Source organism: Streptomyces sp. G45 (genome assembly GCF_049542095.1).
GTDB lineage: Bacteria > Actinomycetota > Actinomycetes > Streptomycetales > Streptomycetaceae > Streptomyces.
The window spans coordinates 971106-1027595 of record NZ_JBMUZU010000001.1 but is presented as its reverse complement, the minus strand read 5'-3'; the positions used below and the strand labels follow the sequence as shown (position 1 = coordinate 1027595).

The following is a 56490-nucleotide window of genomic DNA, read 5'->3' as shown; positions in this document are numbered from 1 at the left end:
TCCGCGACCGGACGCACGTGCCCGGTGAGGGCCGTGATGCGCTTGCGCAGCTCGTAGCCGTGCAACGAGCGGTCGTACAGGAATCCGAGGATGGCGAGCTCCAGCATGCCCGCATTCTGCCGCACACCCGGTGTACATCGTTAACGCAATACTACGTGGACGAGGTATTGTCGCTGGCGCACGGCAGGCCGTAGCAGGCCGCAGCAGGCACGTGACCAGGCACTCAGGAGTGGAGCGAAGAATGGCGATGCGGGACGCGGGGTTCGACGTGCGCGGCAGTCGGATCCGGTGGACGGAGAGCGAGGGCGTCGGCCCCGCGCGGGTGTACGTCCACGGTCTCGGTGCCGCGTCGGCGGCGTACTACGCACACATCGCCGCGCGCCCCGAGCTGGCCGGACGCAGATCCCTCTTCGTCGACCTGCCGGGCCACGGACTGAGCGACCGACCGGCGGGCTTCGGCTACACCTTGGAGGACCATGCGGACGCCCTCGCGGCCGCGCTGGACGAGGCGGACGTACGCGGGGCGGAGATCGTCGCACACAGCATGGGCGGATCCGTGGCCATCGTCCTGGCCCACCGGAGGCCCGACCTGGCGGCGCGTCTCGTCCTCACCGAGGCCAACCTCGATCCGCACCCTCCGCGGACGGCGGGCAGCAGCGGAATCGCCTCCTACGAAGAGGAGGACTTCGTGGCCGCCGGGTACGCCCGCGTCCTGGAGGGCGTGGGCGCTCACTGGGCGTCGACCATGCGCCTGGCCGATCCTCGCGCACTGCACCGCAGCGCCACCGGGCTCGTGCGCGGGACGGTCCCTACGATGCGCGCGATGCTGATGGGCCTCTCCGTAGAGCGCGTCTATGTGCAGGGGAAGCTGAGTGGGGAACTTCCCGGTGCGGAGGAGTTGAGGGCGGCCGGGGTGCGGGTCGTGACCGTGCCGGGCGCCGGGCACAACGTCATGTTCGACCAGCCTGCCGCCTTCGCCGCGGTGGTCGCGGGGCGGTACTGAGGAGCCGGGACACGGTGAGAAGCCACGCGTGGGGCGAGGTCTGCGCTGAAGATTCCTTCCGGCTGATCTGCCGCACCCCGTGTGCGGGTTCAGCCCTCGCGCACGGCCAGTGCCAGGAAGCGGGTGTCCTCGTCGACGTACGACGTCAGGCGCCAGCCCGATCCGGCTAGCAGGGGGTGGAGGTTGGGCTCGGCCCGCAGGTCGTCGGGGGTGAGCTGGCGGCCCTGGCGTGCCGCCAGGGCCGCGCGGCCGATGGGGTGGTACAGGGCCAGCAGGCCACCGGGGCGCACGACCCGGGCCAACTCCCGCAGATTCTCCAAGGGGTCGGGCAGGTGCGAGATGAGGCCCGCGCCGAACACCGCGTCCAGTGACTGCGTCCGCAGCGGAAGCCGCGCCACGTCGGTGAGCAGCAGCCGCCCGTAGGTCTGCCTGCCCGCCCGCACCGCGGCGTGGAGCATGGCCGGGGTGAGATCCGCCCCGATGACGTGCCCGGTCGGGCCCACGGCGTCCCTGAGCGCGGACAGCGCGCGGCCCGTGCCGCACCCGGCGTCCAGGACCCGGCCGCCCGGCCGCAGGCCCAGCTCCGACACGGCGGCGCGGTAGGCGGGGCCGTCGTCCGGGAAGCGGCTGTCCCAGTCGGCGGCCCGTGCCGTGAAGAACTCCTGGACGCGCGTGTGGTCATCGCTCATGCGCCCATGCTCCCGCACGCCGCACGCCGCACGCCGCACGCCGCACGCCGCACGCCGCACGCCGCACGCCGCACGCCGCACGCCGCACGCCGCCTCGCAGTGCACGCCGTCCCTGTGGTACGGGCCGCCCCCCTGTAGTGCGTGCCGCCCCCCGTGGCGCGTGCGTGAGCGCGGCGCACGTGGTGCACGGCACGGAAGGGAGGGGCCGCGAGAATGGCCTGAACCAATCGGTCGAACAGATGGGCGGGAATTTTTGCCCATCTGCTCGTGGTAGGCGGATCGATGCCCGCGGAGGGCGGTTCGACGCTCAGGCCGTGAAGGCCATCAGGTGGTCAGGCGGACACCTCCGCGAACGCGAGCACCTTGTCGATCCGGACGCGGACGAGGAGTTCGCCGGGCACGCCGTTGCGCGCGCCGAACTCCTCGGCCCGGTCCTCGCCCATGTAGCGTCCGCCGATGCGGGCCGCCCAGTGCCGCAACTGCTCCGGATCCTCCGAGATCCGGGCGCTGCCCTGGAGGACGACGAAGGCGTACGGAGGCTGATCGTCATCCACGCACAACGCCACACGCCCGTCCCGCGCGAGATTGCGCCCCTTGACGGTGTCCTTGCCGGTGTTGAACACGATCTCGTCCCCGTCGAGGAGGAACCAGATCGGCGCGACGTGCGGGCTGCCGTCCGCCCGGACGGTCGACAGCTTTCCGGTGCGGGTGCCGTGCGAGACGAAGGCCCGCCACTGCTCATCGGTCATCTTCTGTGCCATGTCCCCATCATGCTTGCCGGGACGCCGGAGGTGGGGAAGGCTGGCAGGTCAGATCCTCCAGCCAGGGGGAGCGACGCACGGGGAGAAGGGGCCATGGCGCAGAAAACGGGGCTCGGTTGGCTGCTCGACGACCTGACCAAGAGAGTGGAGCACGTCCGGCACGCGCTGGTGTTGTCCAACGACGGGCTGGTGACGGGCGCGAGCTCGGACCTGCAGCGCGAGGACGCGGAGCACCTGGCGGCCGTCTCGTCCGGTCTGCACAGCCTGGCCAAGGGCTCGGGCCGCCACTTCCACGCCGGAAACGTACGCCAGACGATGATCGAGTACGACGACGCGGTGCTGTTCGTGACCGCGGCGGGCGAGGGGAGCTGTCTGTGTGTCCTCAGTTCGGCGCAGGCTGACATCGGCCAGGTCGCGTACGAGATGACACTGCTGGTGAACCGCGTCGGTGAGCACCTCGGGGTGGACGCGCGCCAACCGGAGCGGACACCTGTCGTAGATCTCTGACCTGCGAAGACAGTAGCGCGTCCAGAGTTATCCACAGGACGAGCGGGAGACGGGCCGCGCGGGCTACGGTTTTTCCACGAGCAATGACCAAGCACGGGGGAGAACCGCCATGACCGGCGACACGCATACCATCCCGCCCATTCCGCAGCCTCGATCGGCTCCATCAGCCGCGCCGCCCGCGCCACCCACGCCTGTCCCGCCGCTCGCGTCCGTTCCGCCGAGGCATCCGACAGCTGCGGCGCCGTCGGCCACGCCCATCGGCATCGTCACGGCACCGACCGCCCGTGACGGGCAGCAGACGCCGCTCGCACGCACCACCGCGGCCCGCGAACTGGGTCTGAAGCGCGGCGAGTTCGAGCTGGCCGTTCTGCTCGGCCACATCCGTACCGTCCCCGACCCGGCAGGCGGACGCCGCCGTGTCAGCCGCGACGAGATCGACCGAGTGCGCGCCGCGCGAGGATTCCCGGAGGACTTGCGCGCCCAGATCGGAACGGTCGGCACCGCTGACGGTGCGGCGCTGATGGAGATCACGCGCGAGCGGTTCGCGCGGCTGGCCCGCGCGGGCGTGCTGACGCCCATCAAGTTCTACGTGAACCGGTACCGCGCTGTCGTCTGGCTCTATCTCGCCGAAGAGCTACGGCAGTTCGCGGCCGCCGAGGTCAACGCACCACTGCTCGACGGCCGCACGCCCGACACGATGCGCGCCCGGTTGGCGACCGGCGTGGACCTGCGGGCCCGCACCTGGCGGCGACGCCATGTGGGCCTCCTGCTGCGGCAGTTGGAGAACCCCTGGGAGCGCGCCGCTGTGATCGCCTCGTTCCTCGACCCGAGGCGGCGCTCGGGGGCGGTGCGCGATCCCTACGAACGCGCCTATCTGACCCGCCTCAAGCCCGAGCCGCTCACGCGGGCCGCGCCTGAGTCACCCACGGCCCATATCGTCGAGCGCATCACGACGGCGGACGACCCCGAGGAGATCAACTGGCTGCGGGCCAGCCTCACCCTGAGCCTGATGGAAGCCCGGCGGCACCGCCCGGCGCCGAGGCCGGACCTCCCTCCGATCGGCTCCGCACCCCCCGCACGCGAGCATGCCCGCGCCGAGCCCCCGCCTCATCCGCAGCCAACACCACACGCGCAGCTCCCCTCCCGCGCGTACCCGCACCCCGCGCTCCCTCCAGCCTCCCCGGCCTCCGGACCAGTCAGCGCGGCCCAGGGGGCCGGACCGGAAGCGGCCGACCCGCGGCTCAGCCAACCCGCGGGACCCGGGCGGAGCCAGGAGCCGCGGGGACTGCTCAAGTGGCTGCGCCGCAGGCGCGTTTAGGGACGCCCGCGATCGGCGGAAGGGGCCCCGCACGGCAGGCGCGCGTTGCTAGACCGTGGCGTCGAGATCCTCGGCGTAGAACTCGATGGCGGGGCGGTATGCGGTGATCGCCGGGTCTCGGCTCGTGGTGGCGAGGAGCTTCAGCAGGATCGACACCGCCTCGTGGCTGTCGCCGGTGTTGTAGAGCGCCATGGCGAGGAAGGCCTTGAGCGCGCCGTCGTCGGGGAACTCCGCAGCCGCGTCCCGCAGGGTGGCCACGGCTTCCGGATACTTGCCGAGGGTGCGGTAGGTGCTGCCGAGGCCGAGCAGCGCGCCACGACGGTCGTCGTCCGAGAGGCCGGGGCGCTGGACCGCGCGAAGGTAGTACGGCAGCGCTTCGGCTTCCAGGCCGAGCGTGTCGTGCACCCACGCGGTCTGGTACGCCACCTCCACGTCGTCGGGGTGACGCTCGCTCAGGGCGACGAGCAGGGCGCGGGCCTCCTCGCGGCGCCTGCTCTCGCGCAGCCGTACGGCACGGGCCAGGACCTCGTCCCGGGCGCCTTGCAAGGGGTCCCCCGCATCGGTGGGCCTACCCGCCGAGACGTCGTCGTTCATGCCCTGTTCCCTTCCCGTATCGACCCCCGGTGCGGCCCGGGGGTCCCCTGTGCCGCTCAGACCCCAGGAGCCTCGGACGTGCCCACATGGCGAGGCGTGTGCGGGCGGAACAGGCCCTCCTGGACCACGGAGACCAGCAGCTTCCCCTCACGGTCGTAGATGCGGCCACGGGCCAGCCCGCGGCCCCCCGTGGCGATCGGCGACTCCTGGTCGTAGAGGAACCACTCGTCGGCTCGGAAGGGACGGTGGAACCACATGGCGTGGTCCAGGGAGGCCATGTCGAACCCGCGCGGGCCCCACAAGGGCTCGACGGGGATGCGGACGGCGTCGAGGAGGGTCATGTCGCTGGCGTAGGTGAGCGCGCAGGTGTGCACGAGCGGGTCGTCGCCCAGCGGCCCCACGGCGCGCATCCACACCGCGCTGCGCGGCTCGGCGTCCTTGACCTCCTCGGCGGTCCAGCGCAGCCGGTCCACATAGCGGATGTCGAAGGGCTGCCGCCGGGCCATGCGCTCCAACTGCTCCGGCAGCGCGCCCAGGTGCTCCTTGATCTCCTCGGCGACCGTCGGCAGCGACTCCGGGTCCGGCGCGTCGATGCGCGGCGGCAACTGATGGTCGAAAGCGCCCTGTTCGGGCTGATGGAAGGAGGCGGTGAGATTGAAGATGGTGCGACCCTGCTGGACCGCCGTGACGCGGCGCGTGGTGAAGGAGCGGCCGTCCCGCACCCGCTCCACCTGGTACACGATCGGCACGCCGGGGCGCCCCGGCCGCAGGAAGTACGCGTGCAGCGAGTGCACCGGGCGGCCGCCGTCGGTGGTGCGGCCCGCGGCGACCAGCGCCTGCCCGGCGACCTGCCCGCCGAAGACGCGCTGGAGGGACTCCTGCGGGCTGCGGCCGCGGAAGATGTTCAGCTCGATCTGCTCCAGGTCCAGCAGGTCGACCAGGCGGTCGGCGGGGTTGTTCATGACGGGTCCTCGACTCCTGTCCGGGAAACGGGTGCGGTCAGAGCTGGCCGACGTCCGTGACACGGACCACGGCACGGCCCTCCGCGTCGGAAGCCGCGAGATCGACCTCCGCGCTGATGCCCCAGTCATGGTCCCCGTTGGGGTCGGCGAACGTCTGGCGGACGCGCCAGAGACCGTGCGCCGGGTCCTCCTCGATACGGAGCAGCTTGGGGCCGCGCGCGTCGGGGCCGGTGCCGAGGTCGTCGTACTCGTCCCAGTACTTGTCCATGGCCTCGCCCCAGGCGTCCGCGTCCCAGCCGGACTCCTCGTCCAGCTCGCCCAGCTCCTCCACGTGGTCGAGGGCGGCGAGCTCGACCCGGCGGAAGAGGGCGTTGCGCACCAGGACGCGGAAGGCACGGGCGTTGGCCGTGACCGGTTTGACCTGGTCGGCCTTCTCCTGGGCCTCCTCGGCCGTCATCTCCTCGGGGTTGGCCAGCTGCTCCCACTCGTCGAGGAGGCTGGAGTCGACCTGACGCACCATCTCGCCGAGCCAGGCGATCAGGTCCTCCAGGTCCTCGGACTTGAGGTCGTCCGGAATGGTGTGCTCCAGGGCCTTGTACGCGCTCGCGAGGTAGCGCAGGACGATGCCCTCGGTGCGGGCGAGTTCGTAGAACGAGGTGAACTCGGTGAAGGACAGCGCCCGCTCGTACATGTCGCGGATGACCGACTTCGGCGACAGGGGGTGGTCGCCGACCCAGGGGTGACTGGTGCGGTAAGTGCCGTACGCGTGGAAGAGCAGCTCCTCCAGCGGCTTGGGGTAGGAGATGTCCTGGAGCCGCTCCATCCGCTCCTCGTACTCGACGCCGTCGGCCTTCATCTGCGCCACGGCCTCGCCCCGGGCCTTGTTCTGCTGGGCGGCGAGGATCTGACGCGGGTCGTCGAGGGTGGACTCCACCACGGAGACCATGTCGAGGGCGTACGAGGGCGACTCGGGGTCGAGGAGTTCGAAGGCCGCGAGGGCGAACGTCGACAGCGGCTGGTTCAGCGCGAAGTCCTGCTGGAGGTCGACGGTCAGGCGCACGATCCGCCCGGTGGCGTCCGGCTCGTCCAGCTTCTCCACGACGCCGCCGTCGAGGAGCGAGCGGTAGATGGCGATGGCGCGGCGGATGTGCCGGAGCTGCTGCTTGCGCGGCTCGTGGTTGTCCTCCAGGAGGCGGCGCATCGCCTCGAAGGCGTTGCCCGGGCGGGCGATCACCGACAGGAGCATGGTGTGCGTGACGCGGAAGCGCGAGGTGAGCGGCTCGGGCTCGGAGGCGATGAGCTTCTCGAAGGTGCTCTCCGTCCAGCCCACAAAGCCCTCGGGGGCCTTCTTGCGCACCACCTTGCGGCGCTTCTTCGCGTCGTCGCCCGCCTTGGCCAGCGCCTTCTCGTTCTCGATGACGTGCTCCGGCGCCTGGGCCACCACGAACCCGGCCGTGTCGAAGCCCGCCCGTCCGGCGCGTCCCGCGATCTGGTGGAACTCGCGCGCCCGCAGCGTGCGCACGCGGTTGCCGTCGTACTTGGTGAGCGCGGTGAACAGCACGGTGCGGATGGGGACGTTCACGCCGACGCCGAGCGTGTCGGTGCCGCAGATGACCTTCAGCAGGCCCGCCTGGGCGAGCTTCTCCACCAGGCGCCGGTACTTCGGCAGCATGCCCGCGTGGTGGACGCCGATGCCGTGCCGGACGTAGCGGGAGAGGTTGCGGCCGAACTTGGTGGTGAAGCGGAAGTTTCCGATCAGCTCGGCGATCTGGTCCTTCTCCGCGCGCGTGCACATGTTGATGCTCATCAGCGACTGCGCGCGCTCCACGGCCTGGGCCTGGGTGAAGTGCACGATGTAGACCGGGGCCTGCTTGGTGTCGAGGAGCTCGGTGAGCGTCTCGGTGATGGGCGTCAGGCGGTACTCGTACGACAGCGGGACCGGGCGGGTCGCGGAGCGGACGACGGAGGTGGGCCTGCCGGTGCGCCGGGTGAGGTCCTTCTCGAACATGGAGACGTCGCCGAGCGTGGCCGACATGAGGATGAACTGGGCCTGCGGCAGTTCGAGCAGCGGGATCTGCCAGGCCCAGCCGCGGTCCGGCTCGGCGTAGAAGTGGAACTCGTCCATCACGACCTGGCCGATGTCGGCGTCCTTGCCGTCGCGCAGCGCGATCGACGCGAGCACCTCGGCGGTGCAGCAGATCACCGGGGCGTCGGCGTTCACGGAGGCGTCGCCGGTGAGCATGCCGACGTTCTCGGTGCCGAAGAGCTTGCACAGCTCGAAGAACTTCTCCGAGACCAGGGCCTTGATGGGAGCGGTGTAGAACGTGACCTCGTCACGGGCGAGGGCCGCGAAGTGCGCCCCCGCGGCGATCATGCTCTTGCCGGACCCGGTGGGGGTCGACACGATCACGTTCGCCCCGGAGACCACCTCGATCAGCGCCTCCTCCTGGTGCGGATAGAGGGTGATGCCGCGCTCCTGGGCCCAGCCTTCAAAGGCCTCGTAGAGGGCATCGGGGTCGGCGTCCTGTGGCAACTGATCGATGAGGGTCACACCCCCATCTTGCCTTCCTTCCGACCGGATCCGGGAACCGGACGCCTGTACGAAGATCGCGAACGATACGCTGTTTCGCCAACGGGGCGTCAGTACAACAGAAATGGGGCGGGCAGCAGCGATGATGGGACCGGCACACTCTCTGTCGGGAGCGGCGGCCTGGCTGGGGGTGGGGGCGGCCACGGCGGCCGCGGGGCACGCGATGCCCTGGCCCGTGCTGCTCGTCGGAGCGCTGATCTGCGCCGGGGCCGCGCTCGCCCCGGACCTCGACCACAAGTCGGCGACCATCTCGCGCGCCTTCGGGCCGCTCTCCCGCGGCCTGTGCGAGATCGTGGACAAGCTCTCGTACGCGGTGTACCGGGCGACGCGCAAGGCGGGCGACCCGCGCCGCTCCGGGGGGCACCGCACGCTGACGCACACCTGGGTGTGGGCGGTCCTGATCGGTGCGGGCTCGTCTGCCCTGGCGGTCGCCGGGGGCCGCTGGGCGGTGCTCGCCCTCCTGTTCGTGCACATGGTGCTCGCGATCGAAGGCCTGCTGTGGCGGGCGGCGCGCGGGTCGAGCAGCGACGTGCTGGTGTGGCTGCTCGCGGCGACCAGCGCCTGGATCATGGCCGGAGTGCTGGACAAGCCGGGCAACGGGTCGGACTGGCTGTTCACGGGATCGGGGCAGGAGTACCTCTGGCTCGGCCTGCCGATCGTGCTGGGGGCCCTGGTGCACGACATCGGGGACGCGCTGACCGTGTCCGGCTGCCCGATCCTCTGGCCGATCCCGATCGGGCGGAAGCGGTGGTACCCGGTGGGTCCGCCGCGGGCGCTGCGGTTCCGGGCCGGGAGCTGGGTCGAGCTGAAGGTGCTGATGCCGGTGTTCATGCTGCTCGGGGGAGTGGGCGGCGCCGCCGCGCTCAATGTGATCTGAGCCCTCGCCCGACACGGCCGGGACACCCGGCTTCACTGCGGACGGCGCGACGGCTCGCCGGAACCGCGGGTCCACGCGGCGAGCGCCAGGCAGGCGGTGAGGCAGCCCAGTGCGGTGATCCGCAGGGCCGCGCCGGTGGCCGCTGGGGAGGCCGGGCCGCCGTCCGGGTCCGCGAGGGCTCCGACGAGGCCGACGCCGAGCCCGGCTGCCACGGTGATGACGGTCTTGGTGACGCCGGACGCCTCCCCGGCGCGCTCGGGGCGGATCACCGCCTGGGTGGCGATGAGCGTCAGGGAATTGGCGACGCCGAAGACCGCGCCGCCCAGGACGGCCACGGCCAGGTACATCGGGAAGGCGGCGGCCCAGGACAGGCACGCCAGGACGAGCGCCCCCGCCGCCAGGCAGCACAGTGTCAGCCGCACGGCGGCCCATGCGGGCACCCGACCGGCCAGCGGACCCGCCAGCGCCATGGCCAGCGCCGGAGCGAGGAACGCGAGCCCCGCTCCGCCTACGGAGAGGCCCCACTGCCCCTGGAGGGAGAGGGGGACGACGAACAGGAACAGGACCGTGGCGGTGTTGGCGGCGGCGCCGGTGAGGGTCAGCGCCACGTACGGGGCGTTGCGGACGAGGCCGGGGTCGACGAGGGGATGGCGGGCGGTGCGTTCGCGGTGGACGAACAGGGCGAGCAGGGCCAGGGCCGTCGCCGCGCCGGACAGGGTGAGGGGCCACGGCCAGGTGCGGCCGCGGTCGATGAGGACGCTGAGGGCCGCGAGCGCGGCGGTGGCGGTGAGCAGGCCGCTCCAGTCGACGGTGCGGGGCGCGGTGGTGTCGTAGCTCTCGGCGGTGCGGGCGGCGCAGAGGGCGCCGAGCGCGGCGAGGGGCACGTTCAGCCAGAAGAGTGCCCGCCAGGACAGCGCCTCGGTGAGGGCGCCGCCGACGAAGGGGCCGCAGGCCATGGCGGTGCCGCCGATACCGAGGGCCAGGCCGGTGGCGCGGCCGCGCAGGGCGTCCGGATAGGCGTTGGTCAGCAGGGACAGGCCCACCGGCATGATCAGCGAGGCGCCCGCGCCCTGGGCCACCCGGGCGCCGACGAGGACGGGCAGCGTCGGAGCGAGCGCGCAGGCCAGGGACGCGCCGCCGAACAGGGCGAGCCCGATGACGAGCAGCCGCCGCCTGCCGAACAGGTCGCCGAGCCGCCCGGCCCCCAGCATCAGGGTGCCGGTGGACAGCAGATAGGCGCTGATCACCCAGGGCAGACCGGTGCCGCTGGCGTGGAGGTCACGGCCGATCCGCGGCAGCGCGAGGTTCAGGCCGAACGAGTCGAGCTGGATGCAGAACACGCCGAGGGACACGGTGAACAGTGCCCAGCGGCGCGTGGTGTCCGCAGGGGGCGGTGGGCCGGTGACTCGCGCGGTGTCGCCGCCCTCGCTCTGCGCCTTGTCGTGTACGTGGTCGCGCACGTGTGGACCTTCCTCGCGCTCTCCCGGCGCAGGTCGTCGGTACCGCCGCGCGGCCGTGCGGCGGTTGAGACGCTGCTGAAGGGGGAGAGGCGCAGCCGAGAAGGCCCGGAGGAACGGGGGCGTGGCTGCTCGAAGCCCGCAGGCGGAAGGAGGATAAGAGGGAGGAGGACGAGGCGCGGGGAAGGAATCGCGCTTGACCGGGGCGAACCCTTGTCCTCCAGGGGCATGGCCGTACTCGACGGTGGCGGGATCACCGTAACCGAGGCTGACGAGGGTGCCAACCCCCGCCCGCCCCGTCGGTCACGCCCGGATCAGCCGACCCACATCATCGAACGCCCCTCACCAAGGAGGGGCGCCCCGCCCCCGAGCGCCCTGACCTTGAGTGCCCCGACTCCGAGCACCCCGACTCCGAGCCCCCCGATCCCGGGGACCACGGCCCCCGCGCCGGACGCGTCCGCCCGGCGTCAGGGGCACCCGGCTCCGCCGGAGGGGTCACCCGTGCCAGGACCGCCACAGCGCCGCGTACGCGCCGTCGGCGCGCACCAGCTCGTCGTGACTGCCCAGCTCGCTGATGCGGCCCTTCTCGACGACGGCGATGACGTCGGCGTCGTGTGCGGTGTGCAGGCGGTGGGCGATGGCCACCACCGTGCGGCCCTCCAGGACGCGGGAGAGGGACCGCTCCAGGTGGCGGGCGGCGCGCGGGTCGAGGAGGAGGTCGCCTCGTCCAGGACCAGCGTGTGCGGGTCGGCGAGGACGAGGCGGGCGAGGGCGATCTGCTGCGCCTGCGCGGGGGTCAGGCCGAAGCCGCCGGAGCCGACCTCCGTGTCGAGGCCGTCGTCGAGTGCGCGGGCCCAGTCGGCGGCGTCCACCGCGCCGAGGGCCGCCCACAGCTCGGCGTCCGTCGCGCCGGACCGGGCGAGCAGCAGGTTGTCGCGGAGGGAGCCCACGAACACGTGGTGCTCCTGGTTGACCAGCGCCACGTGGGTGCGTACGTCCTCCGCGGGCATCCGCGCCAGTTCGGCGCCGCCCAGGGTCACCCGACCGGTGCGGGGGCCGTAGATCCCGGCGAGGAGCCTGCCGAGGGTCGACTTGCCCGCACCGGACGGGCCGACCAGGGCGACCCGGGAGCCCGGCTCCACCGAGAGGGACACCTGGCGCAGGACGTCGACGCCCTCGACGTAGCCGAAGTGCACGTCGTCCGCGTGGACCTGACGGCCGTCCGGCACCACCGAGGGGTCACCGGCGTCCGGTTCGATCTCCCGCACGCCCACCAGCCGGGCCAGGGACACCTGGGCGACCTGCAGCTCGTCGTACCAGCGCAGGATGAGGCCCACCGGGTCGACGAGCATCTGCGCGATCAGGGCGCTCGTGGTGAGCTGGCCCACGCTGATCCAGCCCTGGAGGACGAAGGCGCCGCCGACCATGAGGACCGAGAGCAGCACGGTGATGTGCGTGGCGTTGAAGACGGGGAACAGCACGGAGCGCAGGTACAGGGTGTACCGCTCCCAGGCCGTCCACTCCTTGATGCGCCGCTCCGACAGGGCGACGCGGCGCGCGCCGAGGCGGTGGGCCTCGACGGTGCGGCCCGCGTCCACGGTCTCGGCGAGCGCCGCGGCCACGGCGGCGTACCCGGCGGCCTCGGAGCGGTAGGCGGAGGGGCCCGCTTGAAGTACCAGCGGCAGCCCAGGACCAGCACCGGCACGGCGAGCAGCAGCGCGGGCGCCAGCGGCGGCGCGGTCACGGCGAGGCCGCCGATCAGGAGCGCCGCCCACACCACGCCGATGGCGAGCTGCGGCACCGCTTCGCGCATGGCGTTCGCGAGCCGGTCGACGTCCGTCGTGATCCGGGACAGCAGGTCTCCGGTGCCCGCGCGCTCCAGGGCGCCCGGCGGCAGGCCGACGGAGCGGACGAGGAAGTCCTCCCGCAGGTCGGCCAGCATCTGCTCGCCGAGCATCGCGCCGCGCAGCCGCACCTGCCTCACGAAGACGGCCTGCACGACGAGGGCGAGCGCGAACAGGCCGACGGTGCGCTCCAAGTGGATGTCGCGCGCCCCGTCCGACACGCGCTCGACGAGGTCGCCGAGCAGGTAGGGGCCGACCATCGAGGCGACGACGGCGAGTGTGTTCACGGCGATGAGCAGCACGAACGCCGTCCGGTGGCGGCGGAACAGCTCGCGCGCGTAGGCCCGCACGGTCGCGGGCGTGCCCACGGGCAAGGTCTCCGCAGTCGTCGGTGCCGCCGGGTCGTACTCCGGTGGCGACAGGCCGATCATGCCGTCTCCTCGATGTCGATGTCGATGCCGCTGCGGTGGGGCAGGTCACGGGCGGGGTCGTGCGGGCTGCGGGGCGCGGGCACCTGGGCCTTCCGCGACGCGTCGCCGCTGGGGGCCGCCGCTTCCTCGTCGGTCTCGCGCGTCACCACGGCTCGGTACCGCGGCTCGCTGACGACCAGCTTCCGGTGCTCGCCGACCGCCGCGACCTCGCCGTCGTGCAGGAAGACCACGCGGTCGGCGCGGTCGAGCAGGAGCGGGGACGAGGTGAACACCACCGTGGTGCGGCCCGCGCGCAGCTCGCGCAGGCCGTCCGAGATCCGGGCCTCGGTGTGCGAGTCGACGGCGGACGTCGGCTCGTCCAGGACCAGGGCCTCCGGGTCGGTGACCAGGGACCGGGCCAGGGCGAGGCGCTGCCGCTGCCCGCCGGACAGGGAGCGGCCCCGCTCGGTCAGGTGCGCGTCCATGGGGTCGTCGGCGACCGAGCTCTGCGCCAGGGCGGCGAGGACGTCGGCGCACTGCGCCGCGGCGAGCGCGCTCTGGGCGCTGACCGCGCCGGACGCCGGTACGTCGAGGAGTTCGTGCAGCGTTCCCGACAGCAGGACCGGATCCTTGTCCTGGACGAGGACCGCGGTGCGGGCCGTGTCCAAGGGCAGGTCGTCGAGGGCTACGCCACCGAGGCGCACGGAGGGGAGGTCGCTGCCGGACGCGGGGTGTCCGCCGAGGCGTTCCGCTAGGCGCCCGGCCGCGTCCGGGTCGCCGCAGACGACGGCGGTGAGCTGTCCGGCCGGGGCGAGCAGGCCCGTCGCCGGGTCGTACAGGTCGCCGGAGGGCGGCGCGGCGTACGCCTCGCGCGCCCCTCCAGGCGCGCGTACGCCCTCGGACTCGTGCGCCCCCTCAGGCTCGCGTGTCCCCTCAGGCTCGCGTGCCCCTTCGGGGTCCGGTGCTGCTTCCGCCTCGCGCGCCCCCTCGGGCTCGCCTGCTCCCTCCGTCTCCGGGTCGAGCGTCCGCTCCAGCGTGAGCACCCGGGCCGCCCGCTGGGCCGACGGCCGGGAGAAGGAGTACGCCATCGCGATCTCCTCGAAGTGCCGCAGCGGGTAGGTCAGCAGCATCACCGCGCTGTACACGGTGACCAGTTCGCCGACGGTGATGCGACCCTCGCGGGCCAGGTGCACGCCGTGCCAGACGAGGACGACGAGCAACAGCCCGGGCAGCAGGACCTGAATGGCCGAGATCACCGCCCACATGCGGGCGCTGCGCACCGCGGCGGCCCGCACCTCCTGCGAGGCCCGTCTGTAGCGGTCGAGGAACAGCTCCTCGCCGCCGATGCCGCGCAGCACCCGCAGGCCCGCGACGGTGTCCGAGGCCAGCTCGGTGGCGCGCCCCGCCTTCTCGCGCTGGACGTCGGCGCGCCGGGTGGCGTGCGGCAGCAGCGGGAGCACCGCGAGGGCGAGCACCGGGACGCCGACGGCGACGACCACGCCGAGGGCGGGCTGGTAGACGAGCAGGCCCACACAGACCAGGATCACGGTGAGCGCGGCGGCGGCGAAGCGCGAGATCGCCTCCACGAACCAGCCGATCTTCTCCACGTCACCCGTGGACACCGCGACGACCTCACCGGCGGCCACGCGCCGGTTCAGCGCGGCGCCGAGCGCGGCGGTCTTGCGGGCCAGGAGCTGCTGGACGCGGGCCGCCGCCGTGATCCAGTTGGTGATCGCCGTGCGGTGCAGCATGGTGTCGCCGACCGCCACGGCGAGCCCGGCGAGCACGATGACGCCCCCGGCGAGCGCGAGCCGGGTGCCCGAGCCGTCGACGGCGGCCTGGACGGCGAGGCCGACCGTGTACGGCAGCGTGGCGATGCCGAGGAAGTGCAGCAGCCCCCAGGCGAGTGACTTGAGCTGTCCGCCGATCTGGTTGCGGCCGAGCCACAGCAGGAAACGGGGCCCCGAGCGGGCGTCGGGTTGTCCCGGATCGGCGTACGGAAGATCGCGTATGTGCATGGTGTCCCAGCTAGTCGGAGCGGTCGAGCGGTCGTGCGGTCTGAGCGATCGGACTGGTCGGGGCGGGCGCACGGCGCCGGGAGGCGGCGGCCGACGCTCCCGAGGGCGTCACGGGTCGGCCGACGCACCGTGCGGTGGTGGCAGGTGGCGGTGACAAACCGCAAGACTCGCCTCGCACCCCCGTGCGAAGCAAACGCATTTCCGAGCCCGGGCAAAGAGTCGGCCATTCCGCGCGCGGGGCGCGGCGGTGCGCGCGGGCGCACGTCGCGCCGGTGCGACGATGGACCACATGCGCATATCCGGTGTGGTACGAACGGCGGCCGTGGCCGCCGCCTGCTCGGTCCTCTCCCTCGCCCTGACGTCCTGCGGCGGAGGCGCCGACGGGGACGGCGGGGCGGCGCGGCACGACCGCGGCGCCGGTGGCCGGGACGTGGCGCGCCCCGCGGCCGACCCGAAGCGCATCCCGGACGTCGGGGACCGCTGGCAGTCCCGCATCCCGAAGGACACGCGCCAGGTCGTCGCGGTGTACGGCGAGGGCGGGAACTCGGCGCGAGCGAGGGTCGTTCTCTACACGAAGACGAGGACGAAGACGGGTAACGCCTGGAAGGGGGAGGGGAGTTGGCCCGCGCACAACGGCAAGAGAGGCTGGACCCTGAACCACCACGAGGGCGACAAGCGCAGCCCGGTCGGCGTGTTCACGCTGACCGACGCGGGCGGGGTCCTCGCCAACCCCGGCGCCAAGATCCCGTACACGCAGACCGGCTCCATCCAGGCCCCGCGCTCCTGGCCGAAGACGCACTGGCACGACTTCGACTACGTGATCGCGATCGACTACAACCGCGCCAAGGGCACCCCGCCGAACGACCCCACCCGCCCCCAGGGCCAGGCCAAGGGCGGCAGCATCTGGCTCCACATGGACCACGGCAGCGGCACGTCGGGCTGCGTGAGCCTGTCGAAGTCCGGCATGCGGCACCTGCTGCGCACGCTCGACCCGAAGCAGCATCCGGTGGTGGTGATGGGGGACAGGGCAGCGCTCAGGTCCTGAGCGCCGCCCTTACAAAGCAGTGGTGCACGGCAGTGGTGCGCAATAGTGCGGGGAGCGCTACGCGGCACCGCTACCGGGCGCCGTCAGGACTCCTTCGGCTTCTCCGAGTCGAGGCCCGGCCGGGGCTTCTTCCACAGGCCCCGGGTGAAGTCCGGGATGGCCTGTGGCGCGCCCTTGGCCTTGATGGAGGCGTGGCTCAGCGGCACCGGTGACGTCCAGGTCGCGGCGTCGTACACGTCGAAGTCAGGGACGAGACCGAGCCGCATGCACTGCATCAGGCGGAACACCATGAGGTAGTCCATGCCGCCGTGCCCGCCGGGCGGATTGGCGTGCTCCTTCCACAGCCAGTGGTCGAACTCGGCGGCGTACTTGGAGAAGTCGCCCCACTGGTCGTTGGTGTGGTCGGGCTCGATGTAGATGCGGGCCGGGTAGTCCTCGAAGACGCCGCGGGTGCCGCCGAGGCTGTTGACCCGGCTGTAGGGATGGGGGGTGGACACGTCGTGTTCGAGGCGGATGACGCGGCCCTTGGCCGTCTGTACGAGGCTGATGGTGCGGTCGCTCTCGATGTACGTCTCCTTCCAGCTCGGGTCGCCCGGAGGCATGTGCTCCTTGCGGTACTCGGCGAGGCCGAGGGCGGGGGTGCCGAAGCTGGAGATGTGTGTGACCCGGTCGCCGCGGTTGACGTCCATGTAGTTGGCCGTGGGCCCGAAGCCGTGGTTCGGGTACAGGTCGCCGCGCAGCCGGGTGTGCCACAGGCGGCGCCACGGGCCCTCGTAGTAGTCGGGGTCGAACATCAGGGCGCGCAGGTCGTGGTTGTAGGCGCCCGCGGCGTGCAGCAGGTCGCCGAACTTGCCCGCGTGCGCCATGCGCAGGACCCGCATCTCGTTCCTGCCGTAGCAGCAGTTCTCCAGCTGCATGCAGTGTCTGCGGGTGCGCTCCGACAGGTCGACGAGGTCCCACAGCTCGTCGAGGCGCAGCGCGATCGGACACTCCACGCCGACGTGCTTGCCGTTCAGGAGCGCCGACTTGGCCATGGTGTAGTGCCAGTCCCAGGGCGACGCCACATAGACGAAGTCGATGTCGCCGCGGCGGCAGAGCTTCTCGAAGTCGTGCTCCCCGTTGGCGTACGTCGCGGGTGCGGGCTGCCCCGCGTCCGTGACCTTCTTGGCGGCCGCCGCGGTCTTGTCCTTGACCGGGTCGCACAGCGCGACGACGCGGACGCCCGGCAGCGCGAGGAACAGGTCGATCATGCCGCCGCCGCGGTTGCCCAGGCCGATGATGCCCACCCGCACCGTGGAGCGCGGCTCGAAGGGGACGCCGATCATGGTCTTGCCCTTGCGGGCCGGCTCGGGCGGGGGCGCCTGCCGCGGGTGTTGGGCGGTGGTGCCGTCGCCGTGCGCCGTGCCGCTGGCGGCGTCGGCGTGCGCGGTGCCGGTGGTGCCGAGTGCGCCGAGGCCGAGTCCGGCGCCTGCGATTCCCGCGGTGCGCAGGACCGTGCGGCGGGAGTGGCCCCCCGGGGGCTCGGGAGACTCGGGGGCCGCGGGCGCTGCGGGGGTCACAGGGGATTCAGGGGACTCGGGGGAGCCGTGGGATGCCGGTGTCGCGTGCTCGTCGTGCATCGGACCTCCGTCGTCGCTGGCGGGGTGGGGCGGGGCCCACCCTTGTGCCGGGGCTTGCGGGGCGCAAGGGGACGACGGGGTTGGGGGGTTGGACTTTTCTGTTCCCCACCCCGCCCCTTCCCGATACCAGGGGGCCAGCCCCTGGCACCCCCGTGCATGGCCGCTTCGCGGCTCGTCCTCACACGCCGGACGGGCTGGACCGTTGCGCTACGCGGGGCGTTTCAGCCCGTCCGGCGTGTCAGGACGAGGCTCGGAGCGGCGATCCGAACCGGCCGCCGGGGGGCGGTGGCGGCCGCCGGTTCGGGGAGGGGCGGGTCAGGGGCGCGTCGCGTGGTCCAGGGCCAGCAGGACCGACCGGTAGGACCGGCCCGTCGCCTGTTCAAGGCCCACCTCGCACATGCGGTTGGCGGAGAGATGGGCGTCGTAGTCGTGCGACAGCACCTCCGCGGCTTCGGCGCGGGTCGCGGACTCCGTCAGCTCCGGGTGGAGCATCCCCCGGTCGCCCGCGAACGCGCAGCAGCCCGCGTCGTCCGGCACGACGACCTCGTCCGCGCAGGCCTCGGCGACGGCGCGGAGCTGGGGCTCGTCGCCGAGGTGCCGCATGGAGCAGGCGGGGTGGAGGACGGCGGAGCCCACGGTGCGGTGGACGGTGAGGTGGGGGAGGAGTTCCTCGGCGGCCCAGACGACGGAGTCGACGACGGTCAGGGCCTGGTGCAGCTGCCGGTTGTCGTCGGTGAGGTACGGCACCACCTCGTGCGCCAGGCCCAGCGCGCAGGACGAGGCGTCGACGACCAGCGGCAGCGCGCCGCCCGCCGTCCAGCCCCACGCGGCCTCGACGACCCGGTTGGCCATGACGCGGTTCCCCGCCTCGTACCCCTTGGAGTGCCAGATCGTCGCGCAGCACGTCCCGGTCACGTCGTCGGGGATCCACACCGGCTTGCCCGCGCGGGCGGACACGGCGACGACGGCGTCCGCGAGGGACACGTCGCCGGGCGTGGCGAAGACGCGGTTGACGCACGCCGGGTAGTAGACGGCGGCCGCGCCCACGCGCCGGGTGCGCGGCAGGCGGCGCGCGGCGGCGCCGGGCATCCGGGGCAGCCACTCCGGGATCAGGTCGGGGCGCACCGCCTTGCGGGCGGCGCCGGTCACCGCGGTCAGGAACCGGTCGGCCCGCCGCTCGCCGAGCGCGTCGCCGAGCTTCGCGGCGGCGGCCACGGCCAGGCGCGCGGACGCCTCGACGGCCCCGAAGTGCCGGGCGGTGAGCGCCGCGACCCGCTCCTCGCGCGGGGAGTGCCGGGCGTGCCGGAAGCCCTTCATCAGGGCGCCGGTGTCGATGCCGACGGGGCACGCCAGCTTGCACGTGGAGTCCCCGGCGCAGGTGTCCACGGCGTCGTACCCGTACGCCTCGACCAGGCCGTCCTCGACGGGCGAGCGGGTGGGCTGGCGCATCATCTCGCGGCGCAGCACGATGCGCTGGCGCGGCGTGGTGGTGAGGTCCTCGCTGGGGCAGGTCGGCTCGCAGAAGCCGCACTCGATGCAGGGGTCGGCGATCGGCTCGACCTTCGGGATGGTCTTCAGACCGCGCAGGTGGGCGCGCGGGTCGCGGTCCAGGACGACGCGCGGCGCGAGGACGCCGTCGGGGTCGATGACCTGCTTGGTGCGCCACATCAGCTCCGTGGCCCGAGGGCCCCATTCGAGCGCGAGGAACGGCGCGATGTTGCGCCCCGTGGCGTGCTCGGCCTTCAGCGAGCCGTCGAACCGCTCGACGGTCAGTCGGCAGAAGTCGTCCATGAACGCGGCGTAGCGCTCCACGTCCGCGGGCCGCGCGGCGTCGAAGGCGAGGAGGAAGTGCAGGTTGCCGTGGGCCGCGTGCCCGGCGACGGCCGCGTCGAAGCCGTGCCGCGTCTGGAGGTCGAGCAGCGCCTCGCAGGCCTCCGCCAGGCGCGACGGCGGCACCGCGAAGTCCTCGGTGATCAGCGTCGTCCCGGCGGGCCGCGAACCGCCGACGGCCGTCACGAACGCCTTGCGGGCCGTCCAGTAGCCCGCGATCACCCCGGGGTCACGGGTGAACGCGTTCGTCACCGACGCCACCGGGGCGACCAGGTCGAGGCCCGCGAGGACCTTCGCGGCGGCCGCCTCGTACGCCTCCTGGTGTGCCTCGTCGGGGGCGCGGAACTCCACCAGGAGCGCCGCCGTGTCCTTGGGCAGGCGCGCCCAGTCGGCGGGCACCCCGGGCACGCTCACCGAAGCGCGCAGCGTGTTGCCGTCCATCAGCTCCACGGCCAGCGCGCCCGCGGCGTTGAACAGCGGCACGGCGGCGGCAGCCGCGGGCAGCGTCGGGAAGAACAGGAGCGCGGTGGACACCCGCCGGTCGAGCGGCAGCGTGTCGAAGACGACCTCGGAGATGAAGCCGAAGGTGCCCTCGGAGCCGACCATCAGGCCGCGCAGGATCTCCACGGGCGTGGCGCCGTCCAGGAACGCGTCGAGGCGGTAGCCGTTGGTGTTCTTGATCTCGTACTTGGCCCGGATGCGGGTGACAAGTTCGGCGTCCGCCTCGACCTCGCGCTTGAGGTCGAGCAGTCCCGCGCACAGGGCGGGCTCGGCGTGGGCGAGCAGGTCGTCGGCGTCCGGGTCCGCCGTGTCCACGACGGTGCCCGACGGCAGCACGAACGTGAGGGACGCGAGCGTGCGGTAGGAGTTGCGGGTGGTGCCCGCCGTCATGCCGGAGGCGTTGTTCGCGACGACGCCGCCGACGGTGCAGGCGACGGCGCTCGCCGGGTCCGGGCCGAGCACCCTGCCGTACCGGGCGAGGGTGGCGTTGGCGCGCACGACCGTCGTGCCGGGGCCGATGCGGGCCCGCTCGCCGTCGCCGAGCACCTCGATGCCCGACCAGTGCCTGCGGACGTCCACGAGGATGTCCTCGCCCTGCGCCTGTCCGTTGAGCGAGGTGCCCGCCGCCCGGAAGACGACGTTCCGCCCTTTGCCGTGGGCGTACGACAGGACGGCGGAGACGTCGTCCAGGTCCTCGGCGACGACCACGACCCGCGGCACGAAGCGGTAGGGGCTCGCGTCCGACGCGTACCGCACGAGGTCCGAGACCTTGGTGAGGACCTTGTCGGCGCCGAGCAGAGCGGTCAGCTCGCCGCGCAGCGGCTCGGGGGTGCCGCCCGCCAGCGCGTCCGGGACCCGGTCGGGTGACGGCGCGCGGCCGTCCGGGGCGGGGCGCAGTGCTTCGGGGTCGGGCTCCAGCAGGGGCATGGCCTCTCCTCGGCGGTCCTCGTCGGCGGTCGTCGGCGGTCCTTCTTGGTCCTCGGCGGCCCTTGGGCGGCCCCTGGTGGCCGTCAGCGGCCCGCGGCGGCCCGCAGCGGTCCTCGTCGGAGTTCAGCAGGGGCGGCTGCTCTCCGGCGTGTCGATCAGGGCGTTGAGCAGGCCGCCGAGCTGGGCGCGCTGGGCGGTGTCCAACGGAGCCAGGATGTCCTCCGCGGCGGCCCGGCGCGCGCCGCGCAGGCGTCCGAGTGCCGTGCGCCCGCCGTCGGTCAGCTCGATGCGGATCACGCGGCGGTTGGTGGTGTCCGGGACGCGGCGCACGAGACCGCTCGCCTCCAGGCCGTCGACGAGGCTCGTCACCGCGCGCGGTACGACCTCCAGGCGCTGGGCCAGGTCGGCCATGCGGGGCGGCGCGTCGTAGTGCGCGAGGGTGCGCAGGAGGCGGGACTGCGCGGGCGTGATGCCGAGGGGCTCCAGATGGTGCTTCTGGATGCGGTGCAGCCGACGGGTGAGCCGCAGCAACTGCTCGGCGAGCTGTCCGTCGGTGTCCGGTGTACTCATGCGGGAACATTACCAGGACCAGGTGCATTGTGAGCATAGGTAACAATGAGCTAGGCTCCGACCGCTGCCGAAGCGGTCGGCTCATGTCCTCGTCCTGAAGCCTGAACCTGAAGCCTCGTTCTGAAGCCTGAACCTGAAGCCTGAAGTCCGAAGGGGCCCATGCCACACGACGAACCCACCCCCGCCCCCCTGTCCTCCCAGCCCTCCCCGTCCCTTGAGCCCGGGCGCGAGTCTGCGCCCGGGCGCGAGTCCGGGGAGCCGCGCCAGCTGCGCCGCATCCTGCGGCTCTTCCGCCCCTACCGCGGCCGTCTCGCCGTCGTCGGCCTGCTGGTGTGCGCCGCCTCGCTCGTCTCGGTGGCGACGCCCTTCCTCCTGAAGGAGATCCTCGACACCGCGATCCCCGAGGGGCGCACCGGGCTGCTCAGTCTGCTCGCGCTGGGCATGATCCTCAGCGCCGTCGTCACCAGCGTCTTCGGCGTCCTCCAGACACTGATCTCCACCACCGTCGGCCAGCAGGTCATGCACGATCTGCGTACGGCGGTCTACGGCCGCCTCCAGCGTATGTCGCTGGCCTTCTTCACCCGCACCCGCACCGGCGAGGTCCAGTCCCGCATCGCCAACGACATCGGCGGCATGCAGGCGACCGTCACCTCCACGGCCACCTCGCTGGTCTCCAACCTGACCAGCGTCATCGCGTCGGTCGTGGCGATGCTCGCCCTCGACTGGCGCCTGACCGCGGTCTCGCTGCTGCTGCTCCCGCTGTTCGTGTGGATCAGCCGCCGGGTCGGCCGCGAGCGCAAGAAGATCGCCACCGAGCGGCAGAAGCAGATGGCGGCGATGGCCGCGACCGTCACCGAGTCGCTGTCCGTCAGCGGCATCCTGCTCGGCCGCACCATGGGCCGCTCCGACTCGCTGACCCGCACCTTCGCCGACGAGTCCGCGGAGCTGGTCCGTCTGGAGGTGCGCTCCAACATGGCCGGGCGCTGGCGCATGGCCGTGATCACCGTCGTCATGGCCGCGATGCCCGCCGTCATCTACTGGAGCGCGGGCCTGGCCCTGGAGTTCGGCGGCCCCAGCGTCTCCCTCGGCACGCTCGTCGCGTTCGTCTCGCTCCAGCAGGGCCTGTTCCGGCCGACGGTGAGCCTGCTGTCGACCGGCGTCCAGATCCAGACCTCGCTCGCGTTGTTCCAGCGCATCTTCGAGTACCTGGACCTGCCCATCGACATCACCGAGCGCCCCGACGCGCTGCGCCTGGACCAGGTGAAGGGCGAGGTCCGCTTCGAGAACGTCGAGTTCCGCTACGACGATCAGGAGGACCCCGGCGCCCACGACGGGCAGGGCAAGCGGAGCGCCGCCATCCTCGACGGCATCGACATCACCATCCCCGCGGGCGGCAGCCTCGCCGTCGTGGGCCCCACCGGCTCCGGCAAGTCCACCCTGAGCTACCTCGTGCCCCGGCTGTACGACGTGACGGGCGGGCGGGTCACGCTCGACGGCGTCGACGTGCGCGACCTGGACTTCGACACGCTGGCCCGCGCCGTCGGCATCGTCTCCCAGGAGACGTACCTGTTCCACGCCACGGTCGCCGAGAACCTGCGCTTCGCCAAGCCGGACGCCACCGACGAGGAGCTGGTCACCGCGGCCCGCGCCGCGCAGATCCACGACCACATCGCGTCCCTGCCCGACGGGTACGACACGATCGTGGGCGAGCGCGGCCACCGCTTCTCCGGCGGTGAGAAGCAGCGCCTCGCCATCGCCCGCACCATCCTGCGCGACCCGCCCGTGCTGATCCTGGACGAGGCGACCAGCGCCCTCGACACGCGCACCGAGCACGCCGTGCAGCAGGCCATCGACGCCCTGTCCGCCAACCGGACGACCCTCACCATCGCCCACCGCCTGTCCACCGTGCGCGGCGCCGACCAGATCGTGGTCCTGGACGGCGGCCGGGTCGTCGAGCGGGGCACGCACGCCGAGCTGCTCGGGCAGGGCGGCCGTTACGCCGCCCTTGTCAGGCGGGACGCCCAACTGGAGCCAGCGGGATGAAAATATGCCAGGAATGTCGTGAGGGCCGGGTTAGCGTGCCCGCATGCACACCACCACCCCGCGACGGGGCACTAAACGGGGAGCGCTCAGGCTGACGCGGCGCGGCCGGATCGCCGTGATCGCGACCGGGACCGTCGCGGCGGCCACCGCCGTCGCGGTCCCGCTGCTGCTCCCCGACGACGAAGAAGAGAGGCCCCGGACCCTCACCATTCCCGAGGGCTGGCGCGCCGGACAGGTCTACGAGGCCGTCGACAAGGCCCTGCGCGTGCCGCCGGGCACCACCAAGAAGTCCGTGGCCAAGGCCGACCTGAAGCTGCCGGGCGACGCCGGGGCAACCCCGAGGGCTATCTGTTCCCGGCGACGTACCCCATCGCCTCCCAGTCGACCCCGGCGTCCGTCCTGTCGTACATGGTGAACACCGCGAACGAGAAGTTCAGCGGCAGCCACGTCACGGCGGGCGCCGACCGCAACGCGGTGAACGTCTACCAGACCGTCACCATCGCGAGCATGGTCGAGGCCGAGGCGGGTTCCGAGGCGGACATGGGCAAGGTGGCCCGCGTCATCTACAACCGCCTGGACCGCGGCATGCCCCTCCAGATGGACTCCACCCTCAACTACGCCCTCAACCGCTCCACCCTCCACACCACTCGGCGCGACACCAAGCTCAACAGCCCGTACAACACCTACGCCCGCATGGGCCTGCCCCCGACCCCGATCGGCAACCCCGGCGAGGCCGCGATGCGCGCGGCGACCAGCCCCGCGCCCGGCGACTGGCTCTACTTCGTGACCGTGAAGCCGGGCGACACCCGCTTCACCGCGAACTACGCGGAGCAGCAGCGGAACGTGGCGGAGTTCAACAAGCACCAGGCGGCCCGGAGCCCCGAGTGACCCCCGACACCGGGGCTGGCGGGCATCACGTGCGTGACACCCCGTCATCACCAGTGGCGTACACGTCGGCACCAGTGACGTACACGTCGACACCAGAGGCGTACACGTCGACACCAGTGGTGTACACGTCGACACCAACGGTGTCCGCGTCAGCGCCAGTGACGTCCGCGTCAACACCATGGGCGTACAAGGGAGTTCACATAGGCCGGAAGTCGCCCGTGAAATCCCGCGCCCCATTGATGGGCCGCCGCATCGTCGCTTCCATGGCTCTCCCGGCGGCGCCACGCCGTCGGCCGGGCCTGGGCGTGAGGGGATGGGGAGCGGATGCGGCAGCGGGGCGCACGGTCGGGGAGATCGCGGAGAGCCCGGAGAGCCAGGGCGCGGCGGGGTGGGACAGCGAGTGCGGCGGCGCTGGTCAGCGTCGCCGCACTCGTCATTTCGGCGGCGCCCGCCGGGGCGGAGCCGACGGGGAGCCCGCCGCCGAGCCCCGGTGAGGTGCTGCCCGGGCAGCGCACGCGGACGCCCGCGCTGGTGCGGGGCCTGGAGGAGCGGGCGCCGGACGCGGCGAGCGCGGCCGCCGCGGCACGAGCCCACCTGGCGCGGAAGCGGGACCGCTACCACATCGCGAACCCGGGCCGGGACCTGGTGCCGACGGGGACGTCCACCGCGGCGGACGGCCAGAAGGCGGTGCGGCTCCAGCAGCGGCACCGGGGCGTACCGGTCCTGGGTGGCCAGTACGTCGTGCGCCTGCGCGAGCGGGGCGGCGGCGAGCGGACCGTCACCGGCACCTCCGGCAGGTACTTCACCGAGCTGCGCACCGCCACGACGCCCGAGATCAGCGCCGAGGCCGCCGCCGAGCGCGCCGTCGACGCCGTGGCCGACGAGCTGAGCACCCGCGCCTTCGCGCCCACGCGCGGCGCCCCGGAGCCCGGGGACGAGCCGCCCCTGACGGGCACCGCCCGCGGCCTGGTCGTGCTGCCCAGGGGCGCGGGCCTGCTCACCCGGCACGTCACCGTGCGCGGCACCGACCCCACGACCGGCGCACCCGTGCTGCGCGAGGTCTACGTCGACGCGCGCGCCGGGTACCCCGTCCTCCAGTACAGCGGTATCAAGACGTTCGGCGGCGCCGAGCCCGGCGCCGGGGCCGCGACGGCGCCGCGCGGGAGCGGCACCGCCACCGCCGCCCGCGCCGAGCCGCGCGAGAAGGGCTCCGGCGTCAAACTGGACGGCGAGGGCGTCGCGCTCGACGTGGAGCGCGACCCCTGGCGCGAGCAGTACGTGCTGCGCGACACCACCCGCATCCCCGAGGACGAGGGCTGGGGCCGCACCCTGTCCACCTGGGACGCGCGCGGCAGGGACGTCAGCGAGGTCATGGGCCAATGGCCGCAGGGCATCCAGGAGTTCGGCTCGCCGACGCCCGCCTTCGGCCGGGACGCCACCGACGCGGGCGCGGTGGACGCGCACTGGGGCGCCGCGCGGGTCTTCGACTACTACCGCGACCAGCACGGCCGCATGAGCCTCGACGACCACGGCATGACCCTCAACTCCCTGGTGGGCGTGAGGAATGGCGGGCAGCCGTACGTCAACGCCTTCTGGGACGGCCAGAAGACGGTCTACGGCGACGGCGACGAGGAGTACCGCCCGCTGGCCGCCGGTCTGGACGTCGTCGGCCACGAGATGACGCACGGCGTCGTCGAGCACACCGCCGCCCTGGTGTACGCGGGCCAGTCCGGCGCCCTCAACGAGGCGATCGCCGACTACTTCGGCAACGCCGTCGAGAACGCGGCGTACGGCGTCGCCACCAGCGACCCGGACTCCGGCCTGGTCGGCGAGCGCCTGTGCCGCAGCCAGGGGCCGCGCGCCTGCGCGATCCGCGACCTGAACGACGGCCGGACCACCTCCCGGCACTTCCTCGGCGTCGGCATGGGCACCGACAACGGCGGCGTCCACCGGAACTCCACGATCTTCGCGGGGGCGCTGTGGGACGCCCGCGAGGACCTGGGCGACACCCTCGCCGACAGGATCGTGTACCGGGCGCTGACCCAGTACCTGACCCCGCTCGACGGCTTCACCGAGGGCCGCGCCGCGGTGCTCGCCGCCGCCGATGACCTGCGTGTGGACGCGGGGCAACGGCGGGCGCTCCAGCGGGCCTTCGCCGCGCACGGCATCGTGCCCGGCTGGGAGCTGGCGCTCGGCGTGGACTCCGACACCCTGCTCGACCGGGTCAACACCGATGCCTCCCGGCTCGGTTCGGGCGGCGGCCGGTGGGTCGCGTCCCGGTCCAACGAGGACGGGTCGGAGCCGTACTCGGTGTGGGCGGGACGCACGGACGGCAGCGGTCCGCTCACCCTGCTGAGCCCCAACGACGGCCGCTTCCACGTCCATCCGGCCACCGACGGCAGGACCGCGGTGTGGCAGGCGCACGGGCCGACCGGCGTGGACATCCTCGCCAGGCCGCTGGCGGGCGGCCCGGTCAAGAAGCTCTGGCACAACGCGCGGGGCGTGGCGGGCGCCGTGGACGTCGACGGCGACGTCGTCACGTTCTCGTACTACAACCACGGCGGCCGCCAGGGTGTGAAGTACCTGAGCCTGAAGGATCCGCAGGTCGGTGGCAGCGTCGGCGGCGGCTCCTACCACCGCGCGTTCTTCCCGTCGGCGGGCGCGGGCAGGGTCGTCTACCAGGAGCGGCGCCGGGTGCGCGCCGAGTACGCGTACAGCACGCGCGTGATCGACGTGGCCAGCGGCGAGAACAGGGTCATCGAGCAGGTGCCGGGCGGCACCGGCCTCGGTCCGACGGCCGTCACCGGACGGCACGTCCTGTGGCTGCGGGACGCGGTCCCGGGCGACGGCACGACGTCCGTGCGCCGAGCGGACCTCGACGGCACGCACGTCGTCGACCTCAGCTCCGAGGGCGGTCCCGGCGCGGTGAACGGCTACGACCTGACGGCCTCCGACGCGGCGGTGACCGTCGGCGCGCGGCCGCCCGCCGCCGACGGGGGCAACGAGTCCCTCGCCAAGCTCTGGCAGTTCGCGGCCGACGGCGCCCCGGACGACCCGGCGACGAGCAGGGGCCGTGTCTCCTGCAACCGGGGCGAGCAGCTGTCCGCCGCGGCCGGGCCCGGCAGTCAGGTGCTGTGGATCGACGCCACCACCGGCACCAGCCAGGTCGTGACCCGCGCCCGCCCGGCGGGCCGGTGCGGCTGAGCCCCACCGCCGCTCGCGCGGCCCGCCCCCGCACCCCGTACGCCTGTAGGAAACCCCCACCACCGAAAGGGTCAGGTGCAGCCATGAGGAGACCCACAGTCCGGTGCGCCGCCGCGGTGCTGTCCGCGGCCCTGCTCGCCACGGGCCTGCAACTCGGCACGGCCGCCGCGACGGTGCCCGCCGCCGGGGCGCCCGCCCCCATGGGCACGCCACGGCTGGCCGGGGCGGGTGAGACGGCCGTGCCGGACGGCTGGATCGTCGTCCTGAAGGAGCCCGCGTCCACCGCCGTGCCCGGTGTCGCGCGCGACCTGCTCGCGCGCGCCGACGGGGCGCGGCTCGGCCATCTGTACCGCTCGGCGCTGCACGGGTTCTCCGCGCGGATGTCCCTCGCGCAGGCGCGGCGCGTGGCCGCCGACCCGCGCGTGGCCGCCGTGCACCAGGACACCCGTGTGCGCCTCGCCGCCGCCCCCGCGGAGGAGACCCAGCAGAACGCCCCCTGGGGCCTGGACCGCGTCGACCAGCGCAAGCTGCCGCTGTCCACCACGTACACCTACCGGACCACCGCGCGCGCCGTCAGCGTGTACGTGATCGACACGGGCCTGCGCACCACGCACCAGGACTTCGGCGGACGCGCGTCGGTCGGCGTCGACACCGTCGGCGACGGGCGCGACGGCGCCGACTGCCACGGCCACGGCACCCACGTCGGCGGCATCGCCGCGGGCACGACGTACGGCGTCGCCAAGGAGGCGCGGCTGGTCGCGGTGCGGGTCCTGGACTGCCAGGGCTCGGCGACCACGGCGGGCGTCGTCGCGGGCGTCGACTGGGTCACGAAGAACGCGGTGAAGCCCGCGGTGGCCAACATCGAGCCTCGGCGGGCAGGCCAACGACGTCCTCGACAGCGCCGTGCGGGCCTCCATCCGCTCCGGCGTCACCTACGCCGTCGCCGCGGGCAGCGGTGGTGGCGCGGGCGGGGCCTGCGACCAGTCCCCGGCGCGGCTGCCCGAGGCGATCACCGTCGGCGCCAGCGACCGCGCCGACCGGCGGGCCTCCTCGTCGAACCACGGCCGGTGCGTGTCCCTGTTCGCGCCCGGCGTCGAGATCACCTCCGCCTGGCACGACAGCGACACCGCGACGCGGACCATCAGCGGTACGTCGATGGCCACCGCCCACGTGACCGGCGCGGCGGCGCTGCACCTGGCGTTCCGGCCGAAGGACACCCCGGCGCGGGTCAAGCGGGGCCTCGTCGACAACGCCACCACGGGCGTCCTCCAGGGCACCCCGCCGGTGCTGCCCGACCGGCTGCTGTACACGCTGTACCTGCCGTAGCGGCGGACGTCGCACCCGGGCGGCGCGGGGCGTGGTCCGGGTGCGGCGTCGCCGACTGGACTGGAGCGGGGGCGCCCCGAGGTGTTTGACTCGGGGCCGTTGCTCGTCCACCTCCATCCGTTCAGGAGCGGTGAATGTTCGTCAAGATCTGCGGGCTCCGGGAGCCGTCGCACGTGGCCGCGGCGGTCGACGCGGGCGCGGACGCCGTCGGCTTCGTGCTCGCGCCGAGCCCGCGGCAGATCACGCCGGAGCGCATGCGGACCCTGCTCGCGGACGTGCCGCCGCACGTGCTGACCGTCGCGGTGTTCGCGGGCGCGCCGCCCGCCGAGGTCGCCGCGGCCGTCGACGGCACCGGCGTGGGCGCCGTGCAACTGCACGGCGACGCCTACACGCCCGGTGACTACGCCGCCGCGTGCGCGCTTCCGCAGCGCCTGGTCCGCGCCGTGTCCGGGACCGGCGGCGCGGACCTCGCCTGCGGCAGCCACGGCGAGGACCTGCTGATCGTCGACGCGCCCAAGCCCGGCTCCGGCGAGCCCTGGGACTGGGCGGCGCTCGCCGGGCGCGCCGACGGCCGGTGGCTGCTCGCCGGGGGACTGGGGCCCGGCAACGTGCGCCAGGCCGTGGCGGACACCGGGGCTTGGGGCGTCGACGTGTCCAGCGGCGTGGAGCGCGGCCGGGGCGTGAAGGACGCGGGGCTCATCCGCGAGTTCGTGGCCGCCGCGCGCGAGGCCTGACGGGCAGTCAGGGCGTGGTGCGGGGCTGACGCGCGCCGGGCTCGACGGGTGCGCCGGGCCTGGCGGGCGGGCCGGGCCTGGGGGGCGGGCCGGGCCTGGCGGGCGGTCGCCGCCTCGTGTGCGGCCGAGGCTCGCGCGCCCTGAGCCGCGGATGCCGCGCGGTACGAGGCTGACGCCCGCGCCGCCCGGTACGCGGTGGCCGCCCGCGACGGCCGCCGCGTCGTCGTCGCCGTCCGGCGCTCCGGGCCGCTCATCGCGCCGCCTCGGCCAGCGCCTCGACCAGGGCGGTCAGGGCGTCGCGGGAGTGCGGGGCGTAGCCGATCACCACGGCGGGCGACGGCGGGGGGTGCTCCAGCGCGAACTCGGCGATGCCGCGCGCGCTCACCCCGTGCTGCTGGGCGGTGCGGGTCACGAGGGATTCCTCCAGCTTCTCGGGCAGGGACACGAGGACGTGCAGGCCCGCCGCCGGGCGGTGCGCCCGCGCGTCGGGCAGCCTCAGCTCCAGGGCGTGGACCAGGGTGTCGAGGCGCTCGCGGTAGCGCTTGCGCATCCGGCGCAGATGCCGCTCCAGGCGGCCGCTGCGCAGGAACTCCGCGTACGCGAGCTGGTCGAGGGCGGAGCCGCCGAGGTCCTGCCGGGCCCGCACCCGCTCCAACGGCTCCGCGAGGCGCGGCGGTACCGCAAGCCAGCCGAACCGCAGGCCCGGGGCGAGCGTCGCGCTGACCGACCCGGCGTACACCACCTGGTCCGGCGCCGCGTTCTGCAGGGAGGCGGGCCGCTCGGCGCGGTCGAACCAGAACTCGCCGTCGTAGTCGTCCTCGATCACGAGGCCGCCGACGTCCCGCGCCCAGGCGACGAGCGCCGCCCGGCGCGCGGGGGACAGGACGGCGCCGGTGGGGAACTGGTGCGTGGGCGTGGTCAGGACGGCCCGGGCGTCGGCGCGGGCCAGCCCCTCCACCACCAGGCCCTCGCCGTCGACCGGGACGGGCACCGCGCGCAGGCCCGCCGCCTCGATGACGCGCCGCTGACCGGGGTTGCCCGGGTCCTCCACCGCCAGCGCGCGCAGGCCGAGGTCGCGCAGGAGCAGGCACAGCAGCGTCAGGCCTTGGGCGAACCCGGCGGTGACCATCAGGCACTGCGGAGTGGTGCGCACCGCGCGGACCCGCCCGATGTGCGCCGCGATCTCCTCCCGCGCGGGGAGGACGCCCGCGAGCGGCGGGTACTCCAGCCGCTCGGGCCCGCTGGTCTGGAGGACCTGGCGCAGGCACGCCAGCCACTCGCGGCGCGGGAACGCCGTGACGTCGGCGGGGCCCGGGTGCGGGTCGCGGCGGGCGGGTTCCGCGCGGGGGGCTCTCCCGGCGGGCGCCCCGGGGCGCGGGGCGGGGCCGGGCGCGGCCGTGGGGGCGCGGTCGGCGACGCGGGTGCGGGAGCGGCTCACCGCGTGCAGATAGCCCTCCGCGGTGAGCTGCTGATAGGCCTCCACCACCACGCTGCGGGACAGGCGGAGGTCGTCCGCGAGGCGGCGGCTTGAGGGGAGCGGGGCGCCCGGCCTGAGGAGGCCGGTCGTGATCATGTTCTTGATGGCCGTGCGGAGCTGAGCGTGCAGCGGCTCGTCCGCGGCGCGGTCGATCGATAGTTGAATTTGCCACGACATCTGGTCTGCCCATTTCTTTCCCAGGTGGACTGGTTCTCATGAAAGGGTCCGGCTTTACTAGGACGCGGGGCGCAGCCCATTCGTTCCTCGCAGCACGGTGTTCCGCTTATTCACACGGGGCGCGTGCGGGAGCGAACCGGTCTATCCGGTGGGCGACAATTCTTTTCTTGGCGGGCCGGATTGATTCCGGATCCGCTCCGGGGATGTGAGGATACGGCGCTTGCAATGGGGGCGTGCGTCGATCCTCATCGCCGCCGAGGGCGGCACAAGCCGAAGGGCACGGGGGAAGCCACCATGCTGGGGACCACGCCTGATGAACTGTCACGGGACACGACGACGGTCGCCGTCGTCGGGCTCGGCTACACGGGACTGCCGCTGGCCGTCGCGTTCGCCGAGTCCGGAGTGCGCACCGTCGGCTACGACATAGACGAGGAGCGGATCGGTCGCCTGACCGCTCTCACCTCCTACCTTCCCGATGTCGCGGACGCCAGACTCCTCGCGACGAGCGGGACGCTGACCGCCACCGCGCGGGCCGAAGCGCTGGGCGCGGCCGACGCGTTCGTCATCTGCGTCCCGACACCGGCGACCGACAGGGGAAAGCCCGATCTCCGCCATGTGAACGCGGCCGCGGACACCGTCGCCGGGTATGTGCGCGAGGGATCACTGGTCGTGCTGCAATCGACCGTGCCGCCCGGCACCACTTCGGGGCTCGCGGACCGCATCGCGGAACGGACCGGGCTCACGCCGGGGCGCGAGTTCCATGTGGCGATGGCGCCGGAGCGCATCAATCCGGCTTCCGGAGGAAAGTGGACGCTGCGCAACACGCCGCGGGTGATCGGGGGTTTGACCTCGGAATGCACTCGGCGCGCGACACTGCTCTTCGGGCGCATCACCGATTCCGTATTCCCGGTCGGCGCGCCCGAGACGGCGGAAGTGGCGAAAGCGTTCGAAAACACCTTCCGGCTCGTCAATATCGCACTGACCTACGAACTGGCCGACCTGTGCGAACTGGCCGGAGCCCGCCCGCGAGGTCATCGAGGCGGCGGCCACCAAGCCGTACGGGTTCCTCGCGCACTGGCCGGGTCCGGGTGTCGGCGGCGAGTGCATCCCCGTCGACCCGCTCTTCCTGAAGGACTACGCCGCGTACGGCGGTGTGGCCATGCCGCTCCTCGACGCCGCGCACCGGCAGGTGCGCCAGCGTCCACGGCGGGTCGTCACCCGCCTCGCCGACCTGCTGCGCGCCCAGGGCGGTGACCTCGCGGGCAGCCGCGTCCTGGTCGCCGGGGTCACCTACAAGCCGGGCGTGCCCGACACGCGCAACGCCCCCGGCCTCGACATCATCCGCGAGCTGCGCAAGCGCTCCGCCAAGCCCCGCTACACCGACCCGTACCTCACCGAACTCGTCGTGGACGGCGAGGTGGTGGAGCGCGCCGACTGGGTCCGCGAGTCCGTCACCGCCCACGACTGCGTCATCCTCGTCACCCCGCACCGGGAACTCCTCGACCGCCCGCTGTGGTACGCGGCGCCGCTGGTCCTCGACACCTGGCAGACGCTGCCGACCGGTGACGGGATCCACCACCTGTGAGCGCCCCTCAGGATCCCGACGCGACCCTGCGCGCCGCCACCAGGGAAGCCGCCGCGGGCCGCGACCTGGACGACGGCCTCGCCGACGCGACCGCCCGCGCCCTGCTCACCGACCGGGCGGGCGAGCAGGCCGCCGCCGCCCTGCTCACCGCGCTCGCCCGCAAGGGGCACGCCGCGACCGAGGTCGCCGCCCTGGTCCGGGCCGTCCTGGCCGCGGCGCCGCCCGTCCCGTGGGACGGCACGGCCACCGCGGACCTGGTCGGCACCGGCGGCGACGCCTCGCAGTCGGTGAACCTGTCGACGCTGGCCGCGCTCGTCGCCACCGCCGCGGGCGCCACCGTCGCCAAGGCGGGCAACCGGGCCGCCACCAGCGCCTGCGGCAGCGCCGACCTCCTGGAGCGCCTCGGCGTGCCCGTCGACCCGGGGCCCGCGGGCATCGCCGCGTCCCTGCGCCGCCACCGCTTCGCGTTCGTCTACACGCCCGCGCTGCACACCACCGTCGGACGCTGGACACGGCTGCGCAGACGCCTCGGCTTCCGGACCCTGTTCAACCTCTCGGGCCCGCTGTCGAACCCGGTCGCGGGCGGCCCGCGCCTCATCGGCGTCGCCGACCCGCGCGAACAGCACGTGCTCGCCGAGGCGGCCGGGCTGCTCGGCCACCGCCGCACCTGGGTCGTGCACGGCGACGACGGACTCGACGAGGTGAGCACCGCGGCCACCACCCGCGTCCTCGCCGTGACCGCGCACGGCGTGCGGCCCCACACCATCGACCCCGCGGAGCTGCCCGTACGCCCCGCCCGCCACACCGACCTCAGGGGCGGCGACCCGGCCCGCGCCGCCGCGCTCGCCGAAGCCCTGCTCGCCGGTGCCGCACCCGCGGCCCTGCGGGACGCCGTCGCGGCCAACGCCGCCGCCCTGCTGCGCCTGACCGGGCACGCCGCCGACCTCGCGGACGGCGTCCGGCGCGCCCGGGAGGCCCTGGCGTCGGGCGCGGCCCGCCGCCTGACGCACGCCCTGCGCGCGCCCGGCGCCCGCCGCGCACCCCTTTCCGCCCCCTCCGACCCCGAGGAATCGCTCCATGCATCTCGATGAGATCGTCGCCCGCAAACGCGCGTTCTGGCGCACGGGCGGACACCCCGTGCCGACGTCCGGCCCCGCCCGCCCCGACGGCGCCGGACGCTTCCGCGCCGCCCTCAGCAAGCCCGACGTGTCCGTGATCGCCGAGGTGAAGCCGAAGTCCCCGTCCAAGGGCGACCTGTGGCCCGCCGCCGAGGCCGTGCCGCTGGCCAAGGAGTACGCCGCCGGGGGCGCCCGGGCCGTGTCCGTGCTCGCCGACGAGCCGTTCTTCGGCGGCTCGCCCGCGCTGGTCGCCGAGGTGCGGTCGGCCGTCGAACTGCCCGTCCTGTTCAAGGACTTCGTCGTCGACACCCGGCAGGTCGCCCTCGCACACGCCTGCGGCGCCGACGCCGTCCTCGTCATCGTCCGCTCCCTCGCCGACGCCGAACTGACCGACGTCCTCGCCGCCGCCGCGGAGTACGGGCTCGACGCGCTGGTGGAGACCTTCACCGCCGAGGACATCGAGCGCGCCCTGGCCGCGGGCGCCGACCTCATCGGCGTCAACAACCGGGACCTGCGCACCTTCTCCGTCGACCTGGACAACTCGGCGCGGCTGCGCGCCCGCATCCCCGACGGCGTCGTCACCGTCAGCGAGAGCGGGCTGCGCCACCGCGCCGACGTGACCCGGATCGGCGCGGACGGCTACGACGCCTGCCTCGTCGGCGAGACCCTGCTGACCAGCGGCTCCCCGGCCGACGCGGTGCGCGACCTCACCGGCGTGCCGGTCCGCCGCCCCACGAGGGAGGCACGGGCGTGAACGGAGCCGAGGGCCTGTTCGGCGGCCACGGCGGCCAGTTCGTCGCCGAGACCCTGGTCCGCCCCCTTGAGGAGTTCCGGCAGGCGTACGAGCAGGCGCGGGACGACCCCGCCTTCACCACCGAACTCGACACGCTGCTCGCGCGGTTCGCGGGCCGCCCCACCCCGCTCACCCGGCTGCGCAGGCTCGGCACCGCCGACGGCGTCACGCTCTGGCTCAAGCGCGAGGACCTCACCCACACCGGCGCCCACAAGATCAACAACTGTCTGGGGCAGGCACTCCTCGCCGCCCGCATGGGCTGCAAGCGGATCGTCGCCGAGACCGGCGCCGGACAGCACGGCGTCGCCGTCGCCGCCGTCTGTGCCCACCTCGGCCTGGACTGCGTGGTCTACATGGGCGTGGCCGACGCCCGCAGGCAGGAGCCCAACCTGCGCCGCATGCGGCTGCTCGGCGCCGACGTACGGCTCGTGGAGACCGGCAGCGCCACCCTGCGGGAAGCCATCAACGCCGCCATCAGGGACTGGCTCGCGCACCCCGGCGACACCCACTACCTGCTCGGCTCCGCCGTCGGCCCGCACCCCTACCCGACGGTCGTCGCCCGCTTCCAGTCCGTCATCGGGCGCGAGGCGCGGCGCCAGGTCCTGGACGCCACCGGCCGCCTGCCCGACGCCGTGGTGGCCTGCGTCGGCGGCGGCAGCAACGCCATCGGCACCTTCCGGGCGTTCCTGCACGACCCCGTCCGGCTCGTCGGTGCCCAGGCCGCGGGCGACGGCACCGGCCGCGCCGGACGGCACGCGGCACCCCTGCTGTGCGGCACGCCCGGAGTGCTCCAGGGCACCCGCACCTACCTCCTCCAGGACGACCACGGCCAGATCCTCGACACCCACTCCATCGCCCCCGGCCTCGACTACCCGGCCGCGGGCCCCGAGCACGCCCGCCTCAAGGACACCGGGCGGGTCGCCTACGTGGGCGTCACCGACGACGAGGCCCTGGACGCCTTCGCCGCCCTGAGCCGGGAGGAGGGCGTCATCCCGGCCCTGGAGTCCGCGCACGGCCTGGCCGCCGCGCTGCGCCTGGCGCCGGAACTCGGCGACGGCGCCCAGGTGCTGGTCACGCTGTCGGGGCGGGGCGACAAGGACCTGGCGATGGCCGTGGAGGCGCTGGACGCGCGCGGCGGAGGCGCCCCCGCCGCGCAGGCGCAGGGCACCCGGCGCGCCCACCCGGCCCAGCGCGCACCCGGCGCCGCGGACCCGCCCGGCGCCCGAACGCCCCCGCCCGGCACCGGAGTTCCCCGTACGCCACCGAGCCCGGAGACCACCGCTGATGAGCCGCATCGCCGACGCCTTCGACGCCGCCGCGGCACGCGGCGAGACCGCCCTGGTCACCTATCTCACCGCCGGATACCCGACGCCGGAGGAGACCGTGCCGCTGATCCGCGCCGCGGCCGACGCGGGAGCCGACGTCATCGAACTGGGCGTCCCGTTCACCGACCCCATGGGCGACGGCCCCGTCATCCAGGAGTCCAGCCGCGTCGCCCTCGCCCACGCCACGACCATCGGCACCGTCCTGCGCCTGGTGACCCGGGCCCGCCAGGACGGCGTCGAGGCGCCGATCGTCCTGATGGGCTACTACAACCCGTTCCTCCAGTACGGCCTCGCGGAGCTGGTCAAGGACGCCGCGGGCGCCGGAGCCGACGGGTTCGTCGTCCCCGACCTGCCACCGCACATGGCGGACGACCTGTGCGGCCACGCCGAACCCGCCGGACTCGCCACGGTGTTCTTCGCCGCGCCGGGCAGCGCCGACGAACGCATCCGCTACACCGCCCGGTGCTCCACCGGCTTCCTGTACTGCCTGGCCGCCGAGGGCGTCACCGGGGAGCGCGCCGCACTCGACCCGCGCCTGACCGCCTTCCTCGACCGGGTCAAGGCGCACTCCCGGGTGCCGCTGGCCGTGGGCTTCGGGATCTCCACGCCCGCCCACGTCCGCGCGCTGCGCGGCCACGCCGACGGCGTGATCGTGGGCAGCGCGCTGCTGCGCCGCATCGGCGCCGCCCCGGACGCGACGGCCCGGATCGCCGCCACCCGCGAACTGGTCGCGGAGCTGAAGGAGGCCACCCGGTGAGCACCGCCGCCGCAGGCCTCCCCGGCGGCCTCGTCCCCGTCATCGTCGGCTACGGCCGCGCGGGCAGCGGCCTGCACCACCCCTGCCTGCGCCAGCTCGCGGGCACCTCGGGGCACGGGCCGCGCGTCATCGCCGTCGACCCGCGGCGCCCGGACCGCCTGCCCCGGGCACCCGCTGGTACCCCACGCTCGACGACGCCCTCGCCGAGGTCGACCCCGCGCGGGCCGTGGCCCACGTCACCACCCCGGCCCGCACCCACGCCGCCCTCGCCGAGACCCTCGTCGACCGCGGCCTGTCCCGCGTCGTCGTGGAGAAGCCGCTGGCCGACACGGCCGCCGGGGCCCGGCGCGTCGCCGCGCTCACGCGCGCCGGGGCGCGGATCCTGCCCGTCGGGGTGTGGCCCTCCAGCGCGGTCACCGCACGCATCCGGGTCTGCCTCGCCGACGGCGGCATCGGCGCGCCCGTCGCGCTGGCCATGGAGCAGAGCAAGCCGCGCTTCCGGCGCGCCCGGTCCGACAGCCACACCTCGGCCCTGGAGGTCGAGCTGCCCCACCAGGTGCTCCTCGCCCTGCACCTGCTCGGCCCCGCCGCCCTGGCCGAGGCCGAACTGTGGCCCCTGGAGCGGCCGACAGGCCCGCCCCTGCCACGCCTGGGCGGCGGACGCCTGACCCTGCGCCACACCTCGGGGGCCACCAGCACCCTCGTATCGGACCTCACCTCGCCGATCCGTGTCCGCAGCCTCACCGTGACCGGCACCGAAGGACAGCTCACCGCGCACTACCCGGTGTCCGACGCCGACGACGTGGGACAGCTCCGCCTGCCCGGCAGCCCGGACCGGCTGCTCCTCCACGACGCGCCGCTCACCCGCTTCCTCGCCGCCGCCTACCGCTGCTTCGCCGGGGAGGGGCCGCCACCGCCCTGCGGCCTCGACACGCACGTGCGGACCGTCGAACTCCTCGAAGCGGCCGCCGGGCACACCAGCGCGGCCACCCCGACCACCGCACCGCACGGCGGGCCGCGCACCGGCGCCCCCGACACCGACGAGGTGATGACCCCATGCTGAAGCAGCAGCACACCCCCACCGGGCCCACCACCGGCGGCCCCGCCGTGCCCTTCTTCTCCGGGGCCGCGTCCATCCGCCGCGACTGGCCCCGCCTGGAGCCGCGCCTGCGTGCCGTCGCCGCCTCGGGACGCTTCACCTCGGGCACGGAAGTCGCCCACCTGGAACGGGAGTTGTGCGCCTACACCGGAGCGCGGCACGTCGCCCTGGTGGGCAGCGGCACCGACGCCCTGGTCCTCATGCTGCGGGCCGTCGGCGTCGGCCCCGGCGACGAGGTCATCGTCCCCGCGTACTCCTTCTTCGCCACGGCGTCGGCCGTGCTGCACGCCGGTGCCGAGCCCGTCATGGTGGACGTCCTGCCCGACTCGTACGCGCTGGACCCCGAGCGGGCCGCGGCGGCGATCACTCCCCGCACCAAGGCGATCATGCCGGTGCACCTCTTCCACCAGACCGCCGACATGGCCGCCATCGGCGCCCTGGCCGAGGAGCACGGGCTGCTGCTGGTCGAGGACAGCGCCGAGGCCATCGGCATGCGCGTCGACGGGCGGCACGCCGGGCTGTTCGGGGCGGCGGGCGTCCTGTCGTTCTTCCCCACCAAGACGCTCGGCGCCCTCGGCGACGCCGGTGCCGTCCTCACCGACGACGCCGAAGTCGACGCCCGCGTACGCCGGTTGCGGGTGCACGGGCAGAGCGCCGACGGCTCGTACGAGCACCTGGACATCGGCTGGAACAGCCGCGCCGACGAGATCCAGGCCGCCGTCCTGCGCACCCGCCTCGAACACCTCGACGCGGACATCGCCCGCCGCGCCGACCTCGCCGCCCGCTACACCGAGCACCTGAGCGACCTGGCACCGCGCGTGCGCACACCCCGGCAGGCGAAGGTCGCCAGGCCCGGCAACCTCGTCTGGTACGTGTACCTCATCGAGACGGACCGCCGCGACGACCTCGTCTCCCACCTCGCCGAGCACGGCGTCGGGACGGACGTCTACTACCCCAGGCCGCTGCCCGAACAGCCCTGCCTCGCCGGGCGGCGCGGCGCCGGACACCCCGTCCCCGTGGCCACCGCCGCGAGCCGCCGCGCCGTGGCGCTGCCGCTCTACCCCGACCTGACGGAGGACCAGGTGCGCTACGTCTGCGACCTCATCCGCGCCTTCCACGCGCGCGGCGACCGGAACGGGGGCGGACGATGACCGCGACCGTGCCGTTCGCCGCGTTCGACCGGCGGTTCGCCGACTGGGGGGACGCGCTGGTGGAGTGCGTCGCCGAGGTCGCCGCCGCCGACGAGTTCATCCTCAAGTCCCGGGTCGTGGCCCTGGAGTCCGCGATCGCCGCGAAGGTCGGCGCCCGGCACGCCGTGGCCTGCGCCAACGGCACAGGAGCGCTGACCCTGATCCTCAGCGGCCTCGGCATCGGCCCCGGTGACGAAGTCGTCACGCCCGCCTTCTCGTTCGTCTCCTCGGCCAGCGCCGTCGCCCTCGTCGGGGCGAGGCCCGCGTTCGCCGACGTCAGCCTCGACACCATGGCGCTGGAGCCCGAGGCGGCGCGGCGGGCCCTGACCGCCCGCACCGCGGCACTGCTCCCGGCCCATCTGTTCTGCCACACGGCGCCCATGGCCGCCCTGCGGGACCTGGCGGGCCGCGAGGGTCTGCGCCTGGTGGAGGACAGCGCGGTCACCCTGGGCGGCACCGTCGACGGGCTGCCCACCGGGCGCTGGGGCACCGCGGGGGTGTACTCCTTCTTCCCGGCCAAGCCCCTCGGCGGCTGCGGCGACGCGGGCATGGTGGTCACCGACGACGACGCGCTCGCCACGGCGTGCCGGGCGCTGCGCAACCACGGCCAGACCGTGCGGTTCCGGCACGACCTGCTCGGCTTCAACTGCCGCATGGACGAGGTCACCGCCGCGTTCCTGCTGCGCCGCCTGGCCGACTTCGACCGGCAGGCCGCCGCCCGCCGCGCCCTCGCCGACCGCTACGGCTCCCGCCTGCGGGCGCTGGGCCCCGCCGTCGTGGCGCCCCCGGCCGGGCCCTCCGGCCGCGCCGTGTACACGTACGTGATCCGGGCGGCCGAACGCGACGCGCTGCGCGCGTACCTGGCCCGGCGCGGCATCGAGACCGCGGTGACCTACCCGAGGCCGCTGCACCTCCAGCCCGCCTTCGGCCACCTCGGGCACGGCCCCGGCGACTTCCCGAACGCCGAGCGCCTGGCCCGCGAGTGCCTCGCCCTGCCCCTGTACCCGGAGCTGCCGCTGGAGACCGCCGACCGCGTGGCCGACGCCGTCGAGGACTTCGCGGCGGCGGGGGCGTGAGCGGCGTGCCGGGCACCGACGAGATCCTGGTCTGCGGGATCGGCGACGAGGCCGCCACCGGCCTCGCGGACCAGATCCGCGTCCACACCGACCTCGGCCTGACCGGGATCGAACTGCGCACCGTGGACGGCCGCGGCGCCCACCAGTGGTCCCTGGCCGAGGCCGAGCGCATCGCCACGGCCGTCGCCGAGGCGGGCCTGGCCGTGCCCGTCGTCGACACGCCCATCGGCGGGTGGGCCGTCACCGTCGCCGACGACTTCGCGTACGAAGAGAAGGTCCTCCGGCGCGCGGCCGCGCACGCGGGGCTGCTCGGCTGCCACCGGCTGCGCGTGATGTCCTACCCCAGCGACGGCAGGCCGGACGCCCTGTGGCGCGCGGCGGCCCTGCGCCGGATGCGCGAACTGGCCCTGCGCGCCCGGGACCTGGGCATGGTCCTGCTGCACGAGAACTGCCACGGCTGGGCCTCCCAGAGCGCCGCGCACACCCTGGAGCTGCTCGGGGAGGTCGACGGCGTCCGGCTGGTCTTCGACGTCGGCAACGGCCTGGCGTACGGCTACGACGCGGTCGCCTTCCTGGCCGAGGTGCTGCCGTACGTCGACCACGTGCACATCAAGGACGGCACCCGCGCGACGGGCGGCGCGGGGGCCGTCTTCGGGCTGCCCGGGGACGGCGAGGCCGACGTCGCCACCTGCCTGCGGATGCTGCGCGGCTTCGGCTACCACGGCTGGTACAGCCTGGAGCCGCACGTGGCGCACATCCCGCACCTGAACGTGAGCGGGGACCCGGCGCGGCTCGAAGCGGGGTACCGGGCGTGCGCGGAGCGCTTCGCGGCCCTGGTGCGGGACGAGCTGGGGGCCCGCACGGCGGCCGACGCGGCGGACCGCCCGGAGGCCAGGCATGGCTGACCGCCCCGACCGCCCCGGGCCGTCTGGCCATCCTGACCGCCCCGCCGCCCCCGTGCGGCTGCGCGCCGACGACCTGGAGTGGCTGCTCGCCCTCATGGACACCGCCAGTGTCTCCCCGCTGGAGGGCGGCGACCCGGCCGGTACCGCCGCCGCGCAGCGCGTCGTCGCCCAGGGCGCGACGGCACGGGGCTTCACCACCCGCCGCCTGGACCAGCCGCCCGTGGAGCACCTGGCGAGCGCCGTCACCCCGCTGCCGGTGCTGCGGGCCGCGGCCGACCCGGCGTTCCTCGCGGGCCAGCCGTCCCTGGTGCTCGGCTTCGGGGAGGCCGCGCCCGAGCACCGCCGCCTCGTCGTCAACTTCCACGTCGACACGGTCGGCCCGCACCTGCCGCCCCGCCTGGACGGCCGGGTGCTGCACGGGCGCGGCGCCGTGGACGACAAGGGGCCCGGCGTGGCCGCCGCCGTGGGGATCGCCGCCGCGTACGCCGAGGCGCCGTGGCTGGCGCACACCGTGGAGGCGCGGCTGCAGTCCGTGCCCGGTGAGGAGGGCGGCGCCATGGGCGTGTACGGCACGCGCTGGCTGGTGGAGCGGGGCGAGACCGGGCGGCTGATGCTGTTCGCCGAGCCGACCGGGCTGCGGGTCCTCGACGCGTGCAGCGCCACCATGACGCCGGTGCTGCGGGTCACCGGCGCCGACGCCACCGACGACCACCCGGGGGACGGCCACAACGCCACGCTCGCCCTCGGCTTCCTCGCCTGCCACCTCGGCGGGGAACTCGACCGGCTGACTCGCGGCACCGGCGCCAAGGTGTGCGTCGCGGGCGTCCACACCGGCACCGCCCACAACCGCGTGTACGGCACCGGCGAACTCCTGTTGAACATCGCCTACTTCGACACCGCCACCGGACGGCGCCTGGCCGCCGAGGTCGACCGGCTCGCGGCCGAGGCGGGCAAGGCGTTCGCCGACCGGTTCCACGGCACGGCCCTGGCCGGGCGGACCGCCGCCGACTGGGACCGGGTCGTGGGCGTGGAGTGGCGCAAGCGCGGCCTGCCCGCCCTCGCCAACCGCGACGCCGCCATGGAGGCGCTGCTCGCCCGGTGCGGGCTGCCCCGGCACGACGGCGTCGCCGACGGCACCGCGTTCACCTGCGACGCCATCTGGGCGGCGGGCCCCGGCCGGTACGCGGCGGTGTGCGGCCCGGGCAGCCTCGACGGCAACGGCGCGCACACCCCGCACGAGCACGTCCGCCTCGACGACCTCGACGCGTACGCGACCCGCGTCCGCGACCTGGTCCTGGCGTTCGGCGAGCACATCCGTACGCGGGAACCCGACCGCACACCCGGCCCCGACCGCACCTACGACCTCGACCGCACCCACGACCTCGGCCGCGCCCGCGAACGCGGCCGCCACGCACGCGCAGACGAACAGTGAACGACCGAACGGGGAAACAGGACATGGAGACCTACCTGGAAGTGCGCCAGCACCACGACCTGGCGCGCGACCTGCTGACCGCGGCGGGTCTGCCCGGCGCGGACGCCGACGCCGCCGCCGACGTGGTGGGCTACGCCGACCGGCACGGCTATCCCACGCACGGGCTGAAGGCCCTGGTGAACATGTACGTGCCGTGGCTGCGCGGCGGCCGCGTCGACCCGGCCGCGCGACCACGCCTGATCGCCCGGAACGGCGCGGTGAGCGTCCTCGACGGCGCCGACGGGCTCGGCGTGGTCGTGATGACGCGGGCCACCGACCTGGCCGCGGACACCGCGCGGCGCCTCGGCGTGGGCGTGGTGGCGGTGCGCCGCAGCTCGCACTTCGGCGCCGCCGGGTTCTACACGCACCGGCTCGCCCACGGCGGCCTCGCCGGGATCGCCATGACCAACTGCGGCGCGCAGGGCGTGATCCCGCCGCTCGGCGGGGCGCGGCGGCTGCTGGGCACCAATCCGCTGTCGGCGTCGGTGCCCGCCGACGACCGGCCGCCGTTCGTGCTCGACATGAGCACCACCGTCGTGGCGACCGGACGGGTCAAGGCCGCCCTCCAGGCCGGTGAGGACGTGCCCGAGGGGTGGCTGATCGGCCCGGACGGCTCCGACGTGACCGACCCGGCGGCGTACTTCCGCGCGGAGGCCGACGTGCCGTGGCTGGGCGGACGGCTCGCCACCGGCGGCGCCAAGGGGTACGGCCTCGGGCTCCTGGTGGACCTGTTGTGCGGGCCGTTCGCCGGGGCCGCCTTCGGCCCGCGCAGGGCGGCGCTCACCGAGACGGAACCGGCCGCGGACCGCGACGTCGGCCACCTGGTCATCGCGCTGTCCCCGGCCGCCTTCGGCGACCCCGACACGATCCTGGGGGAGACCGGCGAACTGCTCGGCACCGTCTCCGCCTGCCCGCCCGCCGCGTACGCGCGGGACGTGACCTACCCCGGCGCCCCGGAGGCCGCCCGTGCCGCCGCGGCCGAGCGCAAGGGGATCCCGCTGTCCCCGGACGTGGCCGAGGCGGTCGCGTCCCTCGCGCGTGAACTGGGCGTGCCGGTGCCGGGGGAGCTGTGCCCGGCCGAAGGCGGGGCAGACGGCGGGGAAGAACGCGAGGCTGTGGACGGGACGGCGGCCGGGGCGGCGGACGGGACGGTGCGCCGATGAGGCTGGGCGTACTCGGCCTGGGCGCGATCTCCCCGTACTTCCTGCGGGCGATCGAGGCCGATCCGGAGCTGGAGCTGACCGGCGTGTGCGACCTGGACCCGCGCAAGCTGGCCCCCTTCGCCGAGCGGGGCACCGCTTGCTTCACCGACTTCACGGAGCTGCTGGACGCGGGCAAGGCGGACGCCGTCGTCGTCACCCTGCCGAACGACGTGCACACCCCCGCCGTGCTCGCCGCCCTGGCGCGGGGCGTGCCCGTGTGCTGCGAGAAGCCGCTGACCGTGGCGGCGGCGGAGGCCGAGGTGATGGAGGCGACCGCCCGCACCACCGGCACCACCCTGTTCACCGCGTTCCACCGCCGCTACAACACCAACCTGCGCGCCCTGACCGGACACCTTCCGCGCGACCGCCGGGACATCGTCCGCGTCACCGCCCGCTACCACGAGAACATCGCCGAGCACACCGGCGGCGAGCAGTGGTACCTCGACCCGGAGCGGTGCGGCGGCGGCTGCCTCATCGACAACGGGCCCAACGCCCTGGACGCCGTGCGGCACCTCGTCGGCCCCCTCACCCTGCGGGACGCCACCCTGGGGGACGTGCGCGGCGGCGCCGAGTTCTACGCCACGCTGTCCCTGGACGCCGACGGCATCCCGGTCGACGTCGAGCTGGACTGGGCCCTGGAGACGGGCGAGGTCAAGGACGTCGTGGTGGAGCTGCGCGACGGCCGCACCCTCGCCGCGGACCTCCTCGCCGGGTACGACGGCTTCAAGTCCTCCCTGGACCATGAATACGTCGGCATACTCGCCGAGTTCCGGCAGGCCGTGGCCGCCGGGCCCGACTGGCGCGACCCGGGCCCCGGCCTCGTACGGCTCGTCGAGGAGGCGTACCGGGTCGGGCGGGCGAAGGAGCCGAGGCTGCGCATGGCGGCGAAGGAACCGGTGTCCGCCCGTGTGGTGAAGCTGCTGTTCCACACCCGGGACGACCGGGGGATGCGCCTGTCGCCGTGGGCGTCGCGCTGTGTCGCGGCCGGGGAGGTGCACGAGCTGGTCACCACCGTGGACCGCCCCCGCGACCCCGGCGACGAGGTCAACCGGGTGGGGTTCCTCGGCTTCGCGGAGTTCTCCGCCGCGACGGTGCTCCAGCGCGGCGACGAGGTCTACGCGGGCGACCGGCGCCTCGGCACGGTCAGCGGCTTCGACGAGTGCCACGCCCCCAACCACTACAACATCCTCATCGCCACCGACCGCGTGCTCGGCGCCGCCGACATCGACCTGCGCGTGGGGGACCACATCCGGTTCGCCGAGGCGCCACAGTAGGACGGTGGGTCATGGTTCCGGCGGGGGAGCGGAGAACGGCATGAGCGGCTTGACGGGCACGCGGCCGAACGCGGGCGTCCTGTACGGTGTCGCGGCCATGACGGTGGTGGGCAGCTCCGCCGCCGTCCTCGCCGGGATCGCCGACTACCCGACGTTCGGCGGCCAGGCGCTGCGCTACGCCGGGGCCACGCTGGTGCTGCTGGTGATCCTGTGGCTCAGACGGGTGCGGCACCTGCGCCTGACCGGCCGCGAGCTGGGCCGCCTCACCCTGCTCGCGGGCACGGGCCTCGCCGGGTTCAACGTCTGCTACGTGGAGGCGGTGCGGCACGGCGACCCGGCCAGCGTCGGCGCGATCATCGGCGGCGTCCCCATCGTCCTCGCCGTCCTGGACCCGCTGCTGCGCCACCGACCGCCGAGCGTGCGCCTGGTGGCCGCGGCCGTCGTCGTCAGCGGGGGCGTCGCCCTCACCCAGGGCTTCGGCGGCGGCAACCTGGTCAGCCTGCTGTGGGCGGTGGGCGCGCTCGCCGGGGAGGTCGCGTTCTCGCTGCTCGCCGTGCCCGTGCTGCCGAGGCTCGGGCCGCTGCGGGTGTCGGCGTACGCCGCGGCGCTGTCGGTGCCGCTGCTGCTGGTCGCCGCCGCGCTCGCCGACGGGAGGGGCGCGCTGCCCGCGCCCACCGCGAAGGAGGCGGTCTCCTTCGCCTACCTGGCGGTCGTGGTCACCGCGCTCGCCTTCGTGATGTGGTACGCCGCCGTGTCCGCGCTGGGCGCGGACCGGGCCGGGCTGTGCGCGGGCCTGGCCCCGGCCAGCGCGGTCCTCGCGGCCTGGCTGCTCGGCACCGGCTCCCCGAACGCGGCCGACCTGGTCGGCGCGCTGCTCGTCGGCTGCGGCGTCGTCCTCGGCCTCGCCCCGGCGGTGGGCGGGGCGGCGGACCGGGACGCGGAGCCGGACGCCGCCCGGGACGGCTCGGGGCGCGCCGCGCGGTAGCCGCGCGCCCGTCGCATGCCGGGACGGTATGGCTGCGATACGACACCGGTATTGGAGTTTCCGGGCCCTTCCAGGAGATCCTTACGGCATACCTTTCCGTCCCATCAGACGCCGTAGGGGAGTTGCTTTCGATGCCCCCGGAAATCTTTCTGGAAGCCCGGTACGAGAGTAAATTACCGCGCTTCCGAAAAGGGCAGCCGGATTTTCCGCAAGCGAAGGATGCGCAACGCGCGACATGCGTGACCTGCGCGGTATGCGTGCGGGAATGCGGCGGAGCGCGTGCGGGGCGTTCCCGTCAGCTTCGCATGGCGTCGCGGAGGTGCTCGACGAGCGCCCGTCCCGCGGGGCTCGTCGGGCCCTTCGCCCGCCAGGCGAAGGTGATGCGGCCGCGCATCGGCGGATCCGTGAGGGGGAGCGTCCGCAGGTCCGGGGAGTGCTCCGCGGCGAACGGCGCGGGCAGCACGGCGACGCCGAGGCCGCTCGCGGCCAGCTCGGCGAGCACGTTCGGGTCGCTGGCCTCGAAGGCGACGTGCGGCGCGAACCCGGCGTCGGCGCACGCCTCCTCGACCGTGGTGCGGGCACCCACGCTGCCGTGGAAGGTGATGATCGGCTCGTCGCGCAGCTCCACCAGGCGCACGCTCGCCCTCCCCGCGAGGGGGTGGTCGCGGTGGACGGCGGCGACCAGCGGCTCGTCGGCGACGACGAGCGTGGCGACGTCCTGAGGCAGCGGCCCGGCCGGTGAGATCGCCACCGCGTCGAACTGCCCGGCCCGCAGCGCGCCGAGCAGCTGGTCGGAGGTCGCCTCGGACAGCGTGATCTCGATCGCCGGGTGCGCGCGGTGGAAGTCGGCGAGCAGCCGCGGCAGGCCGTAGGAGGTGGCGGACGACGTCACCATGCCGACCGAGACCCGCCCGCGCAGCAGCCCGGTGTGCTCGTCCACGGCCTGCCGCAGGCCGTCGACCGCGTCGAGGGCGGCGCGCGCGTGCGGCAGGACGGCGGCGCCGACCTCCGTGAGCCGCACCGTCCGCCCGGACCTGTCCAGGAGGCGCTGCTTCAGCTCCCGTTCGAGCTGGCGTATCTGCGTGCTGACGCCCGGCTGGGCGACGTGCAGCCGGGCCGCCGCCTTGGTGAAGCTGCGCTCCTCCACGACGGCCACAAAATACTCCAGCTGTCTGATCTCCATACGGGCGATCCTATCCCTCACCCCCTCCCTCACCCCTTCCCGCGGCGGGCCCGCACGCGTGCCCGGCGCTGCCCTGAAAGGGGCTGCGGAAGACCCCACCGGACTTCTCGGAATTTCCCAGAAGAACGCGCGAGCCAAGAACGCGCAGAACGCACAGAACAAGCACTCACAGAACAAGAACCCGCGATACAGGAACGCACGAGACGAGAACGTGCGCCACCACTACGACAGAACGTGCAACAAGGGGAAGAGAATGCAGATGCGCACCTCCTGGTGGAGCGTCCCGCTGCTGGGCTTCGGCGTGTTCGCCGTCGCCACCAACGAGTTCGTGCTCGCCGGAATGCTGCCCCACCTGAAGTCGTCGCTCGACGTGTCGACGGCGACGGCGGGCCAGGTGGTGACCGTGTACGCCCTCGCGTGCGCGGTGTTCGGGCCGGTCCTCGCGACGGTCACCGCCGCGTGGCCGCGCCGCCGGGCCCTGGTGGGCGCCGCCCTGATCTACCTGGTGGGCACGGTGGGCGCCGCCGTGGCGCCGTCGTTCGGGCTGCTGCTGGTGGCGCAGGCCGTGGCGGCGACCGGCACCGGCCTGTTCGTGCCCGTGGCCGCCGCGACCGGCGCCGCCCTGGTGCCGCCGGAGCGCCGGGGCCGCGCCATCGCCACCGTGCTGACCGGGTTCACCGCCGCCACGGCCTTCGGCGCGCCGATCGGCACCGCGTTCGGCAGCCAGTTCGGCTGGCGGGCCACGATGTGGTTCGTGGCGGCGCTCGCCGTCGTCGGGATCGCGGGCCTGGTCGCCCTCGTACCGAAGGACATCGCCGCGCCGCCGCCGGAGACCCTGCGCCGCCGCCTCGCACCGCTGGCCGACTCCCGGGTGCTGACCACGCTGGCCACCACCATGGTCGCGTTCACCTCCGTGTACGTGCTCTACACCTACCTGGCCGAGATCTTCGCGCCCGCGACCGACGACGACGGCGGGCGGGTCGCCGTCCTGATGTTCACCTTCGGCGTGGTGGCGATCCTCGGCAGCTACCTGGCCGGGGTCCTGACCGACCGGATCGGCGGCCGCGCGGTGACGGCGAGCTGCCTGATCTGGGTCGGCGTCTGCATGTTGGCCCTGCCGCTGGTCACCGACTCGTTCGCGGCCTCGATCGGGTTCGTCGGCGTCCTCGCCGTCGCGGGCTTCAGCATGAGCGCCCCGCAACAGCACCGGCTGATCGGCCTCAACCCGGGGCTCGCGGCCGTCCTCGTGTCCCTGCACGCGTCGATCCTGTACCTGGCGATCGCCCTCGCGGGCGCCGTCGGCGGCCTCAGCCTGTCCGTCGGGGGCCGCGGCAGCCTCGGCTTCGCCGCCGCGGCCCTCGCGGTGCTCGCCCTGGCCCTGTCGGAACTGGCCCACCGGCTGGCCACGAAGGCCGCGCGGACCACGGAGGCCGCACCGGCCAGGGAGGCCGGGCAGACCACAGGGGCCGCGCGGACCACAGAGGCCGCACAGGACACGGACGCCGTGAGCGCCCCCTCGGCTCCGCAGGCGCAGCTTTCGGGCGATTAGGCGGCGCCCGGTCAGGAGCGTCACACCGGCGCCCGTACCTCCTCCGCCTCCCGCCCCGGCCGCCCCTCCCCAGGGGCGGCCTCGCCGTCGATGGTCCGGGGGATCCGGCCATTCCCGCGTACGGCCTCGCCCTGCCCGGCGCCCCGCGTGCCACCGCGGACGCCGCGCGTGCGGACGCCTGCCCGACCGGGGCACCCGCAGCCGCCGCGGAGGGCGGCTTCGGGGCTCTCCGGACGGCGGTGGGAATCGGCCATGCCGGAGGGGTGCGCCGGAAGGGCCAACCACGGTTTAATGCAGGGGAGTTGCATTATCCGGCCGCTGTCGGGTATGCCATAGGCACCACCGCGCCGCTCGTGCCGCCGGTGGCGCAAGGTCATCGCACGGCTCGCAATCGATGTGGCCGGTCTTCGCTGCTGTCCGGTCGGTCCGGCTCCGCCGGGAGCGCCTGTAGCCGGTCACACCCCGGATCCGGCGCCCAGTGCGCCATGAGGGGGAACGAATGCTCGACGACAGCCTTCCCTTCGGTCTCCGCGCGCGGCCCCGCCGCGCCCGCCAGGAGCCGCTGGTGATCGCCCTGTGGGGAGAGCTGGACATCTACGCCACCGAGCGGCTGACCGGCCGCCTCGCCGAGCTGACCCTCGGCTGTCGCGCGGACGTCGTCCTGGACCTGCGCGACGTGACGTTCCTGGACTGCGGCGGCCTCTCGCTGCTGTGCCAGGCCCGCAACGCCACGCGCCGCAAGGGCCTGCGCCTGACGCTCGTCCTCGACGACCCCTTCGTGCGCAAGGTGCTGCGCCTCGCGGGGATGACGGACGCCTTCGAGGTCGCCCACGACCTCCGCTCCGCCCTGCGCCCGCCGGTGCGGGGGCCCCGCCCGCCGCGGGAGTCAGCGCCGTCCCGGGTCTGACGCACCCGCGGCGCGCGGCCCGTGCCTCAGGCGGGCACCGCCGCCCCGCTCAGCAGCCGCACGATGTCGGACACCGCCGCCCGCCCCGCGCGGTTGGCGCCGATCGTGCTGGCCGAAGGCCCGTAGCCGACCAGGTGCACCCGGGGGTCGGCCACGGCGCGGGTGCCGTCCATGCGGATGCCGCCGCCGGGCTCCCGAAGGCGCAGCGGCGCCAGGTGGTCGATGGCGGCGCGGAAGCCGGTGGCCCACAGGATCACATCGGCCTCGACGCGGCGCCCGTCGTCCCACTCCACGCCGGTCGGGGTGATCCGGTCGAACATGGGAAGCCGGTCGAGGACCCCGCTGGCGCGCGCCTCGCGCACCGCGTCGGTGACGGCGAGCCCGGTCACCGACACCACGCTCAGCGGCGGCAGCCCCTGCCGGACCCGCTCCTCGACCATGGCGACGGCCGCGCGCCCGCGCCCCTCGTCGAAGGGCCCGTCGGCGAACACGGGCGGCCGCCGCGTGACCCACCAGGTCTCGGCGGCGTACGGGGCGATCTCCATCAGGTGCTGGGTGCCGGACGCGCCGCCGCCCACCACGACCACCCGCTGCCCGCGGAAGGCCTCGGGGCCGGGGTAGACCGCCGTGTGCAGCTGGCGCCCGCGGAACGTCTCCTGCCCCGGGTAGCGCGGCCAGAACGGCCGGTCCCAGGTGCCGGTCGCGTTGATCAGGGCCCGCGCGGACCAGGTTCCCGCGGAGGTCTCGACGAGCAGCCGCCCGCCGTCGCCGTCGCTGACGCGGCGCACGTCGACCGGCCGCCGCACCCGCAGGTCGAAACGGTCCTCGTAGCGCGCGAAGTACTCCCCGATCACCTCGGACGACGGCCGGTCGGGGTCGGCGCCCGTCAGCTCCATGCCGGGCAGCGCGTGCATCCCGTGCACCTTGCCGTACGTGAGCGACGGCCAGCGGAACTGCCAGGCGCCGCCCGGACGCGGCGCGTGGTCGAGGACGACGAAGTCCCGGCCCGGCTCCAACCCCCTGCGCCGCAGGTGGTAGGCGCTGGACAGGCCCGCCTGCCCCGCGCCCACGACCACCACGTCGACGTCCGTCACGCCCGCGTCTCGTACCCCGATGTCGTTCACGTTTCTACTAACTACGGTCGGGGTCCGGATCTTCCCGGCGCCCGGCACCAGGGTTCCGCAGGGCTCAGCGCCCCCCGGACACCAGCAGCGGCGCCCCGCCCGGTGCCGACGCCGGGCGGCCGTTGGCGGCCGGGACGCCCGCGAGCGGCGAGGCGGGCACGCGGGGCAGCAGGCCGCGCACGGCCAGGTCGGGCAGGACGCCCTCGCCGAACCAGTACGCCTCCTCCAGGTGCGGGTAGCCGGAGAGGATGAAGTGCTCGACGCCGAGCGCGTGGTACTCCTCGATGCGGTCGGCGACCTCCGCGTGGCTGCCCACCAGGGCCGTGCCCGCGCCGCCGCGGACGAGCCCGACGCCCGCCCACAGGTTCGGCGCGATCACCAGGTCGTCGCGGGAGCCGCCGTGCAGCGCCAGCATGCGCTGCTGGCCCACGGACTCGCTGCGGCCCAGCGCCTCCTGCGCGGCGGCCACGGTGTCCGCGTCGAGGTCGTCGAGCAGCCGCCGGGCCGTCGCCCAGGCCTCCGCGGACGAGTCCCGGGAAATGGTGTGCAGACGGATGCCGAAGCGCACGGTCCGCCCCTCGGCCTCGGCCAGCGAGCGGATCCAGTCGATCTTCTGCTTCACCTGCTCGGGCGGCTCGCCCCACGTCAGGTACACATCGGCGTGGCGCGCCGCCACCGGCCCGGCCGCCGCCGACGAGCCGCCGAAGAAGACCTCCGGCAGCGGATCGGGCGGCAGCGCGGTCAGCCCGCCCTCGACCTGGAAGTGCTCGCCGTCGAAGTCGTACGGCTCGCCCCGCCACACGCCCCGCACCACCGACAGGAACTCGTCGGTGCGCGCGTAGCGGCGGTCGTGGTCCAGGTGGTCGCCGAAGCGCCGCTGCTCGGTGGAGTCACCGCCGGTCACCACGTTCAGCAGCAGCCTGCCGCGCGTGATGCGCTGGTAGGTGGCCGCCATCTGCGCGGCCAGCACCGGCGACAGCACCCCGGGCCGGAACGCCACCAGGAACTTCAGGCGCTCGGTGTGCTGGGCGAGCGCCACGGTGGTCAGCCAGGCGTCCTCGCACCACGTCCCGGTCGGCGTGAGCACCGCCTCGAAGCCCAACTGCTCGGCGGCCTTGGCGATCTGGGCCAGGTACTCGATGTCCGGGGCGCGCACCCCGGACACGGGCGTGACCCGGGAGCGGGTGATGCCGCCGTCGGTGTACGCGTGCCGGTCGACGAGGGTGCGCCCGTCGCCGCCCGTGGGCAGGAACCAGTGGAGGTGGACGGTCATGGTCAGGACTCCTTGTACGTGCGGGGAGCGGTGGTGGACGGCGGCAGCGAGCCGTTGAACCGGGTGTCGGTGAAGTCGGCGAAGTCCACGCGCCGGGGCAGGAGCTTGAGCGCGGCGAAGGTGTCGACGATCCGCTGCTCGGAGTCGATGACGTGGCGGTCGACGGCGACGGGGACGCGCGTGCCGTGGGTGCGCTTGACGGAGTCGAGCGCCACCTCGTACGGCAGGCCCGTGTCCCTCGCCCAGACCTTCGCCCACTTCTCGGGGTGCTTGTAGACCCAGGCCTGGGCCGTGCGCAGCCGCTTGAGGTAGTCGCCGACGGCCGCGGCCTTCTTCTTGTCCGCCAGCGCGCCGGGCGCCGCGACCTGGAAGCTCAGCCCGTTGACGACGCCCTCGCCGTCGGTGAGGACCCGCCCCTTGCCGCCGCGCAGCACCTGCGAGGTGTACGGGTCCCACACCGCCCAGGCGTCCACCTTGCCGCCGCTGAACGCGGCGAGCGCGTCCGCGGGCTGGAGGTACTTGACGTGGACGTCCTTCAGGGTCAGCCCGGCCTTCTTCAGGGACGCGGTCAGCTGGTAGTGCGCCGACGACCCCTGCGCCACGGCGACGGACCTGCCCTTGAGGTCGGCCGTGCGGCGCAGCCCGGAGTCCTTCGGCACGACGATCGCCTCGCCGTGCGCGGTGCCGTGGCTCGCGGCCACGATGGTGATCTTCGAGCCCGCGCCCGCGGCGAACACCGGCGGGGTGTTGCCCACCGCGCCGATGTCGACGGCCTTGGCGTTCACGGCCTCCAGCAGCGGCGGCCCGGACGTGAACGTCGACCACTTGATCTTGTACGGCAGGTCGTCGAGCTGCCCGGCGGCCCGCAGGACGGCCTCCGAACCGCCCTTCTGGTCACCGACGTTGAGGGTCAGGTCCCCCTTGCCGTCGGTGCGGTCGCCGCCCAGGCCGCCCGTCGAGTTCGCGGACGACGTCCCCGCGCAGGCGGCGAGCGTCAGGGCCAGGGGGAGCAGCAGGAGCGGGGCGAGGCGGGGGCGGGGGCGTGGCATGGGGAGGGTTCCGTTCGTTCGGTACGGAAGGGAGGTCCGGGCGGCGCCCGGAAGGGCCAGGGGCCGTGTCGCGCGCCTACGCGGCGGTGGCGTCGACTCCCAGGCGCTCCAGGAGCCGGGTGCGCAGCGCGGCGAAGCGGGGGTCGGCGATGTCGCGCGGCCGGGGCAGGTCGACGGGCTGCTCGTGGGCGATGACCCCGTCGTCCATCACGAGGACGCGGTCGGCGAGCAGCACCGCCTCCTCCACGTCGTGCGTGACGAGCAGGACGGCGCAGCCGCGCCGCTGCCACAGCTCGCCGACGAGCCGCTGCGCCGTGACCCGGGTCAGCGCGTCGAGCGCGCCGAACGGCTCGTCCAGGAGCAGCAGATCGGGCTCGCGCACCAGCGCGCGGGCCAGCGAGGCGCGCTGGGCCTCGCCGCCGGACAGCGTCTTGGGCCAGGCCTGCGCCCGGTGGGAGAGCCCCACCTCCGCCAGCGCCCGCTCGGCGACGGCCCGTTCGGGTCGGCCCGGCAGGCCGAGCAGCACATTGCGCCACACTCGCTTCCAGGGCATGAGCCGCGGCGCCTGGAACGCGACGGCCTTGCGGCGCGGCACGAGAACGGTGCCCTCGATGTCCCGGTCGAGCCCGGCGAGGATCCGCAGGAGCGTCGACTTGCCGCAGCCGCTGCGCCCGAGCAGGGCCACGAACTCCCCCGCCTGGATGGTCAGATGGAGGTCCCCGATGACGGCGCGGCCGTCGAAGGACCGGTTGAGCCCGTCGACCCGTACGGCGAACGGAGCCTGCCGCGCTTCGCGTTGGGGGTGCGGCGCGCGCGGCGCCGCCCGGTCGGTCACCGGCCGGTGAACGTCGGTCGCCATTGCAGCAGCAGCCTTTCGAGCGTACGGACCACGAAGTCGGCGAGGAGGCCGAGGAAGGCGTAGACGATCAGGCAGACGACGATCACGTCGGTCCGCAGGAACTCCCGTGCCTGGACCATCAGGAAGCCGATGCCCGCGTCGGTGTTGACCTGCTCGGCGAAGACCAGGGCCAGCCAGGCCACGCCGAGCGAGTAGCGCAGGCCCGTCATGGCGCCGGGCAGCGCCCCCGGCAGCACGACGTGCCGCACCAGGCCCCAGCGCGAAAGGCCCAGGGACTCCCCGGCCTCGATGAGCTGGGCGTCGACCCCGCGGATGCCCGCGTACACGTTGAGGTACAGCGGGAACGAGACGCCGAGCGCGATGATGGCGATCTTCGGCGCCTCGCCGATGCCGAACCAGATGATGAACAGCGGGATGAGCCCGACGAACGGCACCGTGCGCAGCATCTGCACGCTCGCGTCCACCAGGTCCTCGCCGACGCGGAAGAGCCCCGAAAGCAGCGCGAGCCCGGTGCCCACGAGCGCCCCGAGCAGCAGCCCGACCGCGACGCGCTGCAACGAGACACCCATGGCGGAGGTCAGCGACCCGTCCTGGAGCAGGTCCCGCGTGACGCCCGCGATGGTGCTGGGGGAGGCGAGCACATCGCTCGTCAACACCCCGGTGGCACTGAGCAGTTGCCACAGTACGAGGAGCAGGAGCGGCCCGGTGGTGCGGCGCAGCCAGCGCGGGACGCGGGCGCGGCGCGCCGACGCGGGGACCAGGGCGACGAGTTCGGGCGGGGCGGCGTCCGCGTCGGCCCGGTCCCGGTCGGGGGACTCGGCGCCGGTATCGGGAGGCGGCGGGGCATGGCTGATGCTCATGGCGCTCCATGACGGAAGGGGGAGGGGGCGCCACTCGGCGCGGCGTGAGGGGGCCGCTCGGAGCGAGGTGTGGCGCACGGGGGAAGAGCCTGGTACGAGACCCGGAGCGGAACCCCGGCGCGAGACTCCGGGGAAGCGGGCGCTCGTCAGCGGAGCCAGGTCAGCAGAACCAGGTCAGCGTAGCCAGGTCAGCGGAGCCAGGCGGCAGAAGGCGGGTGAGAGGGCGTCAGCAGCCGCGGCGACACGCGGAGGAGGCCACCCGCAGCAGGTCGATGTGACCGCGCGAAGTGAGCAGAGCTGAGCGCAACATGCGCCAGAACGTAGCGATCTCGACCGGGACCGGTCAATGACGTCTCGCGGACTGGACGTGCCGTATCAGTGTCTGAACGCCGCCGACGGGCTCGCCCGGGGCCTTGCGCGTGGCTGGCCGATGGCTCAGGGGCGCGGGATCAGCTGGACGCGGATGTCGTCGCCGTACGGCAGGACGACCGTCTGGTCCCGGCCGCGCACCCAGTCGGGGGTCACCAGGAAGAGCCGCCCGCCGGAGGCGAGGAGCAGCCGGAAGCCCCGGTAGCGGTGGCGGTAGGTGCCCGCGTCCCGGCCGCTCGCGCCGAGCCGTGCGGCGGTGACACCGGTGGGCACGCCGTCCAGCGGGTCCTTGGTGTCGACGACGACCTCGGGGCGGTCCACGAGGGCCGCCGCGTCCTCCTCGCCCCGGCCGGTGCCGTAGGCCCACGCCAGCTGCGTCGACGCCCAGAACAGCCCGGCCACGGTCAGCGCGAGCGCGCACATCGCGCCGTTGCGCGCCAGGCGCCGGGACAGCAGCGGGCGCCCGCGCCTGCGGCCGTGGATCCAGACGCCGTACGCCACGGCCGCCGGACCGAAGGCCAGCGCGAACGGGGTGGCGCCGATGACCACGCTGGTGTCGGAGGTCTGGACGAAGATGCCGATCACCGCCCGGCCGATCAGCAGGACGCCGACGAGTACGAAGGCGTGCCCGAGGAAGGCCCCGGCGTTCGCGGTGCCGCCCGCCGCGTCGCGGGACAGGGCCCACTGGACGCAGGCGTGGATCCCGGCGAGGGCCAGGACGCCGAGGAAGATCAGGGCCGCCGGGACGTAGACGACCTCCAGGCCGTCCAGGATCAGGCTCTGGTTGGACCGCCCGGTCATGTCCACGGGCACGCCGAAGTAGTCGTAGCGCGCACGGGTGGCGACATAGCCGAAGTAGATGAGCAGCGAGGTCGCCAGGGTCGTGGGCCCGATCGCCTCCGCGAGCTGCCGCACGCGGGCCGAGACGGTCGACTGGCCGCCGGTGTCCTCGGGGGCCGGAGCCGGGGCCGGGGCCGGAGTCGCGGGTGGCGGTGGGTCGGGCGGTGGCGGGTCGGGCGGCGCCGGGTCGGGCGGCGCCGGGTCGGGCGGCGGTGCGTGCTCGGCGGGCATCGGCCGTCATTCCCGTGCCGGGGCGGACGGATCGGCGGGCGGCGGCGGGGGGTTGGGGGAGGGCGGGGTCTCCGGGGTGCCCGTGGTGTGCGGGG

Annotated in this window: 43 protein-coding genes and 6 pseudogenes (2 of these 49 running past the window's edge); 27 read left to right on the top strand and 22 right to left on the bottom strand. The window is 74.2% G+C overall.

What is annotated here, in order from left to right; translation table 11 throughout:
• A protein-coding gene (locus tag ACOBQU_RS04290) for a PadR family transcriptional regulator (protein ID WP_423624561.1) crosses the window boundary here: on the bottom strand, positions 1-107 show its start. The gene continues 415 nt to the left of window position 1, outside the view; only the first 107 of its 522 coding nucleotides appear in the window; it begins with the start codon at positions 105-107; its stop codon lies beyond the left edge, outside the window.
• A 140-nt stretch (positions 108-247) separates the two neighbouring features.
• On the opposite strand from ACOBQU_RS04290, the gene ACOBQU_RS04285 reads away from it, so the two are divergent.
• Positions 248-1003: an alpha/beta fold hydrolase gene (locus ACOBQU_RS04285; protein WP_423634242.1), complete on the top strand. Its 756-nt coding sequence runs from the start codon at positions 248-250 to the stop codon at positions 1001-1003.
• Positions 1004-1092: 89 nt separating this feature from the next.
• Here ACOBQU_RS04285 and ACOBQU_RS04280 read toward each other — a convergent pair whose 3' ends face one another.
• Both ACOBQU_RS04280 and ACOBQU_RS04275 read right to left on the bottom strand, forming a co-directional pair.
• The gene (locus ACOBQU_RS04280; protein WP_423624560.1) at positions 1093-1692 is read right to left on the bottom strand and encodes a class I SAM-dependent methyltransferase; all 600 of its coding nucleotides are present in this window, start codon (positions 1690-1692) and stop codon (positions 1093-1095) included.
• 332 nt (positions 1693-2024) lie between these two features.
• A complete protein-coding gene (locus tag ACOBQU_RS04275; RefSeq protein ID WP_423624559.1) occupies positions 2025-2453 on the bottom strand; it encodes a PPOX class F420-dependent oxidoreductase in 429 nt (142 codons plus the stop codon).
• A gap of 93 nt (positions 2454-2546) precedes the next feature.
• Here ACOBQU_RS04275 and ACOBQU_RS04270 point away from each other — a divergent pair, with 93 nt between their 5' ends.
• Together ACOBQU_RS04270 and ACOBQU_RS04265 are read left to right on the top strand one after the other, a co-directional pair.
• The gene (locus ACOBQU_RS04270) at positions 2547-2960 is read left to right on the top strand and encodes a roadblock/LC7 domain-containing protein (RefSeq protein WP_423624558.1); all 414 of its coding nucleotides are present in this window, start codon (positions 2547-2549) and stop codon (positions 2958-2960) included.
• Positions 2961-3069: 109 nt separating this feature from the next.
• Entirely contained in the window at positions 3070-4278 is a 1209-nt protein-coding gene (locus ACOBQU_RS04265; RefSeq protein ID WP_423624557.1) for a DUF6397 family protein, read from the top strand.
• A gap of 48 nt (positions 4279-4326) precedes the next feature.
• Here the strand turns inward: ACOBQU_RS04265 and ACOBQU_RS04260 are convergent, their stop codons facing one another.
• The 3 genes from ACOBQU_RS04260 to ACOBQU_RS04250 are packed head-to-tail and all read right to left on the bottom strand — an operon-like array spanning position 4327 to position 8385.
• Positions 4327-4872, bottom strand: a complete 546-nt coding sequence (locus ACOBQU_RS04260; RefSeq protein ID WP_423624556.1) for a tetratricopeptide repeat protein — start codon at positions 4870-4872, stop codon at positions 4327-4329.
• A gap of 56 nt (positions 4873-4928) precedes the next feature.
• The gene (locus ACOBQU_RS04255; protein ID WP_423624555.1) at positions 4929-5834 is read right to left on the bottom strand and encodes an acyl-CoA thioesterase; all 906 of its coding nucleotides are present in this window, start codon (positions 5832-5834) and stop codon (positions 4929-4931) included.
• Between the two features lie 37 nt (positions 5835-5871).
• Positions 5872-8385 carry a DEAD/DEAH box helicase gene (locus ACOBQU_RS04250; protein WP_423624554.1) on the bottom strand — a complete coding sequence of 838 codons (2514 nt, stop codon included), beginning with the start codon at positions 8383-8385 and terminating at the stop codon, positions 5872-5874.
• Between the two features lie 121 nt (positions 8386-8506).
• On the opposite strand from ACOBQU_RS04250, the gene ACOBQU_RS04245 reads away from it, so the two are divergent.
• Positions 8507-9301 carry a metal-dependent hydrolase gene (locus tag ACOBQU_RS04245; protein ID WP_423624553.1) on the top strand — a complete coding sequence of 265 codons (795 nt, stop codon included), beginning with the start codon at positions 8507-8509 and terminating at the stop codon, positions 9299-9301.
• A gap of 32 nt (positions 9302-9333) precedes the next feature.
• On the opposite strand, the gene ACOBQU_RS04240 is transcribed toward ACOBQU_RS04245, so the two are convergent.
• From ACOBQU_RS04240 to ACOBQU_RS04230, 3 genes and pseudogenes are all read right to left on the bottom strand, one after another.
• Positions 9334-10761 (bottom strand): MFS transporter, encoded by a 1428-nt coding sequence (locus ACOBQU_RS04240; protein ID WP_423624552.1) that lies wholly within the window; start codon positions 10759-10761, stop codon positions 9334-9336.
• A 492-nt stretch (positions 10762-11253) separates the two neighbouring features.
• Positions 11254-13033, bottom strand: a pseudogene (locus ACOBQU_RS04235) (ABC transporter ATP-binding protein).
• Complete coding sequence (locus ACOBQU_RS04230) at positions 13030-15030, bottom strand: ABC transporter transmembrane domain-containing protein (RefSeq protein WP_423624551.1); 2001 nt, start codon at positions 15028-15030, stop codon at positions 13030-13032. Before ACOBQU_RS04230 ends, ACOBQU_RS04235 begins: the two are co-directional and overlap by 4 nt.
• 289 nt (positions 15031-15319) lie before the next feature.
• Between ACOBQU_RS04230 and ACOBQU_RS04225 the strand changes: the two genes are divergently transcribed.
• Positions 15320-16075, top strand: coding sequence for a L,D-transpeptidase family protein (locus tag ACOBQU_RS04225; protein ID WP_423624550.1), 756 nt, complete (start codon positions 15320-15322; stop codon positions 16073-16075).
• Between the two features lie 83 nt (positions 16076-16158).
• On the opposite strand, the gene ACOBQU_RS04220 is transcribed toward ACOBQU_RS04225, so the two are convergent.
• The 3 genes from ACOBQU_RS04220 to ACOBQU_RS04210 form a co-directional block, all read right to left on the bottom strand.
• The gene (locus ACOBQU_RS04220; RefSeq protein WP_423624549.1) at positions 16159-17694 is read right to left on the bottom strand and encodes a Gfo/Idh/MocA family protein; all 1536 of its coding nucleotides are present in this window, start codon (positions 17692-17694) and stop codon (positions 16159-16161) included.
• 315 nt (positions 17695-18009) lie between these two features.
• Entirely contained in the window at positions 18010-20952 is a 2943-nt protein-coding gene (locus ACOBQU_RS04215) for an FAD-binding and (Fe-S)-binding domain-containing protein (protein WP_423624548.1), read from the bottom strand.
• 123 nt (positions 20953-21075) lie between these two features.
• Positions 21076-21522 carry a MarR family winged helix-turn-helix transcriptional regulator gene (locus ACOBQU_RS04210; RefSeq protein WP_423624547.1) on the bottom strand — a complete coding sequence of 149 codons (447 nt, stop codon included), beginning with the start codon at positions 21520-21522 and terminating at the stop codon, positions 21076-21078.
• Positions 21523-21681: 159 nt separating this feature from the next.
• Here ACOBQU_RS04210 and ACOBQU_RS04205 point away from each other — a divergent pair, with 159 nt between their 5' ends.
• The 5 genes and pseudogenes from ACOBQU_RS04205 to ACOBQU_RS04185 all read left to right on the top strand — a co-directional run bounded on the left by ACOBQU_RS04205 (position 21682) and on the right by ACOBQU_RS04185 (position 29717).
• Positions 21682-23565 (top strand): ABC transporter ATP-binding protein, encoded by a 1884-nt coding sequence (locus ACOBQU_RS04205; RefSeq protein WP_423624546.1) that lies wholly within the window; start codon positions 21682-21684, stop codon positions 23563-23565.
• Positions 23566-23608: 43 nt separating this feature from the next.
• Positions 23609-24453 (top strand): annotated as a pseudogene (gene mltG / locus ACOBQU_RS04200) (endolytic transglycosylase MltG).
• A gap of 324 nt (positions 24454-24777) precedes the next feature.
• Positions 24778-27657 (top strand): M4 family metallopeptidase, encoded by a 2880-nt coding sequence (locus tag ACOBQU_RS04195; RefSeq protein WP_423624545.1) that lies wholly within the window; start codon positions 24778-24780, stop codon positions 27655-27657.
• A gap of 83 nt (positions 27658-27740) precedes the next feature.
• Positions 27741-28983 (top strand): annotated as a pseudogene (locus ACOBQU_RS04190) (S8 family peptidase).
• A 134-nt stretch (positions 28984-29117) separates the two neighbouring features.
• Positions 29118-29717, top strand: coding sequence for a phosphoribosylanthranilate isomerase (locus ACOBQU_RS04185; RefSeq protein WP_423624544.1), 600 nt, complete (start codon positions 29118-29120; stop codon positions 29715-29717).
• 250 nt (positions 29718-29967) lie between these two features.
• Here the strand turns inward: ACOBQU_RS04185 and ACOBQU_RS04180 are convergent, their stop codons facing one another.
• Positions 29968-31371: a PLP-dependent aminotransferase family protein gene (locus ACOBQU_RS04180; RefSeq protein ID WP_423624543.1), complete on the bottom strand. Its 1404-nt coding sequence runs from the start codon at positions 31369-31371 to the stop codon at positions 29968-29970.
• A 225-nt stretch (positions 31372-31596) separates the two neighbouring features.
• Here ACOBQU_RS04180 and ACOBQU_RS04175 point away from each other — a divergent pair.
• The 15 genes and pseudogenes from ACOBQU_RS04175 to ACOBQU_RS04105 all read left to right on the top strand — a co-directional run.
• Positions 31597-32379: pseudogene (locus ACOBQU_RS04175) on the top strand (nucleotide sugar dehydrogenase); the annotation flags it as partial.
• Positions 32380-32404: 25 nt separating this feature from the next.
• Positions 32405-32494: pseudogene (locus tag ACOBQU_RS04170) on the top strand (hypothetical protein); the annotation flags it as partial.
• 36 nt (positions 32495-32530) lie between these two features.
• On the top strand, positions 32531-32956 hold the full coding sequence (locus ACOBQU_RS04165; protein WP_423624542.1) for a UDP binding domain-containing protein: 426 nt from the start codon (positions 32531-32533) through the stop codon (positions 32954-32956).
• The gene (gene trpD, locus ACOBQU_RS04160) at positions 32953-34047 is read left to right on the top strand and encodes an anthranilate phosphoribosyltransferase (RefSeq protein ID WP_423624541.1); all 1095 of its coding nucleotides are present in this window, start codon (positions 32953-32955) and stop codon (positions 34045-34047) included. The genes ACOBQU_RS04165 and trpD overlap by 4 nt, the downstream gene beginning before the upstream one ends.
• Positions 34034-34828, top strand: coding sequence for an indole-3-glycerol phosphate synthase TrpC (locus ACOBQU_RS04155; RefSeq protein ID WP_423624540.1), 795 nt, complete (start codon positions 34034-34036; stop codon positions 34826-34828). Before trpD ends, ACOBQU_RS04155 begins: the two co-directional genes overlap by 14 nt.
• Positions 34825-36030 (top strand): annotated as a pseudogene (gene trpB / locus ACOBQU_RS04150) (tryptophan synthase subunit beta); the annotation flags it as partial. The gene ACOBQU_RS04155 and the pseudogene trpB, both read left to right, overlap by 4 nt.
• 121 nt (positions 36031-36151) lie before the next feature.
• On the top strand, positions 36152-36949 hold the full coding sequence (gene trpA, locus ACOBQU_RS04145; protein WP_423624539.1) for a tryptophan synthase subunit alpha: 798 nt from the start codon (positions 36152-36154) through the stop codon (positions 36947-36949).
• An 82-nt stretch (positions 36950-37031) separates the two neighbouring features.
• Positions 37032-38012 carry a Gfo/Idh/MocA family oxidoreductase gene (locus ACOBQU_RS04140; RefSeq protein WP_423634240.1) on the top strand — a complete coding sequence of 327 codons (981 nt, stop codon included), beginning with the start codon at positions 37032-37034 and terminating at the stop codon, positions 38010-38012.
• The gene (locus tag ACOBQU_RS04135; RefSeq protein ID WP_423624538.1) at positions 38006-39199 is read left to right on the top strand and encodes a DegT/DnrJ/EryC1/StrS family aminotransferase; all 1194 of its coding nucleotides are present in this window, start codon (positions 38006-38008) and stop codon (positions 39197-39199) included. Before ACOBQU_RS04140 ends, ACOBQU_RS04135 begins: the two co-directional genes overlap by 7 nt.
• Positions 39196-40314: a DegT/DnrJ/EryC1/StrS family aminotransferase gene (locus ACOBQU_RS04130; protein ID WP_423624537.1), complete on the top strand. Its 1119-nt coding sequence runs from the start codon at positions 39196-39198 to the stop codon at positions 40312-40314. The genes ACOBQU_RS04135 and ACOBQU_RS04130 overlap by 4 nt, the downstream gene beginning before the upstream one ends.
• Entirely contained in the window at positions 40311-41219 is a 909-nt protein-coding gene (locus ACOBQU_RS04125; RefSeq protein WP_423624536.1) for a sugar phosphate isomerase/epimerase family protein, read from the top strand. The genes ACOBQU_RS04130 and ACOBQU_RS04125 overlap by 4 nt, the downstream gene beginning before the upstream one ends.
• Positions 41212-42651 (top strand): M20/M25/M40 family metallo-hydrolase, encoded by a 1440-nt coding sequence (locus ACOBQU_RS04120; protein ID WP_423624535.1) that lies wholly within the window; start codon positions 41212-41214, stop codon positions 42649-42651. The genes ACOBQU_RS04125 and ACOBQU_RS04120 overlap by 8 nt, the downstream gene beginning before the upstream one ends.
• Before the next feature lie 23 nt (positions 42652-42674).
• Entirely contained in the window at positions 42675-43853 is a 1179-nt protein-coding gene (locus tag ACOBQU_RS04115; protein ID WP_423624534.1) for an Ldh family oxidoreductase, read from the top strand.
• On the top strand, positions 43850-45166 hold the full coding sequence (locus tag ACOBQU_RS04110) for a Gfo/Idh/MocA family protein (RefSeq protein ID WP_423624533.1): 1317 nt from the start codon (positions 43850-43852) through the stop codon (positions 45164-45166). Before ACOBQU_RS04115 ends, ACOBQU_RS04110 begins: the two co-directional genes overlap by 4 nt.
• A gap of 40 nt (positions 45167-45206) precedes the next feature.
• On the top strand, positions 45207-46151 hold the full coding sequence (locus ACOBQU_RS04105; protein WP_423624532.1) for a DMT family transporter: 945 nt from the start codon (positions 45207-45209) through the stop codon (positions 46149-46151).
• A gap of 295 nt (positions 46152-46446) precedes the next feature.
• Here the strand turns inward: ACOBQU_RS04105 and ACOBQU_RS04100 are convergent, their stop codons facing one another.
• The gene (locus ACOBQU_RS04100; RefSeq protein ID WP_423624531.1) at positions 46447-47334 is read right to left on the bottom strand and encodes a LysR family transcriptional regulator; all 888 of its coding nucleotides are present in this window, start codon (positions 47332-47334) and stop codon (positions 46447-46449) included.
• Positions 47335-47587: 253 nt separating this feature from the next.
• On the opposite strand from ACOBQU_RS04100, the gene ACOBQU_RS04095 reads away from it, so the two are divergent.
• Together ACOBQU_RS04095 and ACOBQU_RS04090 are read left to right on the top strand one after the other, a co-directional pair.
• Positions 47588-48883, top strand: coding sequence for an MFS transporter (locus ACOBQU_RS04095; protein WP_423624530.1), 1296 nt, complete (start codon positions 47588-47590; stop codon positions 48881-48883).
• Between the two features lie 499 nt (positions 48884-49382).
• Entirely contained in the window at positions 49383-49790 is a 408-nt protein-coding gene (locus ACOBQU_RS04090) for an STAS domain-containing protein (protein WP_423624529.1), read from the top strand.
• Between the two features lie 26 nt (positions 49791-49816).
• Here the strand turns inward: ACOBQU_RS04090 and ACOBQU_RS04085 are convergent, their stop codons facing one another.
• From ACOBQU_RS04085 to ACOBQU_RS04050, 8 genes are all read right to left on the bottom strand, one after another.
• Positions 49817-50914: an FAD-dependent oxidoreductase gene (locus ACOBQU_RS04085; RefSeq protein ID WP_423624528.1), complete on the bottom strand. Its 1098-nt coding sequence runs from the start codon at positions 50912-50914 to the stop codon at positions 49817-49819.
• Positions 50915-50978: 64 nt separating this feature from the next.
• A complete protein-coding gene (locus ACOBQU_RS04080; RefSeq protein ID WP_423624527.1) occupies positions 50979-52187 on the bottom strand; it encodes an LLM class flavin-dependent oxidoreductase in 1209 nt (402 codons plus the stop codon).
• 2 nt (positions 52188-52189) lie between these two features.
• Complete coding sequence (locus ACOBQU_RS04075) at positions 52190-53236, bottom strand: ABC transporter substrate-binding protein (protein WP_423624526.1); 1047 nt, start codon at positions 53234-53236, stop codon at positions 52190-52192.
• 76 nt (positions 53237-53312) lie between these two features.
• Positions 53313-54095 carry an ABC transporter ATP-binding protein gene (locus tag ACOBQU_RS04070; protein ID WP_423624525.1) on the bottom strand — a complete coding sequence of 261 codons (783 nt, stop codon included), beginning with the start codon at positions 54093-54095 and terminating at the stop codon, positions 53313-53315.
• Positions 54068-54955 (bottom strand): ABC transporter permease, encoded by an 888-nt coding sequence (locus tag ACOBQU_RS04065; RefSeq protein ID WP_423624524.1) that lies wholly within the window; start codon positions 54953-54955, stop codon positions 54068-54070. The genes ACOBQU_RS04070 and ACOBQU_RS04065 overlap by 28 nt, the downstream gene beginning before the upstream one ends.
• Positions 54956-55181: 226 nt before the next feature.
• Positions 55182-55265, bottom strand: coding sequence for a putative leader peptide (locus ACOBQU_RS04060; protein ID WP_350892797.1), 84 nt, complete (start codon positions 55263-55265; stop codon positions 55182-55184).
• A gap of 125 nt (positions 55266-55390) precedes the next feature.
• Positions 55391-56395 carry a hypothetical protein gene (locus tag ACOBQU_RS04055; RefSeq protein WP_423624523.1) on the bottom strand — a complete coding sequence of 335 codons (1005 nt, stop codon included), beginning with the start codon at positions 56393-56395 and terminating at the stop codon, positions 55391-55393.
• A gap of 6 nt (positions 56396-56401) precedes the next feature.
• Positions 56402-56490 carry the end of a hypothetical protein gene (locus ACOBQU_RS04050; RefSeq protein WP_423624522.1) on the bottom strand. Its footprint extends 715 nt past the window's final position, so only the last 89 of its 804 coding nucleotides appear in the window; its start codon lies off the right edge, out of view; its stop codon occupies positions 56402-56404.

What these genes read in the sequence shown, in the direction of transcription:
- ACOBQU_RS04265 (WP_423624557.1), top strand. Translation starts at nt 3,070, where the DNA reads ATGACCGGCGACACGCATACCATCCCGCCCATTCCGCAGCCTCGATCG.
- ACOBQU_RS04065 (WP_423624524.1), bottom strand. Translation starts at nt 54,955, where the DNA reads ATGAGCATCAGCCATGCCCCGCCGCCTCCCGATACCGGCGCCGAGTCC.
- ACOBQU_RS04130 (WP_423624537.1), top strand. Translation starts at nt 39,196, where the DNA reads ATGACCGCGACCGTGCCGTTCGCCGCGTTCGACCGGCGGTTCGCCGAC.
- ACOBQU_RS04225 (WP_423624550.1), top strand. Translation starts at nt 15,320, where the DNA reads ATGCGCATATCCGGTGTGGTACGAACGGCGGCCGTGGCCGCCGCCTGC.
- ACOBQU_RS04155 (WP_423624540.1), top strand. Translation starts at nt 34,034, where the DNA reads ATGCATCTCGATGAGATCGTCGCCCGCAAACGCGCGTTCTGGCGCACG.
- ACOBQU_RS04285 (WP_423634242.1), top strand. Translation starts at nt 248, where the DNA reads ATGCGGGACGCGGGGTTCGACGTGCGCGGCAGTCGGATCCGGTGGACG.
- ACOBQU_RS04060 (WP_350892797.1), bottom strand. Translation starts at nt 55,265, where the DNA reads ATGTTGCGCTCAGCTCTGCTCACTTCGCGCGGTCACATCGACCTGCTG.
- ACOBQU_RS04075 (WP_423624526.1), bottom strand. Translation starts at nt 53,236, where the DNA reads ATGCCACGCCCCCGCCCCCGCCTCGCCCCGCTCCTGCTGCTCCCCCTG.
- ACOBQU_RS04105 (WP_423624532.1), top strand. Translation starts at nt 45,207, where the DNA reads ATGAGCGGCTTGACGGGCACGCGGCCGAACGCGGGCGTCCTGTACGGT.
- ACOBQU_RS04165 (WP_423624542.1), top strand. Translation starts at nt 32,531, where the DNA reads ATGCCGCTCCTCGACGCCGCGCACCGGCAGGTGCGCCAGCGTCCACGG.
- ACOBQU_RS04090 (WP_423624529.1), top strand. Translation starts at nt 49,383, where the DNA reads ATGCTCGACGACAGCCTTCCCTTCGGTCTCCGCGCGCGGCCCCGCCGC.
- ACOBQU_RS04110 (WP_423624533.1), top strand. Translation starts at nt 43,850, where the DNA reads ATGAGGCTGGGCGTACTCGGCCTGGGCGCGATCTCCCCGTACTTCCTG.
- ACOBQU_RS04080 (WP_423624527.1), bottom strand. Translation starts at nt 52,187, where the DNA reads ATGACCGTCCACCTCCACTGGTTCCTGCCCACGGGCGGCGACGGGCGC.
- ACOBQU_RS04260 (WP_423624556.1), bottom strand. Translation starts at nt 4,872, where the DNA reads ATGAACGACGACGTCTCGGCGGGTAGGCCCACCGATGCGGGGGACCCC.
- ACOBQU_RS04275 (WP_423624559.1), bottom strand. Translation starts at nt 2,453, where the DNA reads ATGGCACAGAAGATGACCGATGAGCAGTGGCGGGCCTTCGTCTCGCAC.
- ACOBQU_RS04205 (WP_423624546.1), top strand. Translation starts at nt 21,682, where the DNA reads ATGCCACACGACGAACCCACCCCCGCCCCCCTGTCCTCCCAGCCCTCC.
- ACOBQU_RS04185 (WP_423624544.1), top strand. Translation starts at nt 29,118, where the DNA reads ATGTTCGTCAAGATCTGCGGGCTCCGGGAGCCGTCGCACGTGGCCGCG.
- ACOBQU_RS04280 (WP_423624560.1), bottom strand. Translation starts at nt 1,692, where the DNA reads ATGAGCGATGACCACACGCGCGTCCAGGAGTTCTTCACGGCACGGGCC.
- ACOBQU_RS04070 (WP_423624525.1), bottom strand. Translation starts at nt 54,095, where the DNA reads ATGGCGACCGACGTTCACCGGCCGGTGACCGACCGGGCGGCGCCGCGC.
- ACOBQU_RS04220 (WP_423624549.1), bottom strand. Translation starts at nt 17,694, where the DNA reads ATGCACGACGAGCACGCGACACCGGCATCCCACGGCTCCCCCGAGTCC.
- ACOBQU_RS04245 (WP_423624553.1), top strand. Translation starts at nt 8,507, where the DNA reads ATGATGGGACCGGCACACTCTCTGTCGGGAGCGGCGGCCTGGCTGGGG.
- trpA (WP_423624539.1), top strand. Translation starts at nt 36,152, where the DNA reads ATGAGCCGCATCGCCGACGCCTTCGACGCCGCCGCGGCACGCGGCGAG.
- ACOBQU_RS04210 (WP_423624547.1), bottom strand. Translation starts at nt 21,522, where the DNA reads ATGAGTACACCGGACACCGACGGACAGCTCGCCGAGCAGTTGCTGCGG.
- ACOBQU_RS04095 (WP_423624530.1), top strand. Translation starts at nt 47,588, where the DNA reads ATGCAGATGCGCACCTCCTGGTGGAGCGTCCCGCTGCTGGGCTTCGGC.
- ACOBQU_RS04100 (WP_423624531.1), bottom strand. Translation starts at nt 47,334, where the DNA reads ATGGAGATCAGACAGCTGGAGTATTTTGTGGCCGTCGTGGAGGAGCGC.
- ACOBQU_RS04270 (WP_423624558.1), top strand. Translation starts at nt 2,547, where the DNA reads ATGGCGCAGAAAACGGGGCTCGGTTGGCTGCTCGACGACCTGACCAAG.
- ACOBQU_RS04180 (WP_423624543.1), bottom strand. Translation starts at nt 31,371, where the DNA reads ATGTCGTGGCAAATTCAACTATCGATCGACCGCGCCGCGGACGAGCCG.
- ACOBQU_RS04120 (WP_423624535.1), top strand. Translation starts at nt 41,212, where the DNA reads ATGGCTGACCGCCCCGACCGCCCCGGGCCGTCTGGCCATCCTGACCGC.
- ACOBQU_RS04195 (WP_423624545.1), top strand. Translation starts at nt 24,778, where the DNA reads ATGCGGCAGCGGGGCGCACGGTCGGGGAGATCGCGGAGAGCCCGGAGA.
- ACOBQU_RS04230 (WP_423624551.1), bottom strand. Translation starts at nt 15,030, where the DNA reads ATGCACATACGCGATCTTCCGTACGCCGATCCGGGACAACCCGACGCC.
- ACOBQU_RS04215 (WP_423624548.1), bottom strand. Translation starts at nt 20,952, where the DNA reads ATGCCCCTGCTGGAGCCCGACCCCGAAGCACTGCGCCCCGCCCCGGAC.
- ACOBQU_RS04255 (WP_423624555.1), bottom strand. Translation starts at nt 5,834, where the DNA reads ATGAACAACCCCGCCGACCGCCTGGTCGACCTGCTGGACCTGGAGCAG.
- ACOBQU_RS04055 (WP_423624523.1), bottom strand. Translation starts at nt 56,395, where the DNA reads ATGCCCGCCGAGCACGCACCGCCGCCCGACCCGGCGCCGCCCGACCCG.
- ACOBQU_RS04135 (WP_423624538.1), top strand. Translation starts at nt 38,006, where the DNA reads ATGCTGAAGCAGCAGCACACCCCCACCGGGCCCACCACCGGCGGCCCC.
- ACOBQU_RS04115 (WP_423624534.1), top strand. Translation starts at nt 42,675, where the DNA reads ATGGAGACCTACCTGGAAGTGCGCCAGCACCACGACCTGGCGCGCGAC.